The 57,337-nt window shown below is 71.1% G+C and carries 49 protein-coding genes and 1 pseudogene (1 of these 50 running past the window's edge); 23 read left to right on the top strand and 27 right to left on the bottom strand.

All coding sequences use genetic code 11. The features are described 5' to 3' along the window. Positions 1 to 335, bottom strand: the 5' end (the start) of a protein-coding gene (locus OO69_RS16755) for an ArnT family glycosyltransferase (RefSeq protein WP_033281455.1). It extends 1,795 nt beyond the left edge of the window; the window shows 335 of its 2,130 coding nt (coding positions 1-335); the start codon lies at positions 333 to 335; its stop codon lies off the left edge, out of view. Further along, positions 332 to 1,174 (bottom strand): dolichyl-phosphate beta-glucosyltransferase, encoded by an 843-nt coding sequence (locus tag OO69_RS16760; RefSeq protein WP_033281456.1) that lies wholly within the window; start codon positions 1,172 to 1,174, stop codon positions 332 to 334. Before OO69_RS16760 ends, OO69_RS16755 begins: the two co-directional genes overlap by 4 nt. Positions 1,175 to 1,418: 244 nt before the next feature. On the opposite strand from OO69_RS16760, the gene OO69_RS16765 reads away from it, so the two are divergent. The 3 genes from OO69_RS16765 to OO69_RS16775 are packed head-to-tail and all read left to right on the top strand — an operon-like array spanning position 1,419 to position 3,921. Continuing rightward, the gene (locus OO69_RS16765) at positions 1,419 to 2,549 is read left to right on the top strand and encodes an ABC transporter ATP-binding protein (protein ID WP_078652461.1); all 1,131 of its coding nucleotides are present in this window, start codon (positions 1,419 to 1,421) and stop codon (positions 2,547 to 2,549) included. After that, positions 2,546 to 3,256 carry an ABC transporter permease gene (locus tag OO69_RS16770; protein WP_033281458.1) on the top strand — a complete coding sequence of 237 codons (711 nt, stop codon included), beginning with the start codon at positions 2,546 to 2,548 and terminating at the stop codon, positions 3,254 to 3,256. Before OO69_RS16765 ends, OO69_RS16770 begins: the two co-directional genes overlap by 4 nt. After that, the gene (locus tag OO69_RS16775; protein ID WP_033281459.1) at positions 3,253 to 3,921 is read left to right on the top strand and encodes an ABC transporter permease; all 669 of its coding nucleotides are present in this window, start codon (positions 3,253 to 3,255) and stop codon (positions 3,919 to 3,921) included. Before OO69_RS16770 ends, OO69_RS16775 begins: the two co-directional genes overlap by 4 nt. A gap of 67 nt (positions 3,922 to 3,988) precedes the next feature. On the opposite strand, the gene OO69_RS16780 is transcribed toward OO69_RS16775, so the two are convergent. The 4 genes from OO69_RS16780 to OO69_RS16795 are packed head-to-tail and all read right to left on the bottom strand — an operon-like array spanning position 3,989 to position 8,053. Beyond that, the gene (locus OO69_RS16780; protein WP_033281460.1) at positions 3,989 to 4,588 is read right to left on the bottom strand and encodes a GTP-binding protein; all 600 of its coding nucleotides are present in this window, start codon (positions 4,586 to 4,588) and stop codon (positions 3,989 to 3,991) included. After that, on the bottom strand, positions 4,575 to 5,030 hold the full coding sequence (locus OO69_RS16785) for a DUF742 domain-containing protein (RefSeq protein ID WP_033281461.1): 456 nt from the start codon (positions 5,028 to 5,030) through the stop codon (positions 4,575 to 4,577). The genes OO69_RS16780 and OO69_RS16785 overlap by 14 nt, the downstream gene beginning before the upstream one ends. A 36-nt stretch (positions 5,031 to 5,066) precedes the next feature. After that, on the bottom strand, positions 5,067 to 5,543 hold the full coding sequence (locus OO69_RS16790; protein ID WP_019062808.1) for a roadblock/LC7 domain-containing protein: 477 nt from the start codon (positions 5,541 to 5,543) through the stop codon (positions 5,067 to 5,069). Further along, positions 5,540 to 8,053, bottom strand: a complete 2,514-nt coding sequence (locus OO69_RS16795; RefSeq protein ID WP_033281462.1) for a sensor histidine kinase — start codon at positions 8,051 to 8,053, stop codon at positions 5,540 to 5,542. The genes OO69_RS16790 and OO69_RS16795 overlap by 4 nt, the downstream gene beginning before the upstream one ends. A gap of 364 nt (positions 8,054 to 8,417) precedes the next feature. Here OO69_RS16795 and OO69_RS16800 point away from each other — a divergent pair, with 364 nt between their 5' ends. Next, positions 8,418 to 9,380, top strand: coding sequence for an ABC transporter substrate-binding protein (locus tag OO69_RS16800; RefSeq protein ID WP_033281463.1), 963 nt, complete (start codon positions 8,418 to 8,420; stop codon positions 9,378 to 9,380). A 57-nt stretch (positions 9,381 to 9,437) separates the two neighbouring features. On the opposite strand, the gene OO69_RS16805 is transcribed toward OO69_RS16800, so the two are convergent. The 6 genes from OO69_RS16805 to OO69_RS16830 all read right to left on the bottom strand — a co-directional run bounded on the left by OO69_RS16805 (position 9,438) and on the right by OO69_RS16830 (position 17,172). After that, positions 9,438 to 10,835, bottom strand: coding sequence for a glycoside hydrolase family 43 protein (locus OO69_RS16805; protein ID WP_033281464.1), 1,398 nt, complete (start codon positions 10,833 to 10,835; stop codon positions 9,438 to 9,440). Positions 10,836 to 10,989: 154 nt separating this feature from the next. After that, complete coding sequence (locus tag OO69_RS16810) at positions 10,990 to 11,925, bottom strand: ROK family protein (protein ID WP_033281465.1); 936 nt, start codon at positions 11,923 to 11,925, stop codon at positions 10,990 to 10,992. Continuing rightward, the gene (locus OO69_RS16815) at positions 11,922 to 13,580 is read right to left on the bottom strand and encodes a dipeptide ABC transporter ATP-binding protein (protein ID WP_033281466.1); all 1,659 of its coding nucleotides are present in this window, start codon (positions 13,578 to 13,580) and stop codon (positions 11,922 to 11,924) included. The genes OO69_RS16810 and OO69_RS16815 overlap by 4 nt, the downstream gene beginning before the upstream one ends. Continuing rightward, a complete protein-coding gene (locus OO69_RS16820) occupies positions 13,577 to 14,455 on the bottom strand; it encodes an ABC transporter permease (RefSeq protein WP_420707885.1) in 879 nt (292 codons plus the stop codon). Before OO69_RS16820 ends, OO69_RS16815 begins: the two co-directional genes overlap by 4 nt. Further along, the gene (locus OO69_RS16825; RefSeq protein WP_033281467.1) at positions 14,452 to 15,411 is read right to left on the bottom strand and encodes an ABC transporter permease; all 960 of its coding nucleotides are present in this window, start codon (positions 15,409 to 15,411) and stop codon (positions 14,452 to 14,454) included. The genes OO69_RS16820 and OO69_RS16825 overlap by 4 nt, the downstream gene beginning before the upstream one ends. Before the next feature lie 3 nt (positions 15,412 to 15,414). Next, positions 15,415 to 17,172: a peptide ABC transporter substrate-binding protein gene (locus OO69_RS16830; RefSeq protein WP_033281468.1), complete on the bottom strand. Its 1,758-nt coding sequence runs from the start codon at positions 17,170 to 17,172 to the stop codon at positions 15,415 to 15,417. 181 nt (positions 17,173 to 17,353) lie between these two features. Here OO69_RS16830 and OO69_RS16835 point away from each other — a divergent pair, with 181 nt between their 5' ends. Further along, the gene (locus OO69_RS16835; protein WP_033281469.1) at positions 17,354 to 18,553 is read left to right on the top strand and encodes an ROK family transcriptional regulator; all 1,200 of its coding nucleotides are present in this window, start codon (positions 17,354 to 17,356) and stop codon (positions 18,551 to 18,553) included. A gap of 73 nt (positions 18,554 to 18,626) precedes the next feature. Then, positions 18,627 to 20,135, top strand: coding sequence for a M81 family metallopeptidase (locus OO69_RS16840; protein ID WP_033281470.1), 1,509 nt, complete (start codon positions 18,627 to 18,629; stop codon positions 20,133 to 20,135). Here OO69_RS16840 and OO69_RS16845 read toward each other — a convergent pair. From OO69_RS16845 to OO69_RS16870, 6 genes are all read right to left on the bottom strand, one after another. Next, entirely contained in the window at positions 20,116 to 20,733 is a 618-nt protein-coding gene (locus OO69_RS16845; RefSeq protein ID WP_019062797.1) for a GTP-binding protein, read from the bottom strand. The genes OO69_RS16840 and OO69_RS16845 overlap by 20 nt on opposite strands. Then, a complete protein-coding gene (locus OO69_RS16850) occupies positions 20,720 to 21,079 on the bottom strand; it encodes a DUF742 domain-containing protein (RefSeq protein ID WP_019071425.1) in 360 nt (119 codons plus the stop codon). The genes OO69_RS16845 and OO69_RS16850 overlap by 14 nt, the downstream gene beginning before the upstream one ends. A 1-nt stretch (position 21,080) precedes the next feature. After that, positions 21,081 to 21,512, bottom strand: a complete 432-nt coding sequence (locus OO69_RS16855; RefSeq protein WP_033281471.1) for a roadblock/LC7 domain-containing protein — start codon at positions 21,510 to 21,512, stop codon at positions 21,081 to 21,083. Between the two features lie 11 nt (positions 21,513 to 21,523). Continuing rightward, a complete protein-coding gene (locus tag OO69_RS16860; protein WP_033281472.1) occupies positions 21,524 to 23,902 on the bottom strand; it encodes a nitrate- and nitrite sensing domain-containing protein in 2,379 nt (792 codons plus the stop codon). 39 nt (positions 23,903 to 23,941) lie between these two features. After that, positions 23,942 to 24,955, bottom strand: coding sequence for a substrate-binding domain-containing protein (locus OO69_RS16865; RefSeq protein ID WP_033281473.1), 1,014 nt, complete (start codon positions 24,953 to 24,955; stop codon positions 23,942 to 23,944). A 383-nt stretch (positions 24,956 to 25,338) separates the two neighbouring features. Further along, positions 25,339 to 25,794 (bottom strand): tellurite resistance TerB family protein, encoded by a 456-nt coding sequence (locus OO69_RS16870; RefSeq protein WP_033281474.1) that lies wholly within the window; start codon positions 25,792 to 25,794, stop codon positions 25,339 to 25,341. 147 nt (positions 25,795 to 25,941) lie between these two features. Here OO69_RS16870 and OO69_RS16875 point away from each other — a divergent pair, with 147 nt between their 5' ends. The 3 genes from OO69_RS16875 to tatA are packed head-to-tail and all read left to right on the top strand — an operon-like array spanning position 25,942 to position 29,051. Then, the gene (locus OO69_RS16875; protein WP_033281475.1) at positions 25,942 to 26,298 is read left to right on the top strand and encodes an ArsR/SmtB family transcription factor; all 357 of its coding nucleotides are present in this window, start codon (positions 25,942 to 25,944) and stop codon (positions 26,296 to 26,298) included. Next, on the top strand, positions 26,288 to 28,765 hold the full coding sequence (gene mgtA / locus OO69_RS16880; RefSeq protein ID WP_033281476.1) for a magnesium-translocating P-type ATPase: 2,478 nt from the start codon (positions 26,288 to 26,290) through the stop codon (positions 28,763 to 28,765). The genes OO69_RS16875 and mgtA overlap by 11 nt, the downstream gene beginning before the upstream one ends. A 31-nt stretch (positions 28,766 to 28,796) precedes the next feature. Next, a complete protein-coding gene (tatA, locus tag OO69_RS16885) occupies positions 28,797 to 29,051 on the top strand; it encodes a Sec-independent protein translocase subunit TatA (RefSeq protein ID WP_033281477.1) in 255 nt (84 codons plus the stop codon). Positions 29,052 to 29,144: 93 nt separating this feature from the next. Here the strand turns inward: tatA and OO69_RS16890 are convergent, their stop codons facing one another. Both OO69_RS16890 and OO69_RS16895 read right to left on the bottom strand, forming a co-directional pair. Continuing rightward, positions 29,145 to 29,585 (bottom strand): DUF6114 domain-containing protein, encoded by a 441-nt coding sequence (locus tag OO69_RS16890; RefSeq protein ID WP_033281478.1) that lies wholly within the window; start codon positions 29,583 to 29,585, stop codon positions 29,145 to 29,147. After that, complete coding sequence (locus OO69_RS16895) at positions 29,585 to 30,268, bottom strand: DUF6230 family protein (protein WP_033281479.1); 684 nt, start codon at positions 30,266 to 30,268, stop codon at positions 29,585 to 29,587. Before OO69_RS16895 ends, OO69_RS16890 begins: the two co-directional genes overlap by 1 nt. 688 nt (positions 30,269 to 30,956) lie before the next feature. Between OO69_RS16895 and OO69_RS16900 the strand changes: the two genes are divergently transcribed. After that, a complete protein-coding gene (locus OO69_RS16900; protein WP_033281480.1) occupies positions 30,957 to 31,607 on the top strand; it encodes a hypothetical protein in 651 nt (216 codons plus the stop codon). Positions 31,608 to 31,667: 60 nt separating this feature from the next. On the opposite strand, the gene OO69_RS16905 is transcribed toward OO69_RS16900, so the two are convergent. Next, positions 31,668 to 32,612: a lytic polysaccharide monooxygenase auxiliary activity family 9 protein gene (locus OO69_RS16905; RefSeq protein WP_033281481.1), complete on the bottom strand. Its 945-nt coding sequence runs from the start codon at positions 32,610 to 32,612 to the stop codon at positions 31,668 to 31,670. Between the two features lie 349 nt (positions 32,613 to 32,961). Here OO69_RS16905 and OO69_RS16910 point away from each other — a divergent pair. The 4 genes and pseudogenes from OO69_RS16910 to OO69_RS16925 all read left to right on the top strand — a co-directional run. Continuing rightward, positions 32,962 to 34,422, top strand: a pseudogene (locus OO69_RS16910) (S8 family peptidase); the annotation flags it as partial. Positions 34,423 to 34,751: 329 nt separating this feature from the next. Then, on the top strand, positions 34,752 to 35,399 hold the full coding sequence (locus OO69_RS16915; RefSeq protein WP_033281482.1) for a ScbR family autoregulator-binding transcription factor: 648 nt from the start codon (positions 34,752 to 34,754) through the stop codon (positions 35,397 to 35,399). 22 nt (positions 35,400 to 35,421) lie between these two features. Beyond that, complete coding sequence (locus OO69_RS16920; RefSeq protein ID WP_033281483.1) at positions 35,422 to 36,621, top strand: damage-control phosphatase ARMT1 family protein; 1,200 nt, start codon at positions 35,422 to 35,424, stop codon at positions 36,619 to 36,621. A gap of 48 nt (positions 36,622 to 36,669) precedes the next feature. Continuing rightward, positions 36,670 to 37,533 carry a TIGR03619 family F420-dependent LLM class oxidoreductase gene (locus OO69_RS16925; protein ID WP_033281484.1) on the top strand — a complete coding sequence of 288 codons (864 nt, stop codon included), beginning with the start codon at positions 36,670 to 36,672 and terminating at the stop codon, positions 37,531 to 37,533. Here OO69_RS16925 and OO69_RS16930 read toward each other — a convergent pair. Beyond that, positions 37,530 to 38,786: an endonuclease/exonuclease/phosphatase family protein gene (locus tag OO69_RS16930; RefSeq protein ID WP_033281485.1), complete on the bottom strand. Its 1,257-nt coding sequence runs from the start codon at positions 38,784 to 38,786 to the stop codon at positions 37,530 to 37,532. The genes OO69_RS16925 and OO69_RS16930 overlap by 4 nt on opposite strands. Positions 38,787 to 38,955: 169 nt before the next feature. Between OO69_RS16930 and cyc2 the strand changes: the two genes are divergently transcribed. Then, complete coding sequence (cyc2, locus tag OO69_RS16935; RefSeq protein WP_033281486.1) at positions 38,956 to 41,109, top strand: germacradienol/geosmin synthase Cyc2; 2,154 nt, start codon at positions 38,956 to 38,958, stop codon at positions 41,107 to 41,109. A gap of 64 nt (positions 41,110 to 41,173) precedes the next feature. On the opposite strand, the gene OO69_RS16940 is transcribed toward cyc2, so the two are convergent. Further along, the gene (locus OO69_RS16940; RefSeq protein ID WP_033281487.1) at positions 41,174 to 42,706 is read right to left on the bottom strand and encodes a hypothetical protein; all 1,533 of its coding nucleotides are present in this window, start codon (positions 42,704 to 42,706) and stop codon (positions 41,174 to 41,176) included. Positions 42,707 to 42,779: 73 nt separating this feature from the next. Beyond that, positions 42,780 to 43,523, bottom strand: coding sequence for a glutamine amidotransferase-related protein (locus tag OO69_RS16945; RefSeq protein ID WP_033281488.1), 744 nt, complete (start codon positions 43,521 to 43,523; stop codon positions 42,780 to 42,782). 88 nt (positions 43,524 to 43,611) lie between these two features. Between OO69_RS16945 and OO69_RS16950 the strand changes: the two genes are divergently transcribed. The 4 genes from OO69_RS16950 (at position 43,612) to OO69_RS16965 (ending at position 47,408) form a co-directional block, all read left to right on the top strand. Beyond that, the gene (locus OO69_RS16950; RefSeq protein WP_234444456.1) at positions 43,612 to 44,484 is read left to right on the top strand and encodes a LysR family transcriptional regulator; all 873 of its coding nucleotides are present in this window, start codon (positions 43,612 to 43,614) and stop codon (positions 44,482 to 44,484) included. 119 nt (positions 44,485 to 44,603) lie between these two features. Beyond that, a complete protein-coding gene (locus OO69_RS16955) occupies positions 44,604 to 45,182 on the top strand; it encodes a PDZ domain-containing protein (RefSeq protein ID WP_033281490.1) in 579 nt (192 codons plus the stop codon). Between the two features lie 115 nt (positions 45,183 to 45,297). Then, positions 45,298 to 46,425 (top strand): aminopeptidase P family protein, encoded by a 1,128-nt coding sequence (locus tag OO69_RS16960; protein WP_033281491.1) that lies wholly within the window; start codon positions 45,298 to 45,300, stop codon positions 46,423 to 46,425. A gap of 44 nt (positions 46,426 to 46,469) precedes the next feature. Next, positions 46,470 to 47,408 (top strand): phosphotransferase family protein, encoded by a 939-nt coding sequence (locus tag OO69_RS16965; RefSeq protein WP_033281492.1) that lies wholly within the window; start codon positions 46,470 to 46,472, stop codon positions 47,406 to 47,408. Between the two features lie 105 nt (positions 47,409 to 47,513). Here the strand turns inward: OO69_RS16965 and treZ are convergent, their stop codons facing one another. Continuing rightward, the gene (treZ, locus tag OO69_RS16970; RefSeq protein WP_033281493.1) at positions 47,514 to 49,259 is read right to left on the bottom strand and encodes a malto-oligosyltrehalose trehalohydrolase; all 1,746 of its coding nucleotides are present in this window, start codon (positions 49,257 to 49,259) and stop codon (positions 47,514 to 47,516) included. Between the two features lie 173 nt (positions 49,260 to 49,432). Here treZ and OO69_RS16975 point away from each other — a divergent pair, with 173 nt between their 5' ends. From OO69_RS16975 to OO69_RS16985, 3 genes are all read left to right on the top strand, one after another. Continuing rightward, positions 49,433 to 49,984 (top strand): DUF1707 and FHA domain-containing protein, encoded by a 552-nt coding sequence (locus OO69_RS16975; protein ID WP_033281494.1) that lies wholly within the window; start codon positions 49,433 to 49,435, stop codon positions 49,982 to 49,984. 203 nt (positions 49,985 to 50,187) lie between these two features. Next, complete coding sequence (locus tag OO69_RS16980; protein ID WP_234444457.1) at positions 50,188 to 51,627, top strand: M14 family zinc carboxypeptidase; 1,440 nt, start codon at positions 50,188 to 50,190, stop codon at positions 51,625 to 51,627. Further along, positions 51,624 to 52,049 carry an SSI family serine proteinase inhibitor gene (locus OO69_RS16985; protein ID WP_033281496.1) on the top strand — a complete coding sequence of 142 codons (426 nt, stop codon included), beginning with the start codon at positions 51,624 to 51,626 and terminating at the stop codon, positions 52,047 to 52,049. The genes OO69_RS16980 and OO69_RS16985 overlap by 4 nt, the downstream gene beginning before the upstream one ends. Positions 52,050 to 52,071: 22 nt before the next feature. On the opposite strand, the gene OO69_RS16990 is transcribed toward OO69_RS16985, so the two are convergent. Beyond that, positions 52,072 to 53,364, bottom strand: a complete 1,293-nt coding sequence (locus OO69_RS16990; RefSeq protein WP_051801070.1) for a M14 family zinc carboxypeptidase — start codon at positions 53,362 to 53,364, stop codon at positions 52,072 to 52,074. A 509-nt stretch (positions 53,365 to 53,873) separates the two neighbouring features. Here OO69_RS16990 and OO69_RS16995 point away from each other — a divergent pair. Further along, entirely contained in the window at positions 53,874 to 54,968 is a 1,095-nt protein-coding gene (locus tag OO69_RS16995; protein ID WP_033281497.1) for a hypothetical protein, read from the top strand. Here the strand turns inward: OO69_RS16995 and treY are convergent. Next, positions 54,965 to 57,322, bottom strand: coding sequence for a malto-oligosyltrehalose synthase (treY, locus tag OO69_RS17000; protein WP_033281498.1), 2,358 nt, complete (start codon positions 57,320 to 57,322; stop codon positions 54,965 to 54,967). The genes OO69_RS16995 and treY overlap by 4 nt on opposite strands. Between the last annotated feature and the right edge of the window lie 15 nt (positions 57,323 to 57,337).

Raw genomic sequence — 57,337 nt, forward strand, 5'->3', positions numbered from 1 at the left:
AGGCCCATCACCCAGAGGGCGAACGGTGGCTTGTCGACCGTGATGAAGCTGCCGGAGTCGAGCGCGCCGAAGAAGAACGCCTTCCAGCTCTTGGTGCCGCTGTAGACGGCCGCGTCGTAGAAGGTGTTGCCGGTGATCGAGGTGAGGTTCCAGGCGTAGAGGGCCGTGGCCAGCAGCAGGATGCCCCACAGGGCCGGGCGGGCCCAGCGCGGGTCGTCCTCCGGGCCCGTGAAGAGCCTTCTGGCACGGGAGTTGAGGCCGCCGTCGGCGGGCGGGCCCGCGCGGTGCGAGCGGCGGGCGCTCTCCTGACCGGGGGGCGGGGCGAGGGTCGTCATGACGCGTACTCCAGGTGTTCCGCGGAAGAGGCGGGCGCCCCGACGGGCAGGACAGGGGTGGTGGTGCGGGTACGGCGGGGTACGGCGGCGATGCGGGCGCGGCCGGTGACGGACTTCTTGAACATCCGGCGCATGCCCTTGAGGTCGTCGAGGGCGGTGCGGACGATGTCGACACGGCTGTCGGGGTCGTCGGTCCAGTCGACCGGGACCTCGTGGATGCGGAGCTTGTTGCGCTGGGCGAGGACGAGGAGTTCGGTGTCGAAGAACCAGGCGGTGTCCTCGATGTGCGGGGCGAGCGCCAGGAACACGTCGGTGCGGACGGCCTTGAAGCCGCACTGCGCGTCCGAGAAGCGGGCCGCGAGGCCTGCCTTGAGGAGGAGGTTGTAGGAGCGGGAGATGAACTCCCGCTTGGCGCCGCGCTGTACGGCCGACTGCCGGTGCAGCCGGCTGCCGATCGCCACGTCGCTGTGGCCGGAGAGAAGGGGAGCGACCAGGGGCAGGAAGCCTTCGAGGCCGGTGGACAGGTCGACGTCCATGTACGCGACCACGTCCGCTCCGGAGCGGCTCCACACGTGCTTCAGCGCGCGGCCCCGGCCCTTGGCGTCGAGGTGCACGGCGTGCACGTGCGGCAGCCGCTGGGTGAGGGCGAGCGCCTCCTGCCAGGTGGCGTCGGTACTCGCGTTGTCCGCCACGGTGATCGTGAACGGGAACGGGAAGGACGTTTCGAGGTATGCGTGGAGACGGCCGACACTGCCGGCGAGGACGTGCGCCTCGTTGTACACCGGCACCACGATCTCGACCGACCGCTGCCGGACGCCTCCCGCGTTCTGTTCGTTCATGACGGTGACTTTCCGGGCCCTGCCTAGGGCGTTCCTGTGCCTTCGCTGAACGGTCGATGAGAATCAGCGGACTCACAGGAAGGGCACAGTCGATCCGCGTCGAACCCCCAGGAAGCGGGCCCCAAAACCCCTCAGGTGCCCGCCAAGTTCCCGCAACACAAGCCGTCTAGACTCTCCCCTCAACGGCCAGAGACAGCGGTCAGGAACGGGCAGTTTCTGCCACATCCGAAGGGTATTCGGCGTTTTGATACGGATAGATTCAGTCACCAAGCGGTACCCGGACGGCACGGTGGCGGTCGACCAACTGTCCTTGGACATACCGGACCGCTCGATCACCGTCCTCGTCGGCCCCTCGGGCTGCGGCAAGACGACCACCCTGCGCATGATCAACCGGATGATCGACCCCAGCGAGGGCACGATCTCCCTGGACGGCGCGGACATCACCAAGCAGCCGGTCAACACGCTGCGCCGGTCGATGGGTTACGTCATCCAGAACGCCGGGCTCTTCCAGCACCGCACGATCGTCGACAACATCGCGACCGTGCCCCGCATGCTCGGCTGGGGCAAGGAGAAGGCCAGGGCGCGGGCCACCGAACTCATGGGGCGGGTGGGCCTGGACGCCGCCCTCGCCAAGCGGTACCCGTACCAGCTCTCCGGTGGCCAGCAGCAGCGCGTCGGTGTCGCCCGCGCCCTCGCGGCCGACCCGCCGGTGCTGCTGATGGACGAGCCGTTCTCCGCCGTCGACCCCGTGGTCCGCAAGGGCCTCCAGGACGAACTCCTGCGCCTCCAGGAGGAGTTGGGCAAGACCATCGTCTTCGTCACCCACGACATCGACGAGGCGATCAAGCTCGGCACGATGGTCGCGGTCCTGCGCACCGGCGGCAAGCTGGCCCAGTTCGCCCCGCCCGCAGAGCTGTTGTCCGACCCGGCGGACGCTTTCGTCGAGGACTTCCTCGGCACCGACCGGGGCATCCGCCGCCTGTCCTTCTTCTCCTCGGCGGGCCTCGACCTCAAGACGTCCCCGATCGTCGCCGTCGACTCCACCGCCGAGCAGATCGCCGAACGCACCACCCCCGGCGTGCCGTACCTCCTCGTCACCGACCTGGACGGCAGGCCGCTGGGCTGGAGCGAGCCGGGCGCGCTGACCGCCGGAGCCGTCGACACCGCCCAACTCCTCGCCTACGGCCGCCCGTTCGAGGCCGGCAAGGACTCGCTGCGGGCCGCGCTCGACGGCGCGGTGCTGTCGCCGACCGGGTGGGCGGTCGGCGTGGACGGCACCGGGCGCGTGGTCGGTGTCGTGTCGCAGGGAGCCGTGGGCGAGGCGATCCGCAGCGCCCACGCGGCGGGTCGCAGCGGCGCGAAGGCCCTCGGATGAACGACTGGTTCCGCATCCCCAGCGACCTCCAGAACAGCTACCTCGGTCTGATCGGCCTGCACCTGCGCGAGGCCGTCATCCCGGTCCTCGTCGGCCTGGTGGTCGCGCTGCCCATCGCCCAACTGTGCGTGCGGCTGCGCTGGTTGTACCCGCCGGTGCTCTGGGTGACGACCGTGCTCTACGCGATCCCCTCGCTGGCCTTCTTCGTCGTCCTCATCGACTACACCGGCCAGACCGAGACCACCGTGATGATCCCGCTCGGCGTCTACAGCCTCGTGGTGTTCGTCCCGGCGATCGTGGACGGCGTCCGCTCGGTGCCCCAGGAGACCCTGGACGCGGCCACCGCGATGGGCCTCGGGCCCGTACGCCGGTATCTCCAGGTGCAGTTGCCGATCGCCGTGCCCGCGATCATCGCCGGGCTGCGGGTGGCGACCGTGTCCAGCATCTCCCTCGTCAGCGTCGGCATGCTGATCGGCAACCAGGGAGCCCTCGGCAACCTGCTCAACGACGGCCAGATCTACCACCAGCCACGCCTGATCTGGCTCTCCGTGATCACCACGGCCGTCCTCGCCATCGTCGTGGACGCCGTCCTGGTCGGCGTACGGCTGCTCCTCACGCCCTGGATGCCGCGCGGCACCCGCAAGGCCCGCCCCGCCGAGGACCGGCCGGAACCGGCCGAACCCGTACTGGAGGACGCAGCCCGGTGAACGTACTCCACTACATCAACCTGTTCTTCAGCGACAGCAGTCACTGGCACGGCTACGACGGCATCCCCACCCGGCTCGTCGAGCACATCCGGTACTCGCTGATCGCGCTCGCCATCGCCTCCGCCATCGGCCTCCCCATCGGCCTGCTGACCGGCCACACCGGACGCGGCGGCAACACCCTCTCGCTCATCGCCACCGCGGCCCGCGCCCTGCCGAGCTTCGGTCTGCTGGTGCTGATGTTCGTGCTGATCGGCTTCGGCCTGGTCCCGGTGATGATCCCGCTGGTCGTCCTCGCCGTACCGCCGATCCTGGTCACCACGTACGAGGCGATGCGATCCGTCGACCCGTCCCCGGTCGACGCGGCCCGCGGCATGGGCATGAACGAGACGAGCGTCCTGTTCCAGGTGGAACTCCCGGTCGCCCTTCCGCTGATCCTCAGCGGTCTGCGCTCGGCCGCCATCCAGATCGTCTCCACGGCCACCATCGCGGCCTACGTCAGCCTCGGCGGCCTCGGCCGCTACATCATCGACGGCCTCTACCAGCGGAACTACGAGAAGGTCGTCGGCGGCGCCACCCTGGTCGCCGGGATGGCCCTGGTGACGCTCGGGCTCTTCTGGGGCATCGCACGGCTCGCGGTGTCGCCGGGGGTCCGCAGGAGCAACTGAGCGCCGCTGAAAGCACAGTTGGGGGGAGCGGCCACCGGCCCTCCCCCCAACTAGCTTTCCACCGCCGTCAGTTCTCCGTGCGCGCCAGCGCCAGCTCCAGTACGACCAGCAACGCGTCCCGCACCGAGCCGCGTTCGCGGGCGTCGAACGCGAGGACCGGGACGCGCTCGTTGACGTCCAGGGCCCAGCGGACCTCGTCCAGGGAGTGCTCGATCTTGCCGTCGAAGGCGTTCAGGGCGACCGCGAACGGGATCTGCTTGTGCTCGAAGTAGTCGACCGCGGCGTAGCAGTCGTCGAGGCGCCGGGTGTCGACGATGACGAGACCGCCGACCGCGCCCTCCACGATGTCGTCCCACATGAAGCCGAACCGGTCCTGCCCGGGCGTACCGAAGAGGTACAGCTTCAGCGTCGGGTCGATGGTGATGCAGCCGAAGTCCATCGCAACCGTGGTGGTGGTCTTGCGCGGGGTGTGGGACAGGTCGTCCACGCCCGCCGCGACCTCGGTGATGGCGGCCTCGGTGGTGAGCGGCTCGATCTCGGAGATCGCGCCCACCGTGGTGGTCTTGCCCACGCCGAAGCCGCCCGCGACGACCATCTTGACCGGCAGCGGCGGTCGTACGACGGTCTGCGCAGCCGCACCGCGGGCGACCGGTTCAGTCGGTGTCACGGAGTACTCCCCGGGAGTTGGGGATGGCGCGGAGGCCATCGATGACCCTTCGCAGGACGGTTGCGTCATGGGTGATGTCGGTGTTGGGCACGTGCACCGTCAACTGCCCGGCGGCACGCAGGTCTTCGGCGAGCACCCGCACCACGTTCAGGTGCAGCCGCAGCCGGGCCGCGATCTCCGCGAGGGACTGCGGCTGCCGGCACGCGGCGACGATGTCGTGCTGCTCGAAGGAGAGCCGGTCGAGGACTTCCAGCCCGGCGGCCGTGGCCACCACCTGGGTCTCGACCGGGATCGGCCGCCCGGAGTCGGCCGCTCCGGCGCCCGCCACCCGGCCGGCGGTGACCAGGAACGGCCGTACGGCGGAAGGCGTGCGCACCGGATCGCGACCCGGGGGTGTGGCCCCGTCCGCGCCGGCACCGCTCGGAGTGCGGCCGTCGGGCATGAGTGGCTGTTCCTCTCTCGACCGGTCGGGGACCGGTCACCGAGCCGAAGCGGCGCCGACGCTGTTCTTCAGCTGGAGCACCAGCTGGGGGTTGAGCGCGGAACCGGCACGGTTGGCGAACAGCGTCATCTCGTAGGCGATGTTGCCGAGCTTGGCCTCCTTGTCGGTGACGACGCCGAGGACGGCGCCGCTGCCGATCGCGGAGACGAGGACGTGGCCGCCCTCCAGGTCGATGATGACCTTGTTCAGGCCACCGAGACCGTAGTTGCCGGAGGCTCCGGCGGCGAGGCTGGTGATGCCGGAGACGATGGCCCCGAGCCGCTCCGAGTGGGCGTGTTCACGCAGTTCGGCCACGGCGATCAGCAGGCCGTCGGAGGACACCGCGATGGCGTCGACGACACCCGCGGTCTCCGTCGCGAAACGGTTGAGCAGCCAGTTGAAATCGGCCGCGGCTGCCTGCAGATCGGCCGGCGTGGTGCCCCCCGTGGGAGTGTCACCTGTCGACGTACTCACTGCTCCGCTCCTTTCGGGAGGTGGTTCTGGTCGTGCGGGTGGTTCGCGTCCGGGGCCCGCAGGCCCGTGAGGGTGTCGCTGTCGCGATGCGCCTGTTCTACGGCGGCCTCGAACTCTTCGAGGGCCGAGCGGACGGCGTCCGCGTCGGCGGGCCGGGGGGCCTGCCGTGCGGCTTGCTGGGCGGCGGCGTCGGCGCCCGTACGAAGGGTGGCACCCCTGACCCGGCGCCGCAGGGGCCGGGAGCCCCCGGCGTCGTCAGGGGCGGTGGCGGACTCGTCCGCCGGGGCGTGGTGGGTGACGGGCGGGGCGGCCGCGGCGGCTGTCGGCGCCGTCTCGTACCGGGAGACCCTGCGGGGGAGCGGTGTGGGCTCGTCGTCGGCGCGCATGTGCTCGGAGGTGATCGGCTCGGGCCTGCTCAGGGTGATCGACGGCCGCGGACCGGAGTCCGAGGTGGCCCAGGAGGGCGCCGGACGCTGGTCCTGGTTCGCGGCGGCGGACGGCGCGACGGCCGTGTCCGCGACGGCGGTTGATCCCGCTCCCGACCCCAACTCCGTGTAGCCGGTGTGGGCGGCCGGACCGGTGGAGGCCAGCGAACTCATCCGCAGCAGCAGCGTCGCCGGGATCGTGATCTCGGCCGTCACACCGCCGCCCGGGGTGCGGGCGAGGGCGACGTCGATGTCCCAGCGGCGGGCGAGCGTACCGACCACGAACAGGCCCAGCACCTTCGTCGGCACCAGGTCGAGGCGCTCGCGGCGGATCAGCCGGGCGTTCTCCTCGGCGATGCGGTCGGCGCTCATCCCGAGTCCGTGGTCGGCGACCACGATCAGCGCGTCGTCGCCGTCGGTCCGTACGACCACCTCGACGGGGCTGCCCGCGGGCGAGAACGAGACCGCGTTCTCCAGGAGTTCGGCCACCATCAGGGTGAGGTCGCCGATGATGTCGGGCTCCACCATGACCTCGGTGTCGGCCCGCAGGCCCACCCGCTGGAAGCCCTCGATCTGGCCGAGCGCGGCCCGTACGACGTTGGTGAGTTCGGTGGGTCCGCCGTCCAGCACGGTCTCGCGGATGCCGGCGAGCAGCATCAGGCTGTCCGCGTTGCGGCGCAGGCGGACGGCGATGTGGTCGATGGAGTAGAGCCGCTCAAGGAGCGCCGGGTCGGTCTCGCCGCGCTCCACCGCGTCGATCAGGGCGAGTTGACGGGTCGTCAGGTTGCTGACGCGGCGGCCGACGTTGCCGAACATCTCGGCGACGTTGCGCCGGCTGATCACCTGGCGGGCCAGCAGCGCGGCGGCCGTGGTCTGCACATGGTTGAAGGCCTCGGCGAGGTCGCCGATCTCGTCCTTCGCGGTGACCGGCATGTCCCGCAGCAGCGGCGGTCCGTCGTCCTCGGCGTCGTCGTCGGCGACGCGGGCGAGTTCCCGGCCCGCGACCTCGGCGACCTGCTTCGCGGCGACGGTGAGCGCCTGCACGGGGCGGACCACCGAGCGGCGCACGATCACCACGAAGACGAGCCACAGCGCGAAGCCGAACAGCGCGAGGTTCAGCAGCAGTCCGGCGCGCCAGGAGGCGGAGCTGGACGCGCTGTCGGCGCGGCCGGCGATCTGGCCGATGAGCGAGGTGGTGATCTTCAGCCGACTCGCGGCCTGCTGCGGGTAGGACGGGTAGTCGCTCATGGCGTCCGCGAAGGCCTTGCGGACGGCGCCGGGCGTCTCGGCCTGCAGCCCGCTGGGGTCGATCTGCAGCTCGGCGTAGGCCTCGGCGATCAGCCGCTGCGCCGGGGTGTGCTCGATGCCGGAGAGCTGGTCGGCCTGGTCCTCGGTGGCGAACCGGGCGAACCTGGCGGCCTGGTAGGTGTAGAGGTCGTAGGAGCCGACCGCGTTGTTGAACTCGATGAGCGCGTTGCTGTCACCGGTCGTCGCGGAGAACACGCTGGTCTCGAACGAGCTGTGGGCGGCGTCCGCCCGCAGCACGGAGTCCAGCAGGTTGCCGGTGAAGGTGGTGGCGAGGTTCGCGTTGTGCTCGAGGTCGAGCCCGTCGATCAGACCGTCGGAGGCGCTGGTGTACGCCGGGTCGATGTTGTCGGCGGGCAGATAGCTCTGCTCGACGGTGTCGCGCAGCGTCTCCAGGCCGTTGATCTCCTTCAGCGCCTGGGCCTCGCTGGCCGGCAGCCGGTCGCCGAAGGTGTCGCGCACCTTCTCGACCTGCTTGTCCACGGCCAGTTGGGCCTTGCGGTAGGCGCTCTGCGAGGGAGTGCCGCCGTCGTTGGTGGCCTCGAAGCGGACGGAGAGCAGGATGGCCTGCTGGTGCTCCGCCTCCACGAGGTTCACCAGCCTGGCGACCTGCCCGCTGTCCCGCACCAGCTGCGCCGCGTCGCTCGCGTCCGTCGACTGCCCGACCTCGTCCGAGATGAGATAGGCCAGCAGTACGGCGACCACCGCGAGCGGTACGCCGACGAGCAGATTGAGCTTGCGCCTGAAGGGCCAACGGTCTGCGAAGCCCCGTATGGACACCAGGCCTCCTTCGTGGGGTGTTGTCACGATACGCGCAGCGACGCGTGTGACTGTTTTTGATCGAAGCGGCCCCCGCACACCGCTGTGACCGACGCCAACTCCGGGGAGACTACCGCCTCTTTGAACGATCAAGTGCGTCGCCCTACGTCAAGAATCAATTACAAAGCGACCGTGTTCGTGACCGGTCTGTTTACGTTGCCTTCACAACTGGGCACCCATTGAGGCCAATCGGTGACCAGAGTTCTCTTGACTGACCAAGAACCGGCTGGATTGGATCAGCGGAGTGCGGCGTTCACGCCCCGCGCGTCGACGCCACCGCCATGCCTGCACGCCTGTGCCAACATCCAAACCCGGAACGGGAATTGTGACTTCTAAAGCGAAGAACAGCTGGTCCAGCACTAGGTACCCCGGCGCGGCCGCCATCGCGCTCGCCGCGACGGCTGCGCTTGTCACGGGATGTGGTTCGTCCTCCGACAGCAAGTCCGACAACCCGCTCTCCGGCGGCAAGGCCGGCGGCGACACCGTCGTCGTCGGCTCGAACAACTTCGCCGAGAGCATCCTGATCGCCGACATCTACGGCGAGGCTCTCAAGGCCAAGGGCGTCAAGGTCACTTACAAGCCGAACATCGGCAGTCGTGAGACGACGTACGGCCTGCTCAAGAACGGCACGATATCCGTGCTGCCCGAGTACAACGGCGCGCTGCTGGCCTACCTCGACCCGAAGGCCACCCCGGCGACCCTCGCGGCGACCACGGCCGCGATCAACGCCAAGCTGGACTCCAAGCTGACGCTGCTGGACCCGGCGGCGGCGGAGGACAAGGACACGGTCACGCTCAACGCGGAGACCGCGAAGAAGTACAGCCTCACGTCCGACTCCTCCATCGCGGACCTCAAGTCCATCGCGAAGGACCTGGTCATCGGCGCCTCGCCGGAGTTCCAGACCCGGCAGCAGGGTCTGGTGGGCCTGAAGTCGGTCTACGGCCTGGAGTTCAAGTCCTTCAAGGCGCTGGACGCGGGCGGTCCGCTGACGGCGGCCGCGCTGAAGAAGAACACGGTGCAGGCGGCCGACCTCTTCAGCACGGACCCGACCATCGTCAAGGAGAAGCACGTCACGCTCCAGGACCCGAAGCGGCTCTTCGGCTTCGAGAACGTGCAGCCCCTCGTCTACAAGAGCGGCCTCTCCGCGGCCGGTGTCGCCGCCCTCAACGCGGTCTCCGCGAAGCTCGACACGGCGACCCTGCTGGACCTCGACACCCAGGTCCAGTCCCAGAACAAGGACCCGCTGGACGTCGCGAAGGCGTGGCTGAAGACGGCCGGCCTGAGCTGACCTTCCCCGGCGACGACGCGGGTGCCTCCGTTTCTCCGGGAGGCACCCGCGTCGTGCTCAGTACCCGACGTGGAAGGTCGCGTCCTGCTGGTCCGTGGCCGTGGAGACCGGGTCGATCCGCAGGACGTAGTTGGAGTGCCGGATGTACCGCGTCGGATTGTTGTACGACCGGAACGACGCCCAGGAGGAGTCCGCGAGCCCCGCGGTCCGGTAGAACGTGGCGTCCCCGGCGAACGTCGACGTGCCGTCGTTCACGTCGAGTTGGAGCGCGTAGTTGTAATGCCGCAGATACCGGGTCGGGTAGTTGACCGACTGGAAGGACACCCCGGCCGAGTCCGCGAGGCCCGGAACCAGGGTCCACTGCGAGTCGGTGTACGGGTCGAAGGCGTACTCGTCGATCCGCCCGACGAAATTCGAGTGCCGGACGTAACGCGCCGGGTAGTTGTAGGACTTGAGCCGGTTCCAGGCCGGAGTGCCCCACTTGGCAACGAGGTTGTTGTACTCGGCCGTGGTGATCGGCTGGATGCCGCAGTGCTTGGAGTTGAGCGGCTGGGTGTACAGCTTCTGGTCGACGGCGGTCCAGGTACCGGCGGCGAGACTGCTGGTCTGCCAGGCGTAGAAGACGCCATTCGGATCCCAGGTATCACCCCAGAGGTACCAAGTACCGCTGGACGCAAGGGACTTGACCAACGTCGGCGCCTCGGTGCCGTTGTGCGAGACCGCCGTACTGAACTCGGTGAAACTGCCCGGGTCCAGTGACGTGGACTTCGCGCCGACCAGCGTCGAATTCTTCTTGAAATAGAGGTAGTTGACCCCGTTCACACCCACGGCCAGATCGCCGTCGATGACGTCGTACCCGGGGTCGAAGAACACCTGCGGATCACCGGCGGTCACGAAGTCGCTCGTGTAGTTGACCATGATGACGTTGTGGCCGCTGTCGTTGACGGCCGAGTAGATCACCCCGTACTGCCCGCGCCCCGCGTCCCAGAACGACTCCGGCGCCCACGCGTGGGTGTCCAGGTCGTGCACCTTCATCCGCCGGTAGCCGGTGAAGGTACGCAGATCGGTGGAGTCCCAGACGTGGATGTACTGGCTGACGTACGACCAGTCGGTGCCGTTGAGGTCGGTCGCGAGGACCACGAACGTGCCGTCCTGCTTGCGCAGGATGAACGGGTCGCGCAGGCCGAGGGAGCCGGCGGTGGGGGTGGCGACGGGGGCGTTCTGGTTGAGCGGGGTCCACTGCAGACCGTCGGGGCTGACGGCCAGGTGGAGGCCGTAGTTGGCGCCGAGGAACGTCGGCGACTCGGTGAAGTAGCACATGACGTAAGCCGAGTTGGTCGCGGCCCGCGCGCTGCCCGCGCCGAGCGTGAGCGCGCCGGTGGCCGCGAGGGGGACGGTCGCGGCCATGCCGAGGAAGAGACGGCGGGACGGGTGGGGGAGAGGGGGGACGGCCATGTGTTCTCCAGGGGGTGACGAGCGGCCCGATACTTCCTGTCGTTCGACTTACCGAACGGGGTTCGGTAAGTCGATCAGAAGGTAGAGATGGGGCGTGTGCGCGTCAATCACACGGTCGTGCTTGGCCGGTTCTTGTCGTTCACGTAGGCGTCCGCTACGAGCCTCCTGTGTGGATCAGGAGTTCCGCCCGCGCCCGGGCCGCCGCCCCGACCGCCACCGCGTCCCCGCCCAGCCGCGCCGGCAGCACCCGCACCGGATGACCGCTCACCGGCGGCTCCACCGCCAGCGTCTCCTGTACGGCGGACTCGACCAGCTCCCACGACCGGCTCACACCCCCGCCGATCACACACGTCGTGACGTCCAGCAGCCCCGCCGTGATCAGCAGCGCACGGGCGACACCGCGCCCCACCGCCGCGTATACGGCCCGCGCGTCCGGATCGCCCGCCCGGGCCGCCTCGGCGACCTCGCGGGCCGTGAGCGCACGCCCCGTCCGCTCCCCGTACCGCGCCGCGATCGACCGCCCCGAGGCCAGCGTCTCCAGATGCCCTCTTCCCCCGCAGGTGCACGGCAGTTCACCGAACCCGGGCACGTGGCCGATCTCGCCCGCGGCACCGCGCGGCCCGTCGTAAAGGGTGCCATTCAGCCAGAGTGCGCCGCCGACGCCGGTGCCGAGGGTCATCCCGAGCACGTTCTCCTCACCGGCGACCGCACCCCGCGCCACCTCCCCGCGCAGAAACGCGTTCACGTCGTTGTCGAGGAACGCCGGTACGCCCAGGGCCTGTTGGACGGTCGCCGTCACCTCGAACCCGGCCCAGTCGCGAAAGGAGTCGCTCGCCACGAGGATCCGCCCGGCCCGCACGTCCACGAGCCCGGCCGCGCCGACCCCGACCCCGAGCAACCGGGCGGGCGTACGGTCCAGCAGCAGCCGTAGCGCGGAGAGCGCGGCACCGACCATCGCCGCCCCGCCCTCACTCGCGGGGGTCGGCACCTCCGTCCGGTCCAGGACGTCGAGTTGAGGCGTGCACAGCACGACCTGGGTGGTCGTGCCGCCGATGTCGACGCCGACGACCACCTCCGGGGAGTCCGTCACGCGCCGGCCCCCGTCCCCAACGCCAACCGGCGCTCCCTGCGCTCCCGTTGGAGCACCGGATCGGGCACGGGCACGGCGGCGATGAGCCGGCGCGTGTACGCGGTCTCCGGGTGCAGCAACGTGCTCATGGTCGGCCCCTGTTCCTCGACCCGTCCGCCCCGCATCACGACCACGCGCCCGGCGAACTGCTGCACCACGGCTAGATCGTGCGAGACGAAGAGACAGGCGAACCCGAGCTCTCCCTGCAACTCGGCGATGACGTCCAGCACGGTCTGCTGCACACTCACGTCCAGCGCGCTCGTCGGCTCGTCCGCGACCAGCAGCCGCGGTTCGAGGACCAAGGCCCGAGCGAGGCTCACCCGCTGCCGCTGCCCACCGGACAGCTCACGCGGCCCACGCCGAGCCAACTCCCGTGGCAGCCGTACCAGTTCGAGAACCTCGGCGACCCGCTCCCGCCGCTCTACGGCACCCATCCCACGCCGGTGCACCCGCAACGGCTCGGCCACACACTCCCCGACACTCATCCGCGCGTCCAGCGAGGCGACCGGATCCTGCAACACCACACCGACCCCGGCCAGCAGGGCCCGCCGTGCCCGCCCCCGCGCCTTGCGCAGATCGGCCCCGAAGAGCGAGACGCCCCCCGACTGCGGCGCGACCAGCCCAAGCGCCACCCGGGCGGCGGTCGACTTCCCCGACCCGGACTCCCCGACGAGCCCCACGGTCTCACCGGCCCGCACGGTCAGTGACACCTCATCCAGCGCCCGCACGGCCCGGGGCCCACGCCCGAACTGCACGCTGACATCCCGCAGTTCGACCACCGGAGCAGCAGTCTCGCCCCGCTCCCGTACGGCGCCACCCACCGGCTCACTCACCGCCAGCCGAGGCACAGCGGCCAACAACCGCCGCGTGTACTCATGCCTGGGCCGCAACAGCACATCCTCCACCGCCCCCGTCTCCACGACCTCCCCTTCCAGCATCACGGCGACCCGGTCGGCGAAGTCGGCGACGACCCCCATGTTGTGCGTGACCAGCAGCACTCCGGTTCCCGAGTCGACGGCCAACGCCCGCAGCAGATCCAGGATTTCGGCCTGCACGGTGACGTCCAGCGCGGTGGTCGGCTCGTCCGCGACCAGCAACCCGGGCGAGTTCGCGATGGCCATCGCGATGACAACCCGCTGCCGCTGCCCACCGGACAACTGGAACGGAAAGGCGGAGGCCCGCCGCTCAGGCTCGGGAATCCCGACCCTTCCCAACAACGCGACAGCCTCAGCGGCCGCCTCCTGCCGGGAGACGTCCCGGTGGTTCCGTACAACCTCCGCTATCTGCTTGCCGATCCGGGTCAGCGGATCCAGCGCGGTGGCCGGCTCCTGGAACACCATCGAGGCCGTACGCCCCCGCAACCGCGCGAGTTCGGCCTCACCGGCCCCCACGACATCCGTACCGCCGACCGAAACGCCCCCGGACGCAAGGGCGTTGCCCGGCAACAACCCAAGAGCGGCAAGCGCGACGGTCGACTTCCCGGACCCGGACTCACCGACGAGGGCAAGAGTCTCGCCGGGCTCGACCCGCAACGACACCCCACGCACGGCGGGCACATCACCGCTCTCGGTGGAGAAGGTGACACCCAGATTCTCTATCTCAAGGATGCTGTTCATCCCCGTCCCTTCACGTCGAAGGCGTCACGAAGCCCGTCACCGACCGCGTTGAACGCGCACACGACGAGGATGATCGCGAGCCCCGGCGGCACGATCAGCCACCAGCGTCCCGAATAGGCGGCCGTCAGCCCGGCCGAGAGCATGCCGCCCCAGTCGGTCGACGGCGGCTGAACTCCCAGCCCCAGATAGGACACATAGGCGACGAGCAGAATCGCGTCGGCGACCTGGAAGGTGGCCGCGACGACGATGGTCGACACCGAGTTGGGCAGGATGTGCCGGGTGATGGCCCGACTGTGCGAACCCCCGATGGCCCGCAGGGTCAGCACATAGTCCCGGCTCTTCAAGGTCAACGTCTCCGCCCGCACCAGCCGCGAAGGCACGAGCCAGGACACCAGCCCGAGAATCACGATCAACCCAGGCACGCCAGGCGTGGTGATGGCGGACACGACCAGCAGGATGAACAGCGCCGGAATCGCGATCCCCGCATCGACAACCCGCATCATCACGGCATCGACCCACCCACCCGCATACCCGGCGACGGCCCCCCACAGAGTCCCGATCACAGTGGCCAGCACCCCGGCGGCAAGCCCGACGAGCAACGACACCTTCCCGCCGTACATGAGCCGCCCCAACTCGTCATGCCCGACAGCGTCGGTACCGAGCCAATGCGCCCCACTGGGCCGGAGGTTGACCTGCGTGAGATCGGTATGGATCTGATCGGTGGAATACAAGAGGGGGCCGAGGAAGCAGAAAAGGAGAAAGAGGATCACGACCACGAGCCCGGCCACGGCGAGCCGATTGCGCGCGAAGCGCGCTATTAGGGGCGCGGGGAACTGCGCGACCAGCCCCCACCGACCGGCACTTTGAACACTCACGTCAGGCCCCCCTTCACCCGAGGATCCACGATCCGCTGGACGACGTCAGCGAGGAGCGTCCCCACGACCGTCGCGACGGAAATGACGAGCACACACCCGAGAAGCACCGGATAGTCCGAAGACTGAGCCGCACTCCAGAACAACAGCCCCATCCCCGGGTAGTTGAAGAGCTGCTCAACAACCAGCGCACCCCCGAACAGCACCGGCACGTAGTACCCCAACATCGCGATCACCGGCGTCAACGAGTTCCGGAACACGTGCTTGAAAAGAATCGCCCGCTGCCGAGAACCCCCCGCCCGAGCAGTCCGCACGTAGTCCTCGGACAGGTTCTCCAACGTCGAGGCCCGCATGTACCGACTGAACACGGCAACCATGGAAGCCGCCCCGGTCACCACAGGCAGCACCAACGCAACGGGATCCGCGAAGACTTGAGCCACCGTGTCCCCCTGCGCCGCCTGCGAAGGAAACCACCGCAACACCTGCGTGAAGACCAGCACCAGCACAAGTCCCAGGAAATACACGGGAGTCGAGTAGGCGACGAAGCTCAAGGTCGTAATGACATAGTCGGCCGGCTTGTTACGCCGAACGGCCTGCCACATCCCCAGCGGAATCGCGAGCACCAGCCCAAGAACCGCGGACAGCACGGTCAACACCAGTGTCTTCGGCAGCCGTTGCTCGATGAGCCGGGACACCGCCTCGTTCAGCGTGTACGACGTCCCGAGGTCCCCGTGCAGCAACTGCCGCAAGTAGTACAGGTACTGCACGGGCAACGGCCGATCGAGCCCCTGGTCGTGGTTGAACAGCGTGATCTGCTGAGGCGTGGCCTGCGGCCCGAGGATCCCGCGCGCGGGACCCCCCGGCAGCGCGTGCAGCAGACCGAACACCACGACCGTCACGATGAGGATCACGACCAGCGCCTGCGCGATCCGCCGGGTCAGATACAGAAGGGTGTCCATACCTCAGCTGGTCCACTTCCACTGGGCCGGGTGGAAGTTGGCGAGCGGGTCCTGGGTGAAGCCGCCGAGGCCGTTCTTGACGACGGAGATCTGGTAGTCCGGCTCGGGCAGCCAGATCACCGGCAGATCCTTGGCGAGGGCCGCGCTGTAGTCCTGGATCTCCTGGGTCGAACTCGACGTCGTGGACGAGGAGATGAGCTTGTCGACCTCGGCGTTGGAGTAGTTGCCGAAGTTCGCGCCGCCCTTCGTCTGGAAGAGCGAGTCACCGGTCGGGAAGGCGGGGAAGTACCAACTGCCCGCCGTACCGAAGAAGGACAACTGCCACTTGCAGATCGACTGCGAGGCCGTGCACTGCGGGGTCTGCGACAGCACCGAGTTGACCGGCGCGGTCTTGATGGAGAACTTGATGCCGGTCTTCGCGAGCGAGGACTGGATCGCGCTCATCATGTTGTCGGTCACCGTCGAACCGGACTGCGACAGCACCTGCATCTGGAACTTCGTCCCCTTGGCGACCCCGTCACCGCACTGCGCGGCACCCGTGCCCGGGCTGGTGCAGGTCATGACCCCGCCCTGCTCGCTCCAACCATGGCTGCTCAGCAGGGACTTGGCAGCCGAGGTCGAGAAGGGATACGGGTTGGACTTCTGCGTGGCCGACAGGAACGACGACGTCTGCGCCTGCGGGATCGGCCCGTATCCCGGCACCGCCGTGCCGTTGAAGATGACCTTCGCCAGCGTGCTCTGATCGATGGACTTCTGCACGGCCTGCCGGGCGTAGAGCTGCTTGAACACGGCACCCATGGAAGGGTTGTCGAAGTTGTACGGCATGTAGGTGATCGCCCAGCCCGACCACGGCTTCACCGTGTAGCCCTGCGCGGTGAAGCTCGCCTTCTGGTCGAGGTCGGTCGCCTCGATGTAGCCGTAGTCGACGCTCCCGGACCGCAGCGCGTTCTTCTCCGCGTCCGCCGTCGTGAAGGGGAGGAGGTTCACGGTGGGGATGCCGGGCTTCTCGCCGCCGTCGTACTTCGCGTTGGCGGTCAGGACGACCTTGCCGGCCGTGGAGAAGGACTTCACGGTGTACGGGCCGCTGACCGTCTTCCACAGGGCGTTCGTCGCGTAACCGCTGATGTTCTTGGCCGCGTTGTTGAGGTACGTCCAGTCCTTCTTGGCGTCCCCGGCCTTGTCCCAGACGTGCTGGGGGAGCGGGGTGATGGAACTCAGCTCATTGGCCAGCATCCACTGTGGGTTGTAGGCCTTGTCGAAGGTGATCGTGAAGTGACTGGCGTCCACGGTCTTGAAGGAAGTCCAGTTGTCCGGTGCCTTGCCCGGGTTGTAGCCCGCCCACTGCGCCTTGTTCGCCTTGATGAGGTCGAACCAGAACTTCACGTCGGCGGAGGTGACCGGCTTCCCGTCGCTCCAGTGCCGGTCGCCGAGGGTGATCGTGACGCTCTTGTTGTCGGCCGCGAAGTCGGCGGCGGTCGCCACCGAGCCCTTCTTGTTCCAGCCCATGGTCCCGGTCGAGCCGTCGTAGGCGATCAGCGGCTCCCACAGCGAGTTCGCGATGGAGATGTTGTTGGTGTTGAGGTGGGCCGCGGTGCCGATCGGGAGGATCCAGTTCGGGGTGAAGTTCGCGGGCAGCGCGTAGTTGATCGAGTCGTGCGACCCGGACGACGACGTGCCGCTCGACCCGGAACAGCCCGCGAGCAGCAGCGAGGCCGTGGTCAGGGAGGCACCGGCGAGGAGTCTCGAGCGAACAGGGGACATGGTTCTCCTCGGAAAAAGAGGGGCGGAGGCGGGAGTGAGGACAGTCAACGACCCCTGGTGTCGAAGAAACAGGCGTGCCGCTGTAAAAAGCCTGTTTCTGCTGTTCTGAAAAAAGGTGAGAGGGCATGTGGGTGACTTACGCTCGTCGCCTCGATCACCCGATCCGGAAGTAACTTCCTTCATGCCTGAAAAAAGTGCGCACCGCCGGAAGAGCACCTCGGGCGTCTCCTCACTGGCCGAGCACGTCCTCGAACTCCTCGCCTCCGGGCAGGCCGCCACCCGCACCGAACTCGCCGAACTGCTCGGCGCCGCGCCCTCGACGATCTCCCTCGCCGTGGGCCAGCTGGTGTCCCTGGGCCTGGTCGCCGAGCACGGCACGCGTTCCTCCACCGGCGGCCGCCCGCGCAAGGTGCTCCGGCTGGGCGGCAGCGACGGGTTCGCGGTCGCGGCCGAGCTGGGCGGCAAGCACGCGCACGTCGGGGTCGTACTCCCCGGCGGAGGCCTGACCGACGTCTCGACCGTGCCCTTCCCCACGGCGGACGGCCCCGAGGCCGCGCTGCCGGGCCTCGCCGAGACACTCACCGCGCTCGCCGAACGGCACGGGCGCGAACGGCTCCGAGGCGTGGGCCTGTGCCTGCCCGGCCCGGTCGACATCGCCTCCGGGACCGTCACCCTGCCCGCCCGGATGCCCGGCTGGAACAAGTTCCCCATCCGCGACTGGCTCGCCGACCGCTTCGAGGTCCCGGCCGCCGTCGAGAACGACGCCAACTGCATGGCCGTGGGCGAACACACCGTCCAGCCCGCGGAGCGCCGCCAGTCGATCATGGTCAAGGTCGGCACCGGCATCGGCGCGGGCGTCATCGCCGACGGCCGCCTCTACCGCGGCGGCACGGGCGCGGCAGGCGAGATCACCCACGTCCGCGTCGAGGCAGCCCAGGACACCCCCTGCTCCTGCGGCAACACCGGCTGCCTGGAGACCGTCGCGTCAGGCGCCGCCCTGGTCCGCATCCTGCAGGGCCACGGCCTCGCCGTGACCTCCACCGAAGACGTCGTCCAACTCGCCACCGACGCCCACCCCGAAACAACCCGAGCAGTCCGCCAGGCCGGCCGCTACCTCGGCCAGGTCCTCGCAGCCAACGTCAACTTCTTCAACCCCGACGCGGTGTATCTGGGCGGCATCCTCTCCACCCTGGAACCCTTCGTAGCAGCAGTACGCAGCCAGCTCTACGAGGGCTGCCACCCCCTGGTCACCGAACACCTGGCGATCGAGCGAGCAAGCCTGGGCGCGGACGCGGGCCTGGTGGGCGCAGGCCAGTTCGCCCTACAGAGGGCTTTGGCGCAAGCACTCCAAACGGTCACAGATCAATCAGGGGCGAGGTGACACCCCTAGGGGCGCGGGGAACTGCGCGACCAGCCCCCACGCACCCGCAGACAACACACGACTTGGAGAACCCATGCCTTCACCCCGCCCCACCATCGCCATCGCAGGCCTGGGCATCGAATCCTCAACCTTCTCCCCAGCCCGCACAGAAGCCCCCGCCTTCCACCCCCAACAAGGCCCCGAAGTCCTCACCCGCTACCCCTTCCTGGCCCCCGGCACCCCGTTGAGGGAAGCCGCAGACTGGCAAGGCGCCCTCGTCGGCAAGGCCCTCCCCGGCGGCACCGTAACGGCCACCGCCTTCACCGAACTCACCGACGAACTCATCACCCGCCTAAGCGAGTTGGGCCCCGTAGACGGCCTCTGGTACGACATCCACGGCGCGATGACAGTAGAGGGCATGGACGACGCCGAAGCCCAACTCCTCGCCCGCATCAGGGAAACCGTGGGACCGAACACCCTGATCTCGACCTCCATGGACCTCCACGGCAACGTCTCCCGCGACCTGGTCCACCAGAGCGACCTGATCACCTGCTACCGCATGGCCCCGCACGAGGACGCCATGGACACCAAGGAACGCGCAGCCCGCAACCTCGTAGCCCTCCTGACCAGCGGCGCCCCGCGCCCGGTCAAGGCCTGGATCCCGGTCCCCGTACTGCTCGCAGGCGAACAGACCTCCACCCGCATCGAACCGGCGAAGAGCGTCTACGCGGCCGTAGAAAAGGTAGAGGCAACCGAGGGAGTCACAGACGCGGCGATCTGGGTCGGCTACGCCTGGGCGGACGAGCCCCGCAACCGTGCCGCAGTCGTCGTAACCGGCCAGTCAGCCGCCCAAGTCACCGCAGGAGCCGAACAGTTGGCGCGCGGCTTCTGGGAGGCAAGGCACGACTTCGAGTTCGTAGCCCCGACCGGCACCCTGACCGACTGCCTGGACGAGGCCCTGGCCTCCACCGCCCGCCCCTACTTCATCAGCGACACCGGCGACAACCCAACGGCCGGCGGCGCGGGCGACGTCACCTGGGGCCTCCAACAGGTCCTGGAACGCCCGGAGTTCAAGGAAGAGAGCGGCCCCACGGTCATCTACGCGTCGCTCCCCGGCCCGACCGCCGTAGCCACCGCCGTAGAAGCCGGTGTAGGCGCCACCGTCACCGTCACAGCGGGCGCCGAGGTCGACGACCGCCACGCAAGTCCCCTCACCCTCACCGGAGTTGTCCACTCGATCCGGCACGGCGACCGGGACGCCGAGACCGAGGTCGTCCTCAGGGTCGGCAGCGTGCACGTCATCCTGACCCGGCTCCGGAAGCCGTACCACCACGAACACGACTTCACCGACCTGGAGTTGGACCCGCGTAACGCGGACCTCGTGCTCGTCAAGATCGGCTATCTCGAACCCGAACTCTTCGCGATGGCCGCCGACTGGAAGATGGCCCTCACCCCGGGCGGGGTCGACCAGGACCTGACCCGGCTCGGCCATCACCGCATCCGGCGGCCCCTGTTCCCCTTCGACCGGGACATGCCCGACCCGGACCTCACGGCCCGGGTCATCAGCCCCTCCGACGAACCGCTCAGCGGGGCGGACGAGTGAGCTTGCCGCCCCCGCCGTCCTCGATGGCGGCGGCGATCAACTGGTCGAGCAGCGCGATCAGTACGTTCCGGCACGAGTCGCGCTCACGGGCGTCGCAGAGCAGCACGCGGACGTCCTCCGGGAGGGCCAGCGCCTCGCGCACCGCCTCCGCGGGGTAGGGGTGTTCGCCGTAGAAGCCGTTCACGCCCACCACGAACGGGATGCCACGGCGTTCGAAGAAGTCGACGGCCGCGAAGCTGGACTTCGGGCGGCGGACGTCGATGAGGACCACCGCGCCCAGCGCGCCTAGGGCCAGGTCGTTCCACATGAACCAGAAGCGCTGCTGGCCCGGGGTGCCGAACAGGTAGAGCACCAGGTCCTGGCCGATGGTGATGCGGCCGAAGTCCAGGGCCACGGTGGTGGCCCGTTTCTCCTCGATGCCGTCGAGGTCGTCGACGGCGAGGCCCGCCACGGTGAGCGGTTCCTCGGTGCGCAGGGGCGCGATCTCGCTCACCGAACCGACCATGGTGGTCTTGCCGACGCCGAAGCCCCCCGCGATCAGGATCTTGACCGTCTCGGGCGGCGCGGGTGCCGGAGCGATGGTGTCAGAGCCGGCCAAGGCCCTCCCTCACTTTCTGCAGCAGGTCCATGTCCGGGCTGGTACGGGAGACCGGGTGCGGCGGCCGGGCCGTGATCAGGCCCGCCTCCAGCAGATCGCAGAGCATGATCACTACCACGCTCACCGGAAGGTCGACAAGAGCGGCGACCTCCGCCACCGCCAGCGGCTCGGCGCACAGCCGCAGGATGCGGGACTGCTCCGGCTGCGGCCGGGGCGCCCGCGCGGGCGCCGGATCGACCGCGGTCACCGTGGTGATGAGGGTGAAATCGGCGCGGCTGGGCCGGGTTCTGCCACCGGTCAGCGTGAACGGCCGTACGAGCCGTCCCGCCGCGTCGCCACCGCTCACGTCACTCGCCGGAGCCGGCCGTGGGGCCGACGCCCGCCCGCGGCGCGGCGCTGAGATGCTCGCCTATCTTCTTCACCAGCATGTTCATCTGGTACGCCACGACCCCGACGTCCGCGCCCGGACCGGTCAGGACGACCAGATGGGCGCCGGGGCCCGCCGAGGTGAGGATGAGATAGCTGTTCGCCATCTCGATCAGCGCCTGGCGCACCGGACCGCCCCGGAAGTCCATGCTGACCCCCTTGCTGAGGCTCATCAGCCCGGACGCGGTGGCCGCGAGCCGCTCGGCGTCGTCGCGCAGGAACCCGGTGGACTTGCTGACGACCAGCCCGTCCTCGGACAGCACGACGGCCTGGTTCACCTCGGCCACCCGGTCCACGAGTCCGGTGAGCAACTGGTCGAGCTGGGTGTGCGTGGCGGGGACGGGTCGTGTCATGGCGGAGTCCTTCATGAGCGGTCGGCGGGCGGATTGGGGGAGGCTGCTGCTTCCTCCCGGTCGTACTGCGACGGCGCGTCGTCGTCGACGGAGTCTCGCGCCTGGAACGTGCCGCGCTGGAACCCGGCCAGCGAGGAGGCCGCACGCTCCGCGGTGAAGTCTTCCAGCTCCGTGTCCTCCTCGACCGCCCCGGCCTCCTCCCGCAACTCACTGGCCAGACTGGTCTGCGGCACCCGCCGCGGCAAGGGGGTCAGCCCACCCGGATCGACGGAGGCCGCCGGTTCGGACGACCGCGCCGGCGGGATGACGGGCCGCGCCTTGGGAGCGGCATCCGGTTCCTCAACTGCCCGGTCCGGCGCGGTGGTTGCGGTCGCGGCTGCCTTCTCCGCCACGACCGCCCCGTCCTCCGCGGCACGTGACGCAGCCGGCGCGAACTCCTCGACCGGTTCGGGTACGACGATCTCGTGCGGGATGAGCACGATCGCGGTCGTGCCGCCGTACGGCGAGGAGCGCAGGGTCACCGCGATGCCGTGCCGGGTGGCGAGCCGGGCGATCACGAACATGCCGAGGCGGAGGTCGTCGGCGAGGGCGACCACGTCGAACTGCGGGGCCACCGCCAGCTGTCCGTTGAGCGAGGCGTAGTCCTCCTCCGACATGCCGAGGCCGCGGTCCTCGACCTCGATGACGAGTCCCTTGGCGACCATCGCGGCCCGTACCCCGACCGGGCTCGGCGCGGGGGAGTACACGGTCGCGTTGTCGATCAGCTCGGCCAGCAGGTGGATCACGTCGGCGACCGCGGGCGGCGCCAGGCACACCTCCTCCTCGGTGTGCACCTCCACCCGCTGGTACTCGGCGACCTCGCCGACGGCGCTGCGCAGGATGTCGATCAGCGCGACCGGCTCGGTCCAGCTGCGGCGCGGCTGCTCGCCGCTGATGACGACGAGGTTCTCCTCGTAGCGGCGCAACTGGCTCGCGGTGGAGTCCAGTTCGTACAGGCCGCGCAGGACCTCGGGGTCGTCGTGCCGGCGCTCCAGCTGGTCGAGCTTGGTGAGCTGGAGGTTGACCAGGTTCTGGCTCTGCCGGGCGATGCCGAGGATGACCTTCTGGAAACCCCGCCGGGTGTCGGCGAGTTCGACCGCGGTGTGCACGGCGGTGCGCTGCGCGGTGTTGAACGCCTGGGCCACCTGGCCGAGTTCGTCGTTCCCGTAGTCCAGGGGCGGGGTCGCCGACTCGACGTCGATCTTCTCGCCCCGGTTCAACCGGGCGACCACGTCCGGGAGTCGGTCCTCGGCGAGGCCCAGCGTGGCCGCCTTCAGGCCGCGCAGCCGGCGGGACAGCGAGCGGGTGATCCGCCACGACATGCCGACGCACAGCAGCAGGGCGGCGAGTCCGCCCGCGCTCAGGGAGGCGGCGGTGACGAGCAGGTTGTGCGCCTTGTCGGAGCTGCGGTCGAGGAGGCCGGACGTCTGCTCCCTGATCAACGTCGTGTACTGGTCGGCGACTTCGGACAGCGCGGAGTTCCACTGCTTCTGCTCATCGGGCAGGACGATCCGGCCGGCCGTGCCGTCGTCCGGGTCCGCCTTGCCCGCCGTGCCGGCCCTGAGCACCGCGTCCTCGGTGGACTCCAGGGTGCTCCACTCGACGCTCTGCAGCACGTGCTCGATCTTCGTCTTGGTGGCGCCCTGGAACCCGGTGGCGATCTGGTCCTCGACCAGCCAGCGCCGGGCGTGCACCAGCTCGGCGAACTGCTCCCACGACTCGTCGTCGAGGTGCCCGGAGTGCCAGGCCAGCGTCAGCTGCGCGTCCTCCTGGGAGACCAGCTCGGCGCCGTGCTCCAGCGCGACGAGCGGCTCCGCCTGCGAGGTGAGGTCGCCGTCGTCGACCTGGGACAGCTCCTGGAACGCCTGGATCTGGTCGTCGATGATCGCGGTGTACTGGTCCAGCACCTGCTGGGGCGTGATGTCGGTGGGGTTGTCCACCTGGTCCCGGTAGTACTCGAGGCTGTCGACCGACGCGACGACCGAGTACATCCGGTCCCTGATCCGGGACGGCGCCTTCTTGATCGCCCCCGACTGGGCCACGAGTTGGGCCACCGCCTTGTCCGTCACCGTGCGCTGGGCCTCCAGCGCGGCCTCGGAGCCGTGCGGATACGCCATCCAGGCCGCCGAGAGACTGCGCTCCTTCTGCAGCGCGAGCGCGGCCTCGGTGCCCATGGCGCCGGTGGACCTGCTCAACTCCGTCTGCGAGCGCAGCCGTAGCCCCTCCGCGAACATCTGGGTCGTCGTCACGCCCCACATGGCGGCCAGCGTGACGCTGGGGACCAGGGCGAGCAGGATCAGGGAAAGACGTATGGAACCGACGCGGCGCCGGGCACCTGTCCGTGGAGACATCGTGGTCGTCCTCGCTACATCCTCGTACGAAGTGTCCGGTCAGCGCGTTCCGTTGGCCGCGAACTTCGCGACCGCGCCGACGTTCGTCTTCGTCACGAACGCCGGGCCGGTGAGCACGGGAGCCGCCCCGCCGCCACTGATGTTGCCGTTGGTCTTGTAGAGCCACAACGAGTCCACGGCCAGATAGCCCTGCAGATAGGGCTGTTGATCGACGGCGAACTGTATGGCCCCGCTCTGCACGGCCTTGACCAGGTCCTGGTTGAGGTCGAAGGTCGCGACCTTGGCCCTGCTGCCCGCCGCCTTCACGGACTTGACCGCGGCCAGTGCGAAATCGGCGCCCATCATGACCACTTCGTCGATGCTGGGGTCCTGCTTCAGCCGGTCCGTCACCCCGGCGGACACGGCGTCCATGTCGGTGCCGTCCACGTAGAGCATGTCGGTCTCGCCGGTGAACGCCTTCTTCACGCCCGCGCAGCGCGCCTCCAGGGCGACATTGCCCCGCTCGTGGATCACGCACAGGGCGTGCCTGGCCTTGAGGGCGTCCAGTTTCTGGCCGACGGCGCGGCCCGCGACGCTCTCGTCCTGCCCGAAGAACTCCAGGACACCCTCCGACTGCCAGGAGTCGATACCGGAGTTGAGGCCGACCACGGGAATGTCCGAGGCCTTGGCCTCCTTGATGGGCCCCTTCATCGCGGCCGGTTTGGCGAGCGTCAGCGCGATGCCGTCGACCCCGTCCTTGATCGAGTCCCGCACCAGTTCGGCCTGTCCGGTGGCGTCGGGGTCGCTCGTGTACGTCAGGTCGACGCCGTCCTTGGCCGCGGCGGCCTCGGCACCCTTCTGCACCAGCAGCCAGAAGGCGTCGCCCTTGCTCGCGTGGGTCACCAGCGCGATCTTGAGCCGGCCCGTGCTCGCGGCACCGGCCGCGTCCTTGCCGGAGCCGGAACCACCGGTCCCCGAGCAGCCGGAGAGCAGCAGGGAGCCGGCCACGGCGAGGGTGAGCGCCGTGCCACGTATGAGGCGGAAGGAGGCGTGAGGTGGGGGTGGAGTCGTCATGGGCGGTGCGGCACCTCGCTGTGCGGCCGAGCTGGGGGACGGGGAGGATGCGCCCGGAGCCGTAAGAGGTGCGCCGACCGGGTTACTCCCGTTGGGCCGGAGCCAATCGCGTGTGACCGCTGGTAGTCAAGTGAGCAGCGACATGGAGTGAGTTGTTGGCGCCGCATTGTGATCATCTCGACGTCGTAAGGAAGTTGAGCACTGCGAGGGCGAGGTTACGGGCGGGGGGACGGGTGGTGACACCGAGGGGTTACGCCAAGGACCGCGGCGGATCCTCCCGAAGGGTGCCCCGCCGTCGAGGGGCGGGGGCGTGGATCGGACCGCGGTCCAGGTCGTCAGGGGTGTGCCAACTCCCTTACAAGAAGCGGGAGTCGGAGGTCGGGTCAGAGGTCGAACTCGTGCGGCGGCAGGTCGAGGCTGAAGCACGCCTCGCGGACCACGGCCTGCTCGGTCTTGTCGAAGTCGCCGTCCGCGCCGCCGATCACGATGCCGATCTGGATCACGGCACGCGCCTCGGCGGGCTTCTTCTTCGCCTTGGCGATCTCCTGGAGCACGCTGACCTTGCCGAAGGCGAAGTCGGCCGTCAGCTTGTTCAGGTTCTCGTCGAAACGGCGCTGGAGGTCCGTCGCGTCGAAGTTCTGCAGCACCTCGTTGCTCGCGATGAGCTGGGCGACGCGCTGCCGCTCCGACGGGTCGACCGTCCCGTCGGCCGCCGCCACCAGTGCGCACATCGCCATGCTCGCGTCGCGGAACGCCCCGCTCTTCAGGTCGTTCTTCTTCGCCACGAGCTGGGTCTGCATCGTCGACGCGGACTCCTTGAAGCGGTCCCACAGGGCCATGCGAACTCCATATGTAGTAAGTCGTGCGTCACGTAAACCGTCGTGCGTCTGCGGCACCGTGGAAACTCCCCGGACCGGGGAGAAGTTCCGGCCGCCTAGACTGGGCGGTTCACGAACGGGACCGGTCAGGAACGGGAGGCGACCACGGTGGCGGCAGCCGGCAGCGGCTTCGAGGATCCGTCCGCCGACGTGCTCGCGGACGCCGCCGCGGCCTTCGGGCTGCTGGCCTCGCCCGCGCGGCTGCACATCGTGTGGGCGCTGGCCCAGGGCGAGAGCGATGTCACCGGGCTCGCGGAGCGGGTTGGCGGCGCGCTGCCCGCGGTCAGCCAGCACCTCACCAAGCTGAAGCTCGCGGGCCTGGTCCGCTCCCGCCGCGAGGGCCGCCGCCAGGTGTACTTCGTCGACGACCCCGACGTGGTCGACGTCGTCCGGCTCGCGGTCACCCGCATCGGCGCCCGCGCCGCCCGGACCGGCCTGCCCGCCCCCCGACTCCGTGGCCTCTGACACCGCCGCCCACCGGCACACCCCGCTCCAGGTGCTGCGGCAGCTGGACACCGGCCCGCGCGGACTCACCGACCCGGAGGCCGCGGCCCGGCTCGCGGCGACCGGCGAGAACACGGTCCCCCAGCGCCGTACGGCCTCCTGGCCCCGCCTGTTCCTGCGCGGCCTGCGCGACCCCTTCACCGCTGTCCTGCTCTGCCTCGGCCTGGTCTCGGCGGTCGTCGCCTCCTGGGGCACCGCCGCGGTGATCCTCGCCCTCGTCGCGGTGAGCTGCGCGCTGCGCACCAGCGGGGAGCACCGGGCCGACCGCTCCCTGCACGACCTGCGCGAGCTGGTCGGTGCCACCGCCAGTGTGCTGCGCCGTACGGACGCGGACGCGCCGGTACGGGCCCGGGAGACACCGGTCGCCGAACTGGTGCCGGGCGATGTGATCCGGCTCGGGCCGGGCGACCTCGTCCCCGCGGACGTACGACTGCTGCGCGCGACCGGGCTGACCGTGCACCAGGCCGCCCTCACCGGCGAGTCCGCACCGGTCGCCAAGGCCGCCGTGGAACTGCCCGGGGCGGACGACGAGGGGCCGTTCGCGCAGCCGCATCTGTGTTTCCAGGGCAGCGGGGTCGTCTCCGGGAGTGCCACGGCGGTCGTGGTGTCGACGGGGGCGCGGACCCGGTTCGCGGCCGCGCACGGCGGCCCGGTGCGGCGGGAGGCGAGCGCGTTCGACCGGTCCGTGCACGGGATCTCCTGGGTGCTGATCCGGTTCATGCTGCTGACACCCCCGCTCGTCCTGATGGCCGGCGCGGCGCTGCGCGGGCGGGGCCTGGCGACGCTGCCGTTCGCCGTCGCGGTGGCGGTCGGGCTGACGCCCGAGATGCTCCCGGTGATCGTCACGACCTGCCTCGCGCGCGGGGCCGCGCTGCTCGCCCGTACGCACGGCGTCGTCGTCCGACGGCTCCCCGCGCTGCACGACCTCGGCGCCGTGGACATCCTCTGCCTCGACAAGACGGGCACGCTCACCCAGGACCGCCCGGTCGTGGAACGCGCCCTGGGCCCCGACGGCCTCGACGACCCGGATGTCCTGCGCCTGGCCGCCACAGCCGCCTGGTGGACCCTCCAGCTCGCCGAGGCGCCCGTGCCGGACGCGCTCGACGAGGCGCTGCTGGAGGCGGCGGGACCGGTGGGGGAGTCGTACGACGGGGTCGGGGCCGTGCCCTTCGATCCGGTACGGCGGCTCGCGACGGCGGTGGTGCGGGGGGAGGCCCTCGGCACGCACACGCTGATCGTGAAGGGGGCGGTGGAGGACGTACTGGAGCGGTGTGCGCTCGAACAGGCCGATCGCGAGCGGCTGTTGACCCTGGCCGGTCGGGAGGCGGAGTCCGGGCTGCGGCTGCTGGCGGTCGCCACCGCCGAACGTCCCGCACGCGCGCGTGACTACGGCCCGGCGGACGAACGGGGCCTGGTCTTCCGGGGGTTGGTGACATTCCACGACGCGCTGAACCCGGACGCGGGGGAGGCGCTACGGGCTCTGGCCGACCTGGGGATCGGCGTGCGGATCCTCACGGGGGACCATCCGGCTACGGCGGCACGGGTGTGCCGGGAGTTGGGACTGGAGGAGGGGGAGGTACGGGTCGAGGCGCGCTGCACGCCTCAGGACAAGGCCCGCGCGGTCGCCGACCTGCGCGCGGCCGGGCACACGGTCGGCTTCCTCGGGGACGGGCTGAACGACGTGCCCGCACTGCTCGCCGCCGACGTCGGGATCGCGCCGCGCGCCGCCGTGGACGTGGCGCGGGAGGCCGCGGACGTCGTGCTCGCCGGCAAGGATCTCGCCGCGGTCCGGCACGCGGTCACGGCCGGGCGGCACAGCAGCGCGAACATCGCCTCGTATCTGCGGATCACCCTCTCCTCGAACCTCGGCAACGTCATCGCGATGCTCGCGGCGGGCCTGCTGCTGCCCTTCCTGCCGATGCTCCCGGCCCAGGTGCTCGCCCAGAACCTCTGCTTCGACGCGGCCCAACTGGCTTTCGCCTACGACCGTCCCGGCGCCGCGGCGCTGCGCCGCCCGACCGTGCTGCGGCCGCGGGCGTTCCTCCGCTTCATCACCGGGTTCGGGGTGCTGAACGCGGTCGCGGACCTGGCGACGTTCGCGGTGCTGGCGCTGGCGCTGCGGGGGCCGGACGCCGTGGACGACGAGGTGCTGTTCCACTCGGCCTGGTTCACCGAGAACCTGCTCACCCAGTCGCTGGTGATGCTCCTCCTGCGGACCAGGGGCGGTGCGCCGGGGCCGGTGGGGCGAGCCGCCGTCGCGCTCGCCGCCGCGGGAGTACTGCTGCCCCTGAGCCCGCTGGGCGCCGCGCTGGGCATGACGGGGCCGGCGTTCCCCTACTACGTCCTCCTGGCGGCCGTGCTCGGTGTGTATGCCCTGGCCCTGAGGGGTTTGCGATCCACCTCAGGGTTGTACAGTTGCGCAACATAGCAACTGTTGTGAGGGAAGAAAGGGCGACGTCATGCTCCGCAACGGACTCGAACCATGGCACCTGCTGGTCGTGGCGATCATGGTCATCCTGCTGTTCGGCTCGAAGAAGCTCCCGGAGGCCGCCCGCGGACTGGGCAAGTCCATGCGCATCCTCAAGAGCGAGGCGAAGGCGATGAAGGAGGAGGGCAACGTGACGGAGCCGACCGCCACGTATCAGGCCGCCGAGTCCGCGGTCGCCGAGTCCACGGTCGCCCCCGCGACGGAACCGCCCGCGGCCGCCAGTTGATCTGACTCCCCGTCACCCACCGTACGGACGGCGGGGGTTCGGTGGTTGCCGCACGCGTCGAGCCCCGGCTGTCGCCGGGGCCGGGGCGCGGGGTCAGGCCTGGTGCTGGAGGGACTTCGTGGTCGTCTTCGCCTCGCGCTTGCGGCGGCGGCGTTCCGACCGGGGCTCCTGGTCCGGCAGCCAGCCGAACGTCATGCAGCTGCCGACGATGCCCAGCAGCAGCCCGACGAAGAAGCCGCCGAGGTTCGAGGTGAGCCAGCTGCCGAGGCTGCACAGGATCCCGATGATCGAGTAGAAGAGCCGCTGGCCCGGGCTGAAGAGGATCAGCAGTCCGCACAGCAGCATCATCACCGGGAGCAGATACCCGGTCATGCCCTGCATCCCGATGTGCATCGCGACCTTCAGCGACACCTTCTCCGTGAGCAGGATCTCCGCCCCGCCCAGGGCGAGCAGCAGCCCGCCCCAGAACGGACGGCGGGCCCGCCAGCGCCGGAAGGCGGGCCCTCTCCCCTGCTGTGGCAGGTTCTCCGACATCAGCAACCCGAGTCGCTGAAGCTGAGCTTGAGGCCCGGCAGCTTGAACACACCCGCCGTGGTCGCGTAGTTGGTCTGCCGCAGGTTGTCGATGTGCACGGTGTCGGACTGCTGGCTGAAGACGCCCTTCTTGCCCTGCACACCCGCCTTGTTGAGCGTGCTGGCGTCGTTGCCGATCTGGATGTTGCCGAAGGACGCGTCACCCGACAGTTCCGTCGAGTCCGTGGTCAGGTCGGTCGCCGTGACCTTCGTCGAGCCGCTGCCCGCCTTGATCAGCAGGTTGACCCCGCCCAGGTCGACGCTCTGGCAGAGGCTGTCCAGCGTGGCGCTCTTGATGGCGGAGGTCATGATCAGCACCTGCCCGCCGGTGTCGCCCTCGTTCGGGCTGTTCGGGATCATGCTGTCCAGGTCGCCGAACTGCTCGAAGCCGGTGCCGTCGAGCGACTTGGCCGTGACCGTGAACGGCATGCCCGAGATGGAGAACTGCACCCCCAGCGCGCCCTGCGCGGTGAGCACCGCGAGGGCCGCCGCGGCCAGCGTGGCCGGCACCGCCATGATCGCGGCACGGCGCAGTCGGACCTGACCGCGTCTCTCGGGCCCCTCGGCGGTCGCGGGTGCGGAACCGCTTTCCGGCTGCTCAGGGGTGTTTCCGTTGGACGGGTTGGCGTCCGAGGGTGAAGCCATGTCTGCTCCCATGTGCTGCTCTGGTTCAACGCGAGTCGGTATCGAAGTGGCGCGTTGTCCTGGCGCGGACAGCGGGTGCGGCGAACCCCTCCCCACAACTCCCGGCGGGTGCAAGGGCTTTCAAGGTTACGCAGCAGTAGCCGTCGAGGAAGTTACCGGGGGTTACATTGAAGGGTCAAGGGAGTTGTGAAAAAAGAGTGTTGATGATGCGCCACCTGTGAGGCAAGGCTTTCGCGCACCTCCGGCGAGTCCCGGCTTGTACATCAACTTGCCCTGCATCTCTTGACGTTGACGGACACTCAGGTCTACAACTCTCCCTTGTTTGCCGGATCCGTGGCGCCGGATCCGCCGCGCGGCACGAGCCGCGTTCCCGGACTTCCCTTTCCACAGGGGCACTTCACGCCCTCAGAGTCCGAACCCCCGCGGCCCGGCACGGCCGCTTCCCCCCTGGTCGTGCCGTCCGCCCCACCGCCCGGCCCGGCCGGAGACCCCCAACCCCCGCGGGCCTCCGGCCGGTCACCGGCCGGCCGCCGCCCCGGCCCGTCACGTACGGAGAAGGCGTCACGGGCCGGCGGCGGCGAACTCACGCCGGCCGGCGGCGGTGGCTCGCGCCCTCGACCCCCAGTTCCCCCACCCCCCGAGAACCCCCCGGTTCGACCCTCCACTTCGGAAGAAGAGGTACACCCGCATGCGTACTCGCACCGTCCTCACCCTCGTCGGCTCCGTCGCCGCGCTCACCCTCCCCTTCATCGCCCCGGCGTCGGCGGCCGACACCGTGCTCACCACCGGCAGCCTCGGCGGCACCGCCGTCGCCGTCGGCGATGTGCTCACCGCGCCCCTGGCCACCGGCACCACCGCCACCCTGTACTCCAGCGCGACCGGCACCAGCGGCATCAAGTGCACGACGTCGCAGTTCACGGCGACCGTCACCGACAACCCGACCGCGCCGGGCACCGCCACCGAGTCCGTCTCCGGGCAGAGCTTCGACAGCAGCAGCTGCACGAGCAACGTCCTCGGCGTCACCGGTGTCACCAGCATCACGGTCGACAACCTGCCGTACACCACCGCGGCCGTCTCGGACGGCACCCTGACCGTCACCCCGGCCAGCGGCTCCACCATCCAGACCACGGTCAAGCTGACCACCCTGTTGGGCAGCATCACCTGCGTCTACCAGGCGCCCAGCCTGACCGGCACGGCGAGCAACACCGACACCAGCATCAACTTCACCAGCCAGGCCTTCACCAAGACCTCCGGCTCGTCCCTGTGCTTCAGCGCGGGCTACTTCACCGCGAAGTACGCCCCGGTGACGGACAACGGCGCGGCGGTCTACACCAACTAAGGAGTACCGGACGAAGGCCGGTCAAGGAGCAAGTAGGGCCTGTACGCGTCGAGTCGGACGTCAGCGTCGACGCAGTCGCAGGGCCAGGGCGGCGCCCCCGGTGAGCACGAGCACCGCGGCGGCGCCGCCCGCCACCATGGGCGCCGACGGGCCGCCGGACGCGGCGTCGGTGTCGGACGCCACCGGACTGCTGCCCGGCGCGGTGCTCTCCTCGGACGGGGACGCCTTCTGCGCCGTGGCGGATGCCGGGGCCTTCGCCGAACTGCTCGCGGCCGTAGGGGACTTGACCGCGGACGCGGACGGACTCGCCGTCTTGTCCTTCGCGGCGGATGTCTCCTTCGAGGAGGACGAAGACGCGGTCCCGCCACCCGGGAACACCACGTCCGAGCACGAGTAGTACGTGTCCTCGGTGCTGCTGTTCTGCCAGATGGTGTAGATCAGCTGGCGCCCGGTCCGGCCCGTCGGCAGCGTCGCCTCGATGCGGTACGCGCCGCCGGTCAGCGGCGGGTCCTTCACCTCGGCGAACGGCGTCGTCGGCAGCTCGGACCAGGTCAGCGGCTTCGACGCGTCGTAACCGGCCTTCGTCAGATACAACTTGAACGTCCCAGTGTGCGCGATCGTCGACGCGTACGTCATCGTCAGCTTCGCCCCCGGAGTCAGCCGCGTGGACGGCCAGTCGGTACGGGCGAGGTCGAGCCCCTTGTAGTCGGACAGGCCACCGCTGCACAGCTTCCCGTCGGGGATCAGCTGCCGGTCCCGCCCGTTGATGTCGGGGACGCGAATGTTGTCCCAGAACGTGAAGGGCCCTCCGTTCGCCGCCACGGCCGCCTTGCAGGCCGTCGACCCGGCCGCGCTGCCGCCCTGCGGCGAGCAGGCGTAGACCCGGCTGACCGGATACGTCGGCGCCCCGTGCGCCTGCGCCGGACCCGCCGCCCAGACGGTGAGCAGCAGCGGGGCCAGGGCGGCGGCCGCCAGGGCGGTGCGATGTGCGGTCGTCCGGGGCATCCGGATCGTCTCCTCGGCCGGGGGCGGCAACGGTCTGTTCGTGCAATACGGGCAGCGGGCCCGGCGCGTTCAGTTCCTCCGGCCGCCGCGCAGCGGGGCGCGTCCGGGCGACTGCCGGACATCTAGGGTCGGTTTCCGGCCCGATCGAGGGTTTTCCCCGTATCCGCATGACCTTCTCTTTGCCTATCGTTTGGCCACAGCTGACCCACAGGCCACCCCTGACCGGTCGGCTCCCCGCGCCTGGTCGGCCACCGCGCCGCTTTTCTCGATGACCCCCCGCCGCTTCGACGACGAAGCGAATCGACCGCTGCTCCGCGCTTGTTGGAGTACGGCCACGAAAGGCAAGCCCTTGCGCACTCCCACGGCATTCCCCACCGGACGGACCCTGATATCCGTCGCCGCGGTCTCCGCGGCCCTCCTCGCCACGGTCGCCACCTCTGCCGCCGTCGCCCAGGTGCCCCCCACCCAGGCCGCCGCGCCGGCCCTGTCCGGACAGACCGAGGCCGCCCCCGGCACCCTCGCCGAGCGCCTCATCGTCGGCTACAAGTCCGGTGCCGCCGAGGCGAGTTCGAACCGCGCCGCCGAGGCCGACGCCACCGCCAAGGGCAAGGAGACCGGCGAGAACGTCGACTTCCAGCGCCGCCTGGGCACCGGAGCCGCCCTGGTCGGCCTCGGCAACGCCCGCAGCACGACCGAAGTCGCCGACGTCATCGCCGAGTTCAGATCCGACCCGCAGGTCTCCTACGTCGTACCGGACCGGCTGAACACCCCGCAGGCCGACCCGAACGACACCGGGTACAGCAGGCAGTGGGACCTCTTCGAGTCCACCGCCGGGATGAACGTGCCCGCCGCGTGGCCGACTTCGACCGGCGGCGGGGTCACCGTCGCCGTCATCGACACCGGTTACGTCACCCACTCCGACCTCGCCGCGAACATCGTCGCCGGCTACGACTTCATCAGCGACACCGCCGTCTCGGTCGACGGCAACGGCCGCGACAGCAACCCGGCCGACCCCGGCGACTACTACGCCGCGAACGAGTGCGGCGCGGGCATCCCGGCCAGCCCCTCCTCCTGGCACGGCACGCATGTCGCGGGCACCATCGCCGCCGCCACCAACAACGGCAAGGGCATCGCGGGCATCGCCTACGGCGCGAAGATCTCCCCGCTGCGCGTCCTCGGCAAGTGCGGCGGCTACGACTCCGACATCATCGACGCCATCACCTGGGCGTCCGGCGGCACCGTCTCCGGCGTCCCCGCCAACGCCAACATCGCCAAGGTCATCAACATGAGCCTGGGCGGCGACGGCGCCTGCACCTCGGCCACCCAGAGCGCGATCACCGCCGCCGTGAACCGGGGTACGACAGTCGTCGTCGCTGCCGGAAACGACAACGACAACGTCGCGAACCACTCCCCGGGCAACTGCGCCAACGTCATCTCGGTCGCCGCCACCAACCGCGCCGGTGCCAAGGCGTCCTACTCCAACTACGGCTCCGGCGTGGACATCTCGGCCCCCGGCGGCCAGACCAGCACCGGCACCGCCAACGGCATCTACTCCACGCTGAACTCCGGCACCAAGACGCCGTCCACCGAGTCGTACGCCTACTACCAGGGCACCAGCATGGCCACCCCGCACATCGCGGGCCTGGTCGCGCTCATGAAGTCGGCCGACCCCGCGCTGACCCCGGCCCAGATCGAGGCGGCCATCAAGGCCAACGCCCGTGCCCTGCCCGGCAGTTGCTCCGGCGGCTGCGGTGCCGGTCTCGCGGACGCGGCGAAGACCGTCCAGGCCGTGAGCGGCGGCAGCGGCAGCGCGCCCTCCGCCCGGTAGGTCGCGGCACAGGGTATCCACAGAAACAGACCGACTGACCCGTAGGGCGAGGCACTTCCCCGGAGGTGCCTCGCCAGGGCGGTCGGTCTTCCGTTTGGCCGGGAACCGGCGCTGACACGTGCCACAGCCACCGAAAGTGGTCAAGAGTCGGGGCAGGGGTGACACAGAGACGCAAGTGATGGGAACGTGAGGGGTGTTGGCGGTCTTCGGGTGCAAGGTCGACACCGCCATACCGTGAGCTACTGTGTACAGGGGGTAAGAAAAAAACGGCATGGGCCGTTGTTTTTCCTTCATCAGGAGTGTTTCAGTCGATGGTGAGGCAGCTACGGGCCGAACAGACCCGCACAACGATCATCACGGCCGCCGCCGAGCTCTTCGACCGGCAGGGCTATGAATCCACCAGCCTGAGCGACATCGTCGACCAAGCCCAGGTCACCAAGGGCGCCCTGTACTTCCATTTCGCGGCCAAGGAAGACCTGGCCCACACCATCCTGGAGATGCAGGCCAAGGCCTCACGCCAGATCTCCAAGGAGATGGACGGCAGGGGCTACTCCTCACTGGAGACGTTGATACGTGTCACGTTCGGCATGACGCGGCTGGCCGTCGAGGGCCCCATCCCGCGCGCCGGACTCCGGCTCGCCGCGGGGGAGATCGAGGTACGGCCCCCGCTGCCGCACCCCTTCACCGAGTGGCTGGACATCGCCTCCCGCAAACTCACCGGCGCCGTCGCGGAGGCCGACGCCCACCCCGACACCGACGTGGACGCCGTGGCCCGTACGCTCGTCGGACTCTTCGTCGGCATCCGCGTCGTGGGCCGCACCCTCGAACCGGTGGCGTTACAGCCCCGCAGAACCGCCGAGATGTGGCATCTGGTGATCCGCGGCCTGGTCCCCGTACCCCGCCGCGCCCGCTACCTCAGCCTCGCGGCGCGCCTGGAGCGGGAGATCGAAGCCGACTGACCCGCCCGGTACGGTGAGCCGCATGCCCGACACCCCCACCGCGCCCGTGATCCTCGGCGACGAGCCCGGCTCGTTCCCCCGCAGCGTGCTGGCCGAACGGCACCCCGCGATCATCCACCAGGTACGCGACGCCTTCCCCTACGGCCCCGAGCAGCACCGCGCCCTCGACGCCCTCCTGAAGAACTGCACCGAGGGCACGATCGAACCCCTCCCGGCCGACGCCCCCGACCACGACCGGTGGGCGGCGTGGGGCACGGAGAAATACAGCGGACAGTCCTGGTACGACGTCCCCTGGCTCTGGTCCGAGAGCTACTTCTACCGCCAACTCCTCGAAGCCGTCGGCTACTTCGGCCCCGGCGCCTGGCAGGGCATCGACCCGTTCCGCCCCTTCAAGCGCGCCGAACTCGACGCCCCCGAGACGGACGAGGAGCTCGCCGCACTGGACGAGCTGGAGTCCAGGCCGCCGGCGGAGCGCGCCAACTCCCTTCTGCACGGCTCCCTTTGGGGCAACCGCGCGGACCTCGGCTTCCGCCTCTCGGCGGCCGGAGCGGAGTCGGCCTCGCAGGACCCGGTCCCGGCCCTGGTGGCCGACGACAGCGAACGGCTCTGGTCACTCCTCTCCGGCACCGGCACCCTCTGCCTCGTCGCCGACAACGCCGGCCGCGAACTCATCCCCGATCTCCTGCTGTTGGCTCATCTCCTCGACCAACGGCGCGTCGAGCGCGCGGTGTTGCACATCAAGCCGCACCCGTACTACGTCTCCGACGCCACGACCGCCGACGTGGTCGACGCCCTGCACCGCCTCGTCGGGGCGCCGGGTGCGGCGGCGACGTACGGCCGCCGCCTCTGGTCGGCCATGGCGGACGGCCGTCTCACCGTGCGCGCCCACCCCTTCTCCTGCGCCCCGCTCCCGTACGCCGAGATGCCCGCCGACCTCCGCGCCGAGTTCGCCGCGGCCACCCTGACGATCGTGAAGGGCGACCTCAACTACCGCCGCCTGGTGGGCGATCGCCGCTGGGCTCCGACCACACCGTTCGCCGACGTCACCGCGTACTTCCCGGGCCCGGTCGCCGCCCTGCGCACCCTCAAGTCCGACGTGATCACGGGCCTGGACGCCGGAACGGAGGCCGCGCTGGTCGCGGCGGAGGGGCAGCGCTGGCGCACGGGCGGCACGCACGCGCTGATCCAGGTGCGGGGGGTGTCCCCGGCGCCCGCCGTGTAGTTGGGTCGGTGACCGACGTTCCTGTCGCACGAGGGGAGTACGACCGAGATGCGTATCGGAGTGGCACCGCACCGTCTGTGGCCCGACGGGGAGGGGGAGTTGGACGACGTCCTCCAAACCGCCGTCAGGGCCGAGGAGTTGGGCCTCGACCATGTCTTCGCGAGCGGTCACGCGGTGGTCGGTGACCTGGGGGTGACCCCGGACCCGCTGGTCCTGCTGGCCGCCGTGGCCGGAGCGACGCGACGGATCGGGCTGGTCACCAGCGTGCTCGTCCTGCCGCTGTACAACCCGCTGATCCTGGCCCACCAGACCGCCACCCTCGACCGCCTCTCCGGAGGCCGTTTCACCCTGGGCGTCGGCACCGGCTGGGACGCCGAAGAGTTCGCGGCCGTAGGCGTCCCGTTCGCGGGCCGGGGCCACCGTATGGACGAACAGCTCGCCGTCGTACGGCAGTTGTGGCGTGGCGAGGGCTCGCCACGGCTCGGGGTGCTGCCGCGCACCGAGGGCGGTCCGCCGGTGTGGATCGGCGGACAGAGCGACGCGGCACTGCGCCGGGCCCTGCGGTTCGGTGACGCGTGGCACGGGTCCGGGGTCGATGCCGAATCGCTCACCGGGGTGCGGGCGCGGCTCGCCGCGCTCGGTGACGAGGTTGGCCGCGACCCCGGTCAACTGGCTCTGACGGCAGGGCTGTTCCTCGTGCCGCCCGGGTTCGCGCCCGCGGTCAAGGTGCCGGGGCGCTCGCTGGGCGGAGCCGGGGCGAGCGCCGAGAGCGTCCGGGACGAGCTGGGCCGGCTGGCCGACGCCGGGCTGGTCTCCGCGTCGCTGTGGCTGCCGGTGGAGACGGAGGCGCTGCCGGACGCGCTGGCGTGGGTCGGCGAGGAACTCGTCCCGCACCTGTCCGGACAGCCCTAGCCCAGCCGCACGTCCTGCCACACCATCCGGTGGTCGGACGTGACGACCGTGGTGCCGTCGCCGACCAGGCGGTACAGCGGGTCGTCCGAGGTCGGCCAGAAGACGCCGTTGCGGCCGGGGAGCAGGCCCTTGGACGGCAGCACGTGGTCCACGCGCAGATTGCCCGGCGCCGTGTCGCTGAAGTCGCCCGTGTCATAGGCCGGGTTGCCCAACTGGCCGATGTTCGCGCCGCCTTGGAGCTTCGCGGCCTCGACCCCGCCCGCGCTGGCCGGCGGCTTGGCGGGGAGGTTGATCGCCGGGTGGTCGAGGAACTGCCGTACGGCGTGGTCGTAGCTGTCGCCGTCGTACGGATCGGCGTTCTGGTCGCCCGCGATCACGAACCGCGAGCCCGGCCGCAGCCCGCCCCGGACGCCCTTGTCGTCGTAGAGATAGGCGCTGCGGGAGTGGCCGCCGATGTAGTCGGCCCACAGGCGGATCTCGTCGTGGTTGCGGCGGCCGTTGCGGTCCTCGGTGCCGTCGAAGGTGGGCGGTGTCGGGTGCGAGACGAGGAAGTGCACGGTCTCGTGGCCGAGCCGGACCGGCACGTCCCAGTGGCTCTTGGAGGAGAGCCGGAAGATCGCGCGGGCCGCGTCGCTGTAGTACCCGGGAGGGATCACGTTGCCCGGCATGTCCTTCCACAGGAAGTGCTGGAAGGTGCGCACCGCGCGGGTGTCGATCGGGAACTTGGAGAGCACGACCATGCCGTACTGGCCCGGGAAGAAGCCGTAGCCGAACGCGTCCTGCCCGTACGCGTCCGAACCAGGCGTCGTCACCACGCCGTTCTTGCCGTCCAGGTCGACGCCCGAGGGGACGCCCGTGTTCACCGGGCCGGTGAAGTGGTGCGGGAAGTGGATCGGGCGGGCGCCGCGCTGGCCCCGGGACAGGTAGTTGTCGAGGAACAGGCGGACCGCTCCGCCGCCCTCGACGTAGTCGAACTCGTTGATCAGCAGGATGTCCGGGTTCACCCGCTGGATCGTCTCGGCGACGTTGCGCGCCTGGGCGTTGTCGGGCGTCGACAGGTCCGTGACCAGCGCGCCCTCGGTGGCGCGGTTCAGCGAGGCGTTGAACGTGGCGAACCGTACGGTCCGCCCGTACCGCCCATGCTGCCCGTGCTGCTCGGACGCCGACGCGCGCACGGTGGCGGTACCGGCCAGCGCCGCTCCGGCCAGGGAGGCGAGCGTGGCGCGGCGGGAGAAGGTTCGGGAGTGGTTCATCGGGACTCCGGCCAAGGGAGGGGACACGTGAACCCCCGTAGTCTGCGCGCGTAGAAGTGAACGTCACAAGATGCGGGCGAAACTCATGGGTTCACTCCTGATTCACGCGATGGTGTGATCATGTCCCTTGCTCGGGATGGCCGTTGAGGGCCGCGGGTAGGGCCCGGCCATGACCCAGCCGTTCGAACTCCCGCACTTCTACATGCCGTATCCCGCGCGCCTCAATCCGCATCTGGACGAGGCCCGCGCCCACTCCTCCGTGTGGGCCCGCGAGATGGGCATGCTGGAGGGCTCCGGGATCTGGGAGCAGGCCGACCTCGACGCGCACGACTACGGCCTGCTCTGCGCCTACACCCACCCCGACTGCGACGGGCCCGCCCTGTCGCTGATCACCGACTGGTACGTGTGGGTGTTCTTCTTCGACGACCACTTCCTGGAGACCTTCAAGCGCAGCCAGGACCGCGCCGGCGGCAAGGCCTACCTGGACCGGCTGCCGCTGTTCATGCCGCTGGACCTCTCGACTCCCGTGCCGGAGCCGGAGAATCCGGTCGAGGCGGGGCTCGCCGACCTGTGGGCGCGCACGGTGCCGTCGATGTCCGTCGACTGGCGCCGCCGCTTCGCCGTCTCCACCGAGCACCTGCTCAACGAGTCCCTGTGGGAGCTGTCCAACATCAACGAGGGGCGGGTGGCCAACCCCGTCGAGTACATCGAGATGCGCCGCAAGGTGGGCGGCGCGCCCTGGTCGGCGGGGCTCGTGGAGTACGCGACCTCCGAAGTGCCCGCGTCCGTCGCCGAGGAGCGGCCGCTGCGGGTGCTGATGGAGACCTTCTCCGACGGCGTCCATCTGCGCAACGACCTCTTCTCCTACCAGCGGGAGGTCGAGGACGAGGGCGAGCTGAGCAACGGCGTGCTCGTCCTGGAGTCGTTCTTCGGCTGCACCACCCAGGAGGCCGCCGACACCGTCAACGACGTACTGACCTCACGGCTCCACCAGTTCGAGCACACCGCGTTCACCGAAGTGCCCGCCGTGGCCCTGGAGAAAGGTCTCACCCCGGACGAGGTCAGGGCCGTCGCCGCCTACGCCCAGGGACTGCAGGACTGGCAGTCCGGCGGCCACGAATGGCACCTGCGCTCCAGCCGCTACATGAACGAAGGCGCCCTCGACAACTCGCCGTTGAACGGCCCGACCGGCATCGGCACCTCAGCCGCCGACATCGGCGCCCTGCTCGCCTCGGCCGGCGCCGAACGGCTGCGCGCTTACACCCACGTGCCCTTCCAGAAGGTCGGCCCCTCCCAACTCCCCGACTTCTACATGCCGTTCCAGGTCGAACTCAGCCCGCACCTGGACGGCGCTCGCGTCCGCCTCGTCGACTGGGCACATGCGATGGGCCTCCTGGAGGAGGGCGTCTGGGACGAGGAGAAACTCGCCGCCGCCGACCTCCCGCTCTGCTCCGCGGGCATCGACCCGGACGCCACCGAGGCGGCCCTCGACCTCAGCTCCCGCTGGCTCGCCTGGGGGACCTACGGCGACGACTACTACCCCCTCGTCTACGGCATCCGCGGCGACCTCGCCGCCGCCCGTGTCACCACGGCCCGCCTGTCGGACTGCATGCCCGTCGAGGGACCGGCGGTCATCGTGCCGGTCAACGGCATGGAGCGCGGGCTCATCGACCTGTGGGCCCTCACCACCGCCGAGATGCCCCTGGACGACCGGCGCACCCTGAAGACCGCGATCAACACGATGACCGAGAGCTGGGTCTGGGAACTGTCCAACCAGATCCAGCACCGCGTCCCCGACCCGATCGACTACCTGGAGATGCGCCGCGCCACCTTCGGCTCCGACCTCACCCTCAGCATGTGCCGCATGGGCCACGGCCCGAAGGTCCCGCCCGAGGTCTACCGCACCGGCCCCGTCCGCGCCCTGGAGAACGCGGCCATCGACTACGCCTGCCTCCTCAACGACGTCTTCTCCTACCAGAAGGAGATCGAGTACGAGGGCGAGGTCCACAACGCGATCCTCGTCGTGCAGAACTTCTTCGGCATCGACTACCCAACCGCACTCGGCGTCGTCCACGACCTGATGACCCAGCGCATGCGCCAGTTCGAACACGTCGCCGCGAACGAACTGCCCATCGTCTACGACGACTTCGACCTCTCGGACGAGGCCCGCGAGATCATGAAGGGCTATGTGACCGACCTCCAGCACTGGATGGCGGGCATCCTGAACTGGCACAGCGAGGTCGACCGCTACAAGGCGGAGTACCTGTCGAAGCGGTCACACGGGTTCGTGCCGGACCGGGTGCCGGTGTTGCCGTTCGGTTGAGGGTGATGCGGGCGGGCCTGAGGCAGCACCCCCATCGACACCCGGAGGGCGCTGACACAGCCGCTCAGTCGAGATCCCGCGCGTCCCCGACTCGCTCGGCGGCCTCAACGGCGTGCTCTCGTACGGCCGTTGCCGCCGGCCCCGAGAGCTTGCCGCGTATGTCCTCGGCGGCGGCCAGGGTCGCGCGGGCCTCCTCCGGGAGGTCCGCGTCGGCCAGGTCGCGTGCCAGGGCGTAGTGCTCCTTGGCAATGAACTGGCCGAGGTTCACGTCCTGCCAGTACCGGAGGGAGTCGTCGGCGGGGGCGGACAGGGTCTCCCGTAGGACCGCCAACGTCCGTCCTGCTTGCGGGAGTTGACCAGTCTCGCGCTCCAGCCGGGCCTGGGTCAGCCGGGCCGAGACGCGGTCCCATGCCGTGTCCTGGAGGGCGGCGTGGAGGCGCTGGGCGCGCAGGGCCTGGGTGAGATCGCCCAGCTGCTCGAACTCGCGGGCGAGCGAGGACAGGGGAGAGGTGTCCAGCGCCTTCGGCGCGTCCGGTCGCCGCAGCATGCCCTGGTCCAGCTCGATCGCGTCGAGCCTGCGGATCAGGGCGGTCCGGGCCAGCTCGGTCAGACCCTGGTCGGCGGCCAGTCCGGTCCAGGTGTCCGACGGCTCGTCGGACGGGTCCGTACCGAAGAAGACGTCGTCCAGACCGAGCGCCCACTCCCGAAGGGCCGCTCCGTCCGCGCCGGGCCGGGGCATCTCGCTCAGCCCGCACGCGGTGTCGAAGTCCGTCTCCCGCACCTCGTCCAGCAACGGCAGATCCTCGGGGTGGCCGTGCAGCCCCACCAGCACGGCGGCGAGCCGCAGTTCGTCCGTCATCGACGACTCCGCCTCGTGGCGGACCAGGTGCCGCAGCAGCTCCAGATCACTGTCCGCGCGGTCGAACTGCGCGGCCCGCAGGGCGAGTCGACGCCGTACGGGATCCTCGGCCGTCGCGTCCCACACCGTACGGTCGCCCGCGCGCAGTGCCGCGAGATCGTCGCGGCCCCGGGCGAGCACCGGCTCCCACAGCGGGGGACGGGGATGCCGGTCCAGGAGGTCGTAGGCGCGGCCCTCCTCGGCGTTCAGGAGCAGGAAGTCGGGCTCGGTGCGCAGCAGGGCGGTGTGCAGCATGCCGATCAGCTCGACCGGGGAACGCTCGGACAGGCCCAGGGCGGTGCGGAGTCGGGGCCTCGCCTCGTCGATGCCGTAGTCCTCGCGGAACTCCTCCTCCGTCTCCGCGACCCGGGCCAGGATCTTCTCCGGGCCGTCGGCCGGGGACAGGTCCAGATGGTCGCGCCAGCCCGGCAGACCGATCACGATCTCCAACGCCTCGTCCACAGTGGAGCCGATGATCCCAGCCGAGCCCTCGGAGTCGGCGTACAGCACCGAACCGTCCGCGCACACGAAGTACGTACCGCCCGACCCGTCACCCGCGACCGGACGCAGCGGACCACCCGAGGCCAGCCGCACCGGCTCGACGTGGTCGGCCCGGTCCAGGTCGAAGTCGAAGGGGAACGCGGCCAGTTCGGCCAGGTGGGCGTGGTGTCGGAGCAGCCGCAGAGCGTGATCGGTCATGTCACAGAACGTAACAGCCGCCACTGACAACGGGATCGGACGACGGGATGCCGGGCGGTGAGATGCCGGGCGGTCAGACGGCCGCCTCCTGCTCCTGACCGGCGTGCTCCACCGCCGCCCGCGCCAGCGCCCGGACCACCGGATGCGGGCGCGAGCCGTCGCCGGACAGTTCCGGCTGGAAGAGGGTGGCCAGGAAGAAGGGGTGGCCGGGGAGTTCGGCGATGCGGACGTGGCCGTCCTCGTCGTGGCCGGAGAAGCGCAGGCCGTGGGCGCGCAGGGTGTCGAGGTGGCGGGTCGGGCCGTAGGAGCAGAAGTAGCGCTCGACCGTGCGCTCCGAGCCGATCGCGGACTCGGCGAGCGAGCCCGGTTCGACCGTGACGGCCGCCTCGTGGCCGACGAGGGAGCAGGCCAGCGGTTCGATGAGGAGGTCCTCGGCGCCGGGGTCGTTCTCGGCGTGCGCGACCCGGGTCAGCCCGCACACGTCACGGGCGTACTCCAGCAGCGCGTGCTGGAAACCGCCGCAGGTGCCGAGGAACGGAACGCCCTCCACGCGCGCGGTGCGGATCGCGGACAGGACGCCGGCCTCGCTGCGGTAGGGGCTGCCCGGCAGCACCCACACGGCGTCGAACCCGCGCACCGCGTCCGGTGCCTCGGCGTCCTCGGACGGGATCCAGTAGGCGTCGAGGACGAGCCGGTCGCGCTCGGCGAGGGCGTCGAGGATGAGCGGGAGACGGGAGTGCGAGACGACGTTGGGGGAGCGGTCGCCGACCAGGGCGATACGCGCGGTGCGAGCGGTCTGATCCGCGGTGTTCGTCATGCCGTTCATCCTGGGCGCGACCCGATGTTCACGTCCAACGATGATTCCTGCTCTCCCGATAAGCAGTACTGATGGGATGCTGTCCTCCGTGGATCCGCACCTCCTGCGTACGTACGTCACCGTGGCCCGGCTCGCCTCCTTCTCGGCGGCCGCACGCGAGCTGGGCTACACCCAGTCCGCGGTGTCCCAGCACATCGCCGCCCTGGAACAGGACCTCGGCGCCCCGCTGCTCAACCGCCGCCCCGTGACGCCCACTTCGGCGGGCGAACGGCTTCTGGAACACGCGACCCCGCTGCTGCTGCGCCTGGACGCCGCCCGCGCGGACGTCGTCCGGATGGCCGCCGCACCCGAACGCGGACTCACCCTCGCCACCGCGCCGACCGCACTCGGGCCGCGCGTCCTGACCGCCCTCCCGCGCGCGGGCGTGACGCTGCGCGTGCTCACCCGGGACGAGGTGCCGGTTGCTGTCGCCACCGGCACCGCCGACCTCGGCCTGGTCGACGGGATCGCGGCCCCGAACGATCCGCTGCGGCTGCCCGACGTGGCCCCGCTGACCACCCACGGCGTCGCCGAGGAACCCGTCTGCGTCCTGCTCCCCGACGACCACCCCCTGGCCGGCCACGCCGCCCTGCGCCTCGGCGACCTCGCCGCCGCCCGCTGGCTCGACGCACCCGACGCGGGCGTCCCCCTCGCGCGGCTCCGCGCCGCGAACGGCGGCGGCGCCTTCCGCCCGGCCCTGCGCTACGACGGCACCGACATCCGCGTCCTCACGGCTCTCGCCGCCGCGGGCCACGGCCTGACCCTGCTGCCCCGCTCGGCGGCCACCGGGGTGCGTGGCGCGGTCGCCGTCCCGCTCACCGAACCACGCGTCGTGCACCGTACGGAGCTGGTGTACGGGGGAGCCCCACGAGGGGCGGCGGCGCGGTTGGTGGCGCGCCTGGTGGAGCGGGAACGGGAGTGAGGTGCCACGCGCGCGTGCGGCGCGCAGGGCCTTCCCGCTCCTGCCCCCCGGTCAGTCTCACTCGTTCGTGGCACGTCGCGCGCCGGTGCGCCGGGTAGAGCATCTGCCGGAGGCGATCCATGGAACAGACTGCGCTGCGTCCCAAGCCGATGCCCGGTCAGGAACCCGGCGGCGGCACCAAGCCCGGCCCCACCCGGCGCCCGCACGCCGCGCGGCGCCGCGGCCGACGGCTCGTGACCCTGCTGTTCGGCCTGTTCGTCGGGACCGTCCTGGTGCTGTCGGGGGTCGGCCTCGGCACGGTCGGCGCCACGGTGATCGGCATGAGCAAACTCGCCGAGATGCAGCGCCAAGCGGCCCGGCAACCGGCGCCGCCGACCGTCCCGACCGGCCGGACCACGCCCTCCGCGAGCCCCTCGCCGTCGGCCACGGCCGCCGCCGCGACACTCGGCGTGGAGGCCGTGGACGCAGACAAGGCGGGCGCCCTGGTCGTCGGCGTCCACATCCCCGGCCCCGGCTACACGGCCGGCCTGATCCGCGGCGACGTCCTGCTCACGTTCGGCGGCACCCGGGTCGACTCGGCGGCCGACCTCGCGCGCGCGGTCGCGCGTGCCCGCCCCGGGGACGAGGTCACGATCACCGTGCGGCACCACAGCGGCGGCTTCCAGCAGTTCACCGTGGTCCCCGGGTACGTCGTCTGACCCGGCGCCGCGCGTCGCCCGGGCCGGGGAAGTCCCGCCGATCGGCTCGCGTGGCCCTCCGGGTCCGGGCAGGATGCTGACCGTAGCCCCGTTCCGTCCGTCCTCGGAGGCCTGAATGACCGGTAGCCCGCCCGCGCCCTTCACCGCCGCCGACTACAGGGCCCGCATGGACCGCGCCGCGCGGGCCGCCGCAGACGCCGGTCTCGCGGGACTCCTGGTCGCGCCGGGACCGGACCTGGTGTGGCTCACCGGCTACGCGCCCACCGCGGTCACCGAACGGCTCACTGTGCTCGTCCTGGCCCCCGGCCGCTCCCCGGTCCTCGTCGTGCCCACCCTGGAGGCCCCCGACGCGGCCAAGGCGGCCGGCGCCGACGCCCTCACCCTGCGCGACTGGACCGACGGCAAGGACCCCTACGCCGCCACCGCGGCCCTCCTCGACGCGACCGGCCGCTTCGGCATCAGCGACAACGCCTGGTCCATGCACCTGCTGGGCCTGCAGAAGACGCTGCCCGACACCACCTACGCCTCCCTCACCGACGCGCTCCCGATGCTCCGCGCGGTCAAGGACGCGGCCGAACTGGACCTCATGGCGGCCGCCGGAGCGGCCGCTGACGCAACGTACGAGGAGATCCGGAAGGTTCCCTTCGCCGGCCGCCGCGAGTCCGACGTCGGCACCGATCTCGCCGATCTGCTACGGCAGTTCGGGCACTCCCAGGTCGACTTCACGATCGTCGCCTCGGGCCCCAACGGAGCCAACCCGCACCACGAGGTCGGCGACCGCGTCATCCAGCAGGGCGACATGATCGTCCTCGACTTCGGCGGCCTCAAGGACGGCTACGGCTCCGACACCTCGCGCACGGTCCACGTCGGCGAACCCAGCGACGAGGAACAGCGCGTCCACGACCTCGTCCGCGAGGCCCAGGAGGCAGGGTTCCGCGCGGTGCGCCCCGGAGTCGCCTGCCAGGAGGTCGACCGCGCCGCCCGCGCGGTCATCGACGACGCCGGATACGGCCCCTACTTCATCCACCGCACCGGCCACGGCATCGGCGTCACCACGCACGAGCCGCCGTACATGATCGAGGGCGAGGAACAGCCCCTCGTCCCCGGGATGTGCTTCTCCGTGGAGCCCGGCGTCTATCTGCCCGGGCGCTTCGGGGTACGCATCGAGGACATCGTCACGGTGACCGACCACGGTGGCCGCCGGCTCAACAACACGGCCCGCGAGATGGCCCTGGTGGACTGACGACGACCAGGAGCCCCGACACCCCGAACGGCGACGGCCCGACCATGACCCAGGCACCGACACCCACCGCGGACACCGTCCGCCAGCTGGTCCGTTCCCTGCTCAAGGACGGTACGGCCGACGGTGCCGGACCCGAGATCACGCCTGTCGCCGAGGGCGGCGGGCACGACACCTGGTGGGTCGGCTCCCGCCATGTCCTGCGCCTCGCCCCGAACCGCGCGGCCACCGTGCGCCAACGCCGTGAACTGCGCCTGCGCGACCTCGTACGGCCGTATCTCCCCGTCGCCGTTCCGACGAGCGTGGCGCACGGCGAGTGGGCGCCCGGGCTCACCTACACGCTGGACACCAAGGTGCCCGGGCGTTCCGGCGAGGACCAGGACGTCTCCGCCGTCGGCGAGGCCGACCTGGCCGGGCTGCTCACCGGGCTGCGCGAGGTGCCCACCCGGCACGCCGAGTCGCTCGGGATCCCGCGCACCGCACCGCGCTCCCTGGAGGAGCTGCGCCGCACCGCCGAGCAGGCCGCCGAACGGCTCGCCGCCGCCGACGAGTTCGACGCCGCCCGCCTCCACCAGCTCACCCCGCCCGGCGCGATCCAGCTCGCCGCCCAGCCCGGCACCGCGGTCCTCGTCCACCACGACCTCAAGGGCGAACACCTCGTGGTGAGCACCGACGGCCGGGTCCGCGGCGTCCTGGACTGGACCGACGCGGCCCTCGGCGACCCCGCCGAGGACATCGCCGGACTCGCCCTGGCGGTCGGTTCCCCCGCCGCCGTACGCGCCGCGACCCTCGCCGGCTACGGCGCCCGCCCCTGCCTGCGCGGCCTCTGGCTCGCCCGCTGTGACACCGTCGTCCGCCTCGCCGACTGCCTCAAGGGCCGCGAAACCGGGCCCGTCCCGCTCCTCAGGACCCAACTGCGCCGCAGCTGGGAGGCGATCCTGCTGGAACGGGTGACGGAACTCAGGGAAGGGGACGGGGAGTTGTAGCGCGCAAGCGTTTACGCGAACGATTGCGCAAGCGTTTACGCCGGCCGTCCGCAAGCGTTCGCGCAAGCGTTTACGCCGCCGGTCCGTAAACGCTCGCGCAAGCGTTTACGCCTGCGCCAGCACCACGCACGACTCCCCGGGCAGCCGCAGCAACCCGTCCGCCCCCGGCGCCTCCACCGGCTCCCACGCGGCCAGGATCTGCGCCGGGCGGGTGCCCAACGGGATCGCGGCCGGTTCCTTGCCGAGGTTCACGGCGACGCGTACGTCTCCGCGGCGCAGGGCGAGCCAGCGGGCGTCCTCGTCGTAGGCCACCTTCGTGTCGGTGAGGTCGGGGTCCGTGAGGTCGGGTTCCTGGTGGCGGAGGGCGATGAGCCGGCGGTACCAGGCCAGCACGCGCGCGTGGGGTTCGCGCTCCGGCTCCGACCAGTCGAGGCAGGAGCGGTCGCGGGTCGCCGGGTCCTGCGGGTCGGGTACGTCCTCCGCGGCCCAGCCGTGCGACGTGAACTCCCGTCGCCTGCCCTGCCGTACGGCCTCCGCGAGGTCCGGGTCGGTGTGGTCGGTGAAGAACTGCCAGGGCGTGCCCGCGGCCCACTCCTCGCCCATGAACAACATCGGTGTGAAGGGTCCGGCCAGGGTCAGCGCGGCGGCGCAGGCCAGCAGGCCGGGGGAGAGGGAGGCCGAAAGGCGGTCCCCCTGGGCGCGGTTGCCGACCTGGTCGTGGGTCTGGCTGTAGCCGAGGAGGCGGTGCGCGGCCACGCGCGTGCGGTCGAGGCGGCGGCCGTGATGACGGTCCCGGAAGCTCGAATAGGTGCCGTCGTGGAAGAAGCCACCGGTCAGGGTTTTGGCGATCGCCGAGAGCGGGGCCCGCGCGAAGTCCGCGTAGTAGCCCTGCGATTCACCCGTCACCGCGGTGTGCAGGGCGTGGTGGAAGTCGTCGTTCCACTGCGCGTGCAGCCCGAGTCCGCCCTCCGCGCGGGAGGTCACCACGCGCGGGTCGTTCAGGTCGGACTCGGCGACCAGGAACAGCGGCCGGCCCGTCTCGGCGGCCAACGCGTCGACGGCGGCGGACAGTTCCTCCAGGAAGTGGCACGCGCGCGTGTCCTGCAGCGCGTGCACCGCGTCCAGCCGCAGCCCGTCGATCCGGTACTCGCGCAGCCACGCCAGCGCGCTGCCCAGGAGGAACGCGCGCACCTCGTCCGAGCCGGGCGCGTCCAGGTTCACGGCACTGCCCCAGGGGGTCTGGTGCGTGTCCGTGAAGTAGGGGCCGAACACGGGCAGGTAATTCCCGGACGGGCCAAGGTGGTTGTGCACCACGTCGAGCACGACGCCCAGGCCCAGTTCGTGGGCCCGGTCGACGAACCGCTTGAGCCCCTCGGGGCCGCCGTAGGCCTCGTGCACGGCCCACAGGGAGACGCCCTCGTAGCCCCAGCCGTGGCGGCCGGGGAACGGGCACAGGGGCATCAACTCGACGTGGGTGACGCCCAGTTCGACGAGATGGCCGAGCCGGTCGGCGGCCGCGTCCAGGGTGCCCTCGGGCGTGTACGTGCCGACGTGCAGTTCGTAGAGCACCGCTCCGGGCAGGGGGCGTCCGGACCACGCGGCACGCCACGCGTACCGCTCGTGGTCGACGACCGCGCTCAGCCCGTCCGGGCCGTCCGGCTGGCGGCGCGAGCGCGGGTCGGGCCGTGGCGGGCCGTCGTCCACCGCGAACCCGTAGCGCGTGCCGTCGTCCGCCTCCGCCTCGCCGGTCCACCACCCCACGCGCTCGGGATCGCGCTCCAACGCGCGCGTGGCGCCCTCGCAATGGAGCGTCACACGGTCTGCCTCTGGTGCCCACACCTCGAACTGCACGGACGGTTCCCCTTCGTCTGCTCACCGGGATGTAGCCCGTCCATCGTGCTTCAAACGAGATCAATCCGCTTTTGAATCCGTCCCTTTGGCGCAGGTGTCGTCATCTTCACGCGCGTGCGTGCCGTTTCCGCGTCTTCTGGACACCCGGGGTTCACTGCCCGACAATCACGAGCGTGACGTCGTCCTTCGAGTTCCACACGTACCCCGCGCGGCTGTCCGACGTGGAGCGCGACAAGGCGCTCAAGGTCCTCCACGACGGCGTCGCCATGGGGCGGCTGTCCCACGACACGTTCATCCGGCGCATGGAGCTGGCGCTCGCCGCCCGCCGGTCCGAGGACCTCGTACCGCTCACCGCCGACCTGCCCACCGAAAGCCGCCTCTCGCGTGCCCTGTTCGGCACCGTGGAGGCCGTCTCCGGCTTCACCGTACGGCTCCGGAGGGCCTGGCAGGCCGAGCGGCTCCCCAAGCTGCTGCTGCCCCACCCGGGCAACGGACATCCCCTGCGCATCGGCCGCGACCCCGCCAACGGGCTGCGCCTGACCCACGAGACGGTCTCCCGGGTGCACGCCGAACTCAGCCGCCAGGGCGGCATGTGGGTGCTGCGCGACCTCGGCTCGACCAACGGCACGACGGTCAACGGCCGACGGGTGACCGGCGCGGCCGTCGTCCGCGAGGGCGACCAGATCGGCTTCGGGCGGATGATGTTCCGGATCGCCGGCACCTGAGCCGGACCGGGCCGCACTTCACCTCTGGCCTGGGCATTACCCGACGTGGCGATCTTGGATGAGCGTGAAATCCCTTTGCGTACGGCGGTGTTGACGTACCCCGTCCGTCGTGACTGACTGTGCGTACACCATGCACACCAGGTGAACCGACGGCACCACAATTGTGGAGGTGTGCCCTGCCGCCACTCCTCCGCTACCCGTCCGTGGACGAGTTGGCCGCCCAGGCCGCCGCGCTCGTCGCCCGCCACCCCCAGGACGCCCGGCTGCGCCGCGTCGGGACCTCCCGCGCCGGTACGCCCCTGTGGCTGCTCTCCGTGGGCCACGGCGGCCGCCAGGCCCTCGTGGTCGCCGGACCGCACGCCAACGAGCCCGTGGGCGGCGCGACGGTGCTCCGGCTGGCCGAACGGGTCCTCGCCGACCCCCGGTTGAGCGAGGGCGCCGACGCCACCTGGAACCTGCTGCTGTGCCTCGACCCCGACGGCTCGCGCCGCAACGAGGGCTGGCTCCCCGGCCCGTACACCCTCGGCCGCTACTTCCGGAACTTCTTCCGCCCCGGCTTCCTGGAACAGCCCGAGTGGCTGCCCGACGGCGCGGCCGGCGCCCGACTCCCGGAAACGCGCGCCCTGTTGGAGATCCAGGACGAACTCCGCCCCTTCCTCCAGTGCTCCCTGCACGGCGTCGACGTGGGCGGCGGTTTCGTGGAGCTGACCCGCGACCTCCCGGGTCTCGCCCGCCGCGTCGCCCACACCGCGGCCCGCCTCGGCATCCCGCGCGAACTCGGCCCCTACGACACCCTGTACTGGCCGACCCTCGGCCCCGCCGTCTACCGCATCCCGCCACCGCGCCCGGGCGACCTCGCCGCCGCCATCACCGAGGCCGCCGTCGAGTCCACCTGGTACCACCCGCACCGGCACGGCACGGTGACCGCGGTCGTGGAGGCGCCGATGTGGGGCGTGACCGGCGTCGAGAACGGCGCACCGCCCGCCGACGCGGACGCCTTCCTGCGCACCGTGAGCCACACCCTGCGCCACGACAGCCGCGTCCTGGAGCAACTCCTCGCGCGGATACGGCCGTTCGTGCAAGGCGACGCCGAGGCGGGGTTGGGCGTCGGGCTGCGGGACGCCTGGCCGCGGCCCGCCGCCGACCCGGTGGTACCGCCCGCGCGGGACACCGCCGAGCCGCGTCCGCGGACCCTCGTCGTGTCCGACGCGGCGCGGCTGCTCGCCCCGGTCGACGACTATTTACTGGTGATCCCCGGGCTCGCCGACGCGTGGGACCCCGACGTCGACACCGGCGCCGCCCGTCCGCTGCCGCCGCTCAACACCGCCCACCTGGCCGCCCTGCGCATCGCGGGGCGACGGCTGGCGCTGCGGACGGCCGGGCTGCTGTACCAGCTCGTGATCGCCTCCGGGAGCGATCAGGCCGGTGTACTCCCGGAGTTGGACCGGCTGATCGACCAGTGGTGCGCCGATTACCGCGACGGCTGCGGGGCGCGCTGGATCTCGGTCGCGCGCCAGGTCGAGTACCAGTCACGTGTGGTGCTCAGCGCGTTCGAACTGGCCCGGCGGCACGCGCCCGTGCGCTCCCGTTCGGGTGAGCCGGGGTGGGGTACGGAGACCGCGGTGCCGATGCACCAGGAATGACCTACACCTTCAAAACGACCGTGCTCCGGAGTGCCCTGCTTCCGGCGGCACTTGTGCTCCTCGCCGCCGGACAGGCACCGGCCCAGGCGACCGCGCCCCACCACGGCGTCCGGGGCGACTGGCTCTACCTCACCGTCACCCGGGGCGACAGCCGGTCCAGTGACACGCGCGGGACGCTGCTCCTGTGCGACCCGCCCCAGGGGCACGCCCACGCGGCCGAGGCCTGTGCCGAACTGGGCGCCGCGGGCGGCGACATCGACGCCGTCCCGGCCAAGGGCGTCATGTGCCCGATGATCTACGCCCCGGTGACCGCCCACGCGCGCGGGGAGTGGAAGGGCCGCCCGGTCGACTACAGGAGGACGTTCTCCAACGGGTGCGTCATGGCGGCGCGCACCGGAGAGGTCTTCGCGCTGGACACCTGAGGCGCGGGCCGAACGGGCCGCGTCAGGCCGAGCGTTGGGCACGCACGCGTGGGGCGTCCCCGAATCCGCCCGCCTGCTCGCGCGCGTGCAGCGCCGCCGCCACGACCGTGCGGGACTGATGCTCGACCTGGTGCTCCAGGGGCACCCAGCGGGCCCGGAAGCGCTCCGCGAAGGCGTCGCTCCAGGACGCCACGAGGTGTTCGAGCAGGGGCGCCGCACGGTCGTCGGTCTCCCGCAGGACCCGCAGCAGCATCGCGGCCGCCCGCAGCGGCAGCCGGCGCCCGAACGCGTCCACGCTGCCGACGTACGCCATCGTCGTGTCGGCCGGCCGTGTGTGCATCCAGTCCGCGGCCAGGCCGGGCACCAGCTCCAGCGCCCACTTCGCGGCCCGCAGCAGCGGTGTGTCGACGCCCTGGAGGCGCGGCAGCGCGTCGGCGAGCACCCACTCCACCTCCCGCGTGTCCCGCAGCAGGCGCCGCGCCAGCCGCCGTATCGCCGCCGCCGGGGCGGGATGCGGTGCCGGGTCGTCCACCAGGTCGCTGGCCCACATCGGGACCTCCACGACCGCGGTCAGACCGCCGTAGCGGTGCGCGTGGTACCAGGTGCTGTGCCGGGCGTCGTCCGGCATGCTCGGGTACGCCACGTCCGAACCGGGCGCCGGCATCACATGCACCCCGGGCCCCGAGGCGGGCCAGCCCGCCGCGTCCGAGGCGCCCGTCTCCACCGGGATGTGCAGCTCCGCCGCCGACTTGGCGAACGGCTCGGCCAGCCCCGGTATGTCCTTCGTCAGCTGCACCCAGCTGCCGCCCAGGTCGGTCCCGTGCAGGGTCACCTGGAGGTAGGGCCGCAGTTCGTCGATGACCCGGGTCAACGTCCGTGTCTCGGGCGGCAGTCGGTCGGGCGGCAGCACGGAGGGCGACCACTCCGGCTGCTCGGGCCCGGCCGGCCGGTAGAAGCCCAGGTGGTAGTCGAGCAGGCTGCGCGGCGCCGGCGTGACATGCAGACTCGCCCCGTCCGGGTCCGCGCACAGCAGGAAGTGCCAGGAGGTGTCCGACCTCAACTCCCTTTCCCGTACGACCCGTTCGGCCAGGGCGAGGAGAGTGGAGCCACCGGTCGGCTCGTTGGCGTGGGCGCCCGCGACCACCAGGACGGCGCGCTGGGCGTGCCCCACGGACAGCAGATGGAGCGGCCTGCCCGCGCGGGAGACGCCCACCTGCCGCAGAGCGCACAGGCCCGGCCGATGCGCGGCCAACGCCCTTGCGGACGAGACCAGTTCGGTCACACTGGGGTATCGCAACTCCGGCAGGAGACTCACCCCCGATTAGTCAGCCCCGGCTTCGCAATCGCAGTACTTCACGGGCTCTGTGAACTGTCAAGGAGACCGCGGGGGAGGCTACCGGGGGCGCCCAGGCGCATTTACCGGCAGCCGGTAGGGGCGTTGGTGCCAGCAGGGGGCCGGGGTTCTCCAGGAGGTCCCACGGGCGTCCGCGCTCACTCCCGACGACGTCCCCGTCGGGCACACGCGCGTACCCCCGCACCGGGCACACCGACGCCGCCGTTCGTCACCGCACGCCCACCGCCCGGCACGCACCCCGGGGCCGTACGCGGGTGCGAGCCGGTGGCCGGGACGGCCCTACGGCGTGCGGCCGGTCCGCGTACGCCGTAGGACCACGGGATGCCTGCTTCACCCGTACGGCCGTATGAGGGCTGCGTCCCGCGCGGTGCGGTGGTCGGCTGGGGGCAGCCGCGTGTGCGCATGGCGCGGAGGACCGGCCGCGCGCCCCACGGCGCGGGGCGGAGCGACGACCACGGGAGCGGACGGCGGTGCTGTGTCTCACGGACGTGCTCGTCACGCGGACCGCGGGCGCCCCGGCCCGCCCACCGGCCCCGCCGAGCCTGCGGACGGCCGTACGGGACCCGTATCCGCTCTACCGCACCCTCCGCACGCACCACCCGCTCGTGTACGACGAGCCCTTCGGCGCCTGGCTCGTCAGCCGCTACGACGACGTCCGCGCCGCGCTCGCCGACCCCCGGCTCGTCCCCGTGCCCGGCGAGGGGACGTCGGAGGCCGATCAGCGCCTCGAACGCGCGCTGCGCGGGCCCGCGCTGGACGCCCTGACCGCCGCCGTCGAACGCGGCGCCCATGTCCTCGCCCGTCGGCTGGCCGCGCGTGAAGAGGCCGATCTGGTGGCCGAGTTCTGCGACTGGCTGCCCACCGCGACGGTCGTGGCCGCGCTCGGGCTGCCGTACGAGGAGACCGCGCGCGTGCACTGCTGGTGCCGCACGGGACTCGGCCCCTCCGGGGGCGGGCGTTCCGAACTGGGCGTCTTCCTGCGCCCGTTGACGGCCCGGCGCCGCGCCCATCCGGGCGGTGACCTGCTGTCCGCCCTGTGCGCCGAGCGGTCCGACGAGACGGTCACGGGGCTGGTGGGCACGCTGCTCGGCGCGGCGGGGGAGACGACCGCGCGGGCGCTCGCTTCGTTCCTCGCCAACCTCCTTGACCATCCGGGTCAGTTGGAGGTGCTCCGCGCCCGCCCCGAGCTCACGGCCGGAGCCTGGGCGGAGTCCCTGCGCCGTGATCCGCCGCTGCACCTCGTGCTGCGCCGGGCCGTCGAACCCGTCGGCGCGATCCCCGCCGGAGCCACCGTCGCCTGCCTCCTCGGCGCCGCCGGCCGCGACCCGGAACGCTTCACCGACCCCGACCGCTACGACGCCTTCCGACCCGACCCCGCCCCGCTCGCCCACGGCACCGGCCGCCACACCGCCTCCGACGCCCTGCTCGCCCGTCTCACGGCCGAACACGGTCTGCGGGCCCTGCTGGCCGCCCTGCCGGGCCTGCGCCGCGCAGAGGGCGCCCGGACGGCGCCTGAGGACCTGGTCCGGCGCTCGCCCAAGATCCTCAGGGTCCGCACCCGCTAGTCGCTCTCGCCGCCCTTCTCCAGCAGGACCACCGGCAACTCCCCGAAAACGTCCGCCACGCGTGCGTGCCCCGTGAACTCCCGCTCCGGAGCCAGCACATCGGCCCATCGCCCCGGCGGCAGCGGCAGCACCGTGTCCCGCCAGCCGCCCGCCTCCGCGAGCCGCGCCGACAGCCGGGTCACCGCCGTGACCACGGCTCCCGAGCGCGCGAACGCCACGCAGTGCGCCGCCGCCGGGCCCTGTGCCGTCAGCGGGGCGTACGTCGCCGCGTCCCCGAAGACCTCGGGGCGACGGGCCCGCAGCCGGAGCGCGGCGGCCGTGAGCGCGCCCTTGTCGCCGGGGTGCGGCGGCGGGAAGGGCACCGGGCGGCGGTTGTCGGGGTCGACCAGGGCCAGGTACTCGGCCTCCGTGCCCTGGTAGAGGTCCGGGACGCCCGGCATCGTCAGCTGGACCAGGGCGGCGCCCAGCATGTTGGCCCGGATGTGCGGCTCCAGTGCCGTGCGCAACGCGGCCACGTGCTCGCCGGGAGCCCCGCACGGGCCCGCCGCGACGAACTCCGCCACGGCCTCCTCGTACGGCGGCTCCTGCTCCGTCCAGCTCGTGTACAGGCCCGCCTCGCGCACATGCTTCAGCAGCGCCTCCTGGACGCGCCCGGCGTCCGCGGGGCCGAGCCCGAACACCGTCTGCCAGGCGGCCCACGCCAGTTGGGCGTCCGGCACGCCCTCCCCGGTGCGGGTCACCTCGGCCAGTACGTCGGCCCAGCGCTCCGGCACCTCGGTGAGCACGGCCAGCGCGGCCCGTACGTCGGCGCTGCGCTTGGTGTCGTGGGTCGACAACACGGTGCCCATGGCGGGCCAGTCGCGCTGCACGCGCGCGCAGTACGCGTGGAAGTCCTCCGGGGACACGGCCGGGCTCCCCGGGTTCCCGCCCACCTCGGTCGCCGACAGCAGCGGCACATAGCGGTAGAAGGCCGTGTCCTCCACGGACTTGGCCCGCAGCGCGGACGAGGTCTGCGCGAACCGCGTCCGGAACTCCACCTGTTCGGGGCCGTCCCCGTACCGCCCCAGCAGCAGCTCCCGTACGACATCGACGGCGCCCGCCTCCTCCGGGACGACGAACGCCTGCCGGGCCTCGGCCGCCGCCTCCTCGGTGACGACGGCGGCGGTGTCTCCCGAGGTGTACGGCCGGTACACCTCCAGGCGGACCAGAAGCTCCAGCAGCGCCGTCCGCAGCGCCCAGGGGGCCCGGTCGCGCAGTGCGGGGTCCGGGGAGGTGGCACAGAGGCGGGCCGCGACCCGGGTCAGCCGGTCCATCTCGGCGACCAGTTCGTGCGTGAGCACCTTGTACGCGGCCCGCCGTACCGTCGCCTCCCACTGCCCGCCCCGGTCGGTCTGCGGGGCCGCGAACCTCCGGTACTGGCCCAGGAGTTCACCGGCACCCGCCGGGTCCGTGAACAGCCCGTCGACCTGCCGCAGGGCGTCGTAGCCGGTGGTGCCCGCGACGGGCCAGGACGCCGGCAGGTGCTCCCCGTCCGCGAGGATCTTCTCGACGACCGTCCAGCGGCCCCCGGTCGCCTCGTGCAGCCGCGCCAGGTAGTCGTCGGGGTCGGCGAGGCCGTCGGGGTGGTCGACGCGCAGACCGTCGACGACGCCCTCGCGCAGCAGCTGCAGCATCTTGGCGTGCGTGGCGTCGAAGACCTCCGGGTCCTCGACGCGCACCCCGATCAGCTCCGAAATGCTGAAGAAGCGCCGGTAGTTGAGCTCGGTGCGGGCCAGCCGCCACCACACGGGGCGGTACCACTGCGCGTCCAGGAGCCGGGGCAGCGGCAGTTCCGCGGTGCCCTCGCGCAGCGGGAAGACGTGGTCGTAGTAGCGCAGGACGTCACCGTCGACCTTCAGGTGCTCCAGCTCCGCGCCGACCGGACCGCCCAGCACCGGCAGCAGCACCTGCCCGCCCTGGGCCTCCCAGTCGATGTCGAACCAGCGCGCGTACGGCGACTTGGGGCCCTCCCGGAGAACCTCCCACAGGGCGTGGTTGTGGCGCGGGGCCATCGCCATGTGGTTCGGGACGATGTCCACCACGAGACCGAGACCGTGCTCCCGCGCGGTGCGCGCGAGGGCCCGCAGGCCGTCCTCGCCGCCGAGTTCGTCCCGTACGCGCGCGTGGTCCACGACGTCGTAGCCGTGCGTCGAGCCCGGGACGGACTCCAGGACGGGGGACAGGTGCAGGTGCGAGACGCCGAGCGACGCCAGGTACGGCACGGCCGCCGCTGCCGCCGTGAACGGGAACTCGGGCTGCAGCTGCAGCCGGTAGGTGGCCGTGGGCACTGCCGGGTCGGGTCGCTCAGGTGTCATGCAGACCTACGTACC

This window comes from Streptomyces sp. NRRL F-525, from assembly GCF_000716605.1.
Taxonomy (GTDB): Bacteria; Actinomycetota; Actinomycetes; order Streptomycetales; family Streptomycetaceae; genus Streptomyces.

What these genes read in the sequence shown, in the direction of transcription:
- OO69_RS16760 (WP_033281456.1), bottom strand. Translation starts at nt 1,174, where the DNA reads ATGAACGAACAGAACGCGGGAGGCGTCCGGCAGCGGTCGGTCGAGATC.
- OO69_RS16770 (WP_033281458.1), top strand. Translation starts at nt 2,546, where the DNA reads ATGAACGACTGGTTCCGCATCCCCAGCGACCTCCAGAACAGCTACCTC.
- OO69_RS16785 (WP_033281461.1), bottom strand. Translation starts at nt 5,030, where the DNA reads ATGCCCGACGGCCGCACTCCGAGCGGTGCCGGCGCGGACGGGGCCACA.
- OO69_RS16805 (WP_033281464.1), bottom strand. Translation starts at nt 10,835, where the DNA reads ATGGCCGTCCCCCCTCTCCCCCACCCGTCCCGCCGTCTCTTCCTCGGC.
- OO69_RS16815 (WP_033281466.1), bottom strand. Translation starts at nt 13,580, where the DNA reads ATGAACAGCATCCTTGAGATAGAGAATCTGGGTGTCACCTTCTCCACC.
- OO69_RS16825 (WP_033281467.1), bottom strand. Translation starts at nt 15,411, where the DNA reads ATGGACACCCTTCTGTATCTGACCCGGCGGATCGCGCAGGCGCTGGTC.
- OO69_RS16830 (WP_033281468.1), bottom strand. Translation starts at nt 17,172, where the DNA reads ATGTCCCCTGTTCGCTCGAGACTCCTCGCCGGTGCCTCCCTGACCACG.
- OO69_RS16835 (WP_033281469.1), top strand. Translation starts at nt 17,354, where the DNA reads ATGCCTGAAAAAAGTGCGCACCGCCGGAAGAGCACCTCGGGCGTCTCC.
- OO69_RS16840 (WP_033281470.1), top strand. Translation starts at nt 18,627, where the DNA reads ATGCCTTCACCCCGCCCCACCATCGCCATCGCAGGCCTGGGCATCGAA.
- OO69_RS16855 (WP_033281471.1), bottom strand. Translation starts at nt 21,512, where the DNA reads ATGACACGACCCGTCCCCGCCACGCACACCCAGCTCGACCAGTTGCTC.
- OO69_RS16860 (WP_033281472.1), bottom strand. Translation starts at nt 23,902, where the DNA reads ATGTCTCCACGGACAGGTGCCCGGCGCCGCGTCGGTTCCATACGTCTT.
- OO69_RS16865 (WP_033281473.1), bottom strand. Translation starts at nt 24,955, where the DNA reads ATGACGACTCCACCCCCACCTCACGCCTCCTTCCGCCTCATACGTGGC.
- OO69_RS16870 (WP_033281474.1), bottom strand. Translation starts at nt 25,794, where the DNA reads ATGGCCCTGTGGGACCGCTTCAAGGAGTCCGCGTCGACGATGCAGACC.
- tatA (WP_033281477.1), top strand. Translation starts at nt 28,797, where the DNA reads ATGCTCCGCAACGGACTCGAACCATGGCACCTGCTGGTCGTGGCGATC.
- OO69_RS16890 (WP_033281478.1), bottom strand. Translation starts at nt 29,585, where the DNA reads ATGTCGGAGAACCTGCCACAGCAGGGGAGAGGGCCCGCCTTCCGGCGC.
- OO69_RS16895 (WP_033281479.1), bottom strand. Translation starts at nt 30,268, where the DNA reads ATGGCTTCACCCTCGGACGCCAACCCGTCCAACGGAAACACCCCTGAG.
- OO69_RS16900 (WP_033281480.1), top strand. Translation starts at nt 30,957, where the DNA reads ATGCGTACTCGCACCGTCCTCACCCTCGTCGGCTCCGTCGCCGCGCTC.
- OO69_RS16905 (WP_033281481.1), bottom strand. Translation starts at nt 32,612, where the DNA reads ATGCCCCGGACGACCGCACATCGCACCGCCCTGGCGGCCGCCGCCCTG.
- OO69_RS16915 (WP_033281482.1), top strand. Translation starts at nt 34,752, where the DNA reads ATGGTGAGGCAGCTACGGGCCGAACAGACCCGCACAACGATCATCACG.
- OO69_RS16920 (WP_033281483.1), top strand. Translation starts at nt 35,422, where the DNA reads ATGCCCGACACCCCCACCGCGCCCGTGATCCTCGGCGACGAGCCCGGC.
- OO69_RS16925 (WP_033281484.1), top strand. Translation starts at nt 36,670, where the DNA reads ATGCGTATCGGAGTGGCACCGCACCGTCTGTGGCCCGACGGGGAGGGG.
- OO69_RS16930 (WP_033281485.1), bottom strand. Translation starts at nt 38,786, where the DNA reads ATGAACCACTCCCGAACCTTCTCCCGCCGCGCCACGCTCGCCTCCCTG.
- cyc2 (WP_033281486.1), top strand. Translation starts at nt 38,956, where the DNA reads ATGACCCAGCCGTTCGAACTCCCGCACTTCTACATGCCGTATCCCGCG.
- OO69_RS16940 (WP_033281487.1), bottom strand. Translation starts at nt 42,706, where the DNA reads ATGACCGATCACGCTCTGCGGCTGCTCCGACACCACGCCCACCTGGCC.
- OO69_RS16945 (WP_033281488.1), bottom strand. Translation starts at nt 43,523, where the DNA reads ATGACGAACACCGCGGATCAGACCGCTCGCACCGCGCGTATCGCCCTG.
- OO69_RS16955 (WP_033281490.1), top strand. Translation starts at nt 44,604, where the DNA reads ATGGAACAGACTGCGCTGCGTCCCAAGCCGATGCCCGGTCAGGAACCC.
- OO69_RS16960 (WP_033281491.1), top strand. Translation starts at nt 45,298, where the DNA reads ATGACCGGTAGCCCGCCCGCGCCCTTCACCGCCGCCGACTACAGGGCC.
- OO69_RS16965 (WP_033281492.1), top strand. Translation starts at nt 46,470, where the DNA reads ATGACCCAGGCACCGACACCCACCGCGGACACCGTCCGCCAGCTGGTC.
- OO69_RS16985 (WP_033281496.1), top strand. Translation starts at nt 51,624, where the DNA reads ATGACCTACACCTTCAAAACGACCGTGCTCCGGAGTGCCCTGCTTCCG.
- treY (WP_033281498.1), bottom strand. Translation starts at nt 57,322, where the DNA reads ATGACACCTGAGCGACCCGACCCGGCAGTGCCCACGGCCACCTACCGG.